The sequence below is a fragment of the Rhodobacter viridis genome, assembly GCF_003217355.1.
Taxonomy (GTDB): Bacteria; Pseudomonadota; Alphaproteobacteria; order Rhodobacterales; family Rhodobacteraceae; genus Rhodobacter; species Rhodobacter viridis.
The window spans coordinates 1-41688 of record NZ_QJTK01000021.1 but is presented as its reverse complement, the minus strand read 5'-3'; the positions used below and the strand labels follow the sequence as shown (position 1 = coordinate 41688).

Sequence of the window (41688 nt, the reverse complement as noted above, 5' to 3'; positions counted from 1 at the left end):
CGCTGTAGTTCTTCCGTTTGCCAGCCACGCTGTTCGTCCTCGTCTTCCTTGGCGGCAAGCTTAGCAAACTGTCCGCTGGCTGGGGACCACCTCAGCCAACGGATGCTGGACGCCGAGGGCTTGGGGGTCGAGTTCGCGCCCTTGCCCTTTGCCCTTTACCGGGTGGAGCGGAGCTGATGCGGACGCTCGACTATCAGGAACGGGTTCTGCGCACGCTGGACGACTATCTGGACGAGTTGAAGGCGCAGAAGGTGCAGGCCGACCAGATCGACGCCTTGCGCGCGGCGAACCCGAACCTGCCCATCCCGCCCTTGGATTTTTGCGCGAAGGCTTGGGAGAACCTGAACGCGGTGAAGCCGCTGCCGGTGCGGAAGTTCAAGGATGGCACGGTGGTGCCTTTCTCGCCGCGTTTCGACGGTATCGGGCGGGCCGTGCCCAATGTGACTTTCAAGGTGCCTACGGGCGGCGGCAAGACGTGGCTGGCCGTGAATGCCGTATCCCGCATCATGGAGCGCTATCTGGGCAAGAACGTCGGCTTCGTGCTGTGGGTGGTGCCGAACGACGCGATTTACACCCAGACGCTCAAGCGCCTGAAAGACCGCCAGCACCCCTATCGGCAGGCGCTCGACCGCGCGGCGGCGGGCCGGGTCAAGGTGATGGAAAAGGGTGACCGGCTGGACGCGCGGGATGTGGAAACGCATCTGTGCGTCATGGTGCTGATGTTGCAGGCGGCGAATCGGCAGACGCAGGAAACCTTGCGCATGTTCCGCGACCGGGGCGATGTGCACGGGTTCTTTCCGCCCGAGGGGGATCAGGCAGCGCACGCGGCAGAGTTGAAGGCCGTGCCCAATCTGGACGGCTATCAGGGAATGTTCCCGATGGTGAAGGACAGTCTGGGCAACGCACTGCGGAAAATCCGCCCGGTCGTGGTGATGGACGAGGGGCAGAAGGCGACTTCGGACCTCGCGCACAACACGCTTTACGACTTCAACCCGCTCTTCGTTCTCGAACTGACCGCCACGCCCAAGGATGTGACCGCCAAGGGCGGCGGTGCGCGCTACGCCAATCTGTTGGTGGAGGTGACGGGGCGCGAGTTGCACGCCGAAGACATGATCAAGATGCCGCTGAACCTTGAGCCCCGTCAGGGCACAGATTGGCGCGGCACCCTGACGGCGGCGCTCGACCGGCTGAACAGCTTGCAAACGTCAGCGGACGCCTACCGTGCCGACAAGGGTGAGTTGGCCTATATCCGCCCCATCATGCTGGTGCAGGTGGAGCGAACCGGCAAGGATCAGCGCGACGGGGTGCATATCCACGCCGAAGACGTGAAGGAATGGTTGCTGCAAGCGGGGCTGGACGACGGTCAGGTCGCCATCAAGACCGCTGAGCAAAATGACCTGAGCCAGCCCGAGAACCAAGACCTGCTTTCGCCGTCCAATCGTGTTCGGGTCATTGTAACCAAGGCCGCGCTGCAAGAAGGCTGGGACTGCCCCTTTGCCTATGTGCTGTGTTCGCTGGCCGCAGCATCTAACCTGTCCGCCATGACGCAGCTTGTGGGCCGCATCCTGCGCCAGCCCTATGCGCTGAAAACCAAGGTGCCTGCGCTGGACGAATGCTACGTCATCACGCACCACGCAGGGACGCGCGAGGTGGTGGAGGCCATCAAGGCAGGGCTTGAGAAAGACGGCTTGGCCGATCTGGTCATCGAAGTGCCATCAGGCACAGGGGCCGCCACACCGGGAACTACGCGCCGGGTTGAACGGCGGGCCGAGTTCAAGAGCCTGAAAGTCTATCTGCCCAAGGTCCTGTGCAACGAGGGCGGAGCCTTGCGCGAACTGGACTATGAAACTGACATATTGTCAGCCATCGACTGGCGCGACTACGACCCAACCGCCGTCGCACAGGCGATTCCCGATAACCCATTGCAGGCTGCATCGCAGTTGCAGCGCATCAGCCTGACAGACGGGGGGGCTGATTACTTCCGACAGGAGGAAATCGCCGCCGCATCGGAAACCCTGCGCTTCGATCCGACCTATGCGGTGCGTGTCATATCTGATCTTGTACCGAGTCCGTTTGTCGCGCGGTCGATACTCGGGCGCATGGCGGACGTGCTGCAAGCGCGCGGTTTTGACGACAAGAAGCTGGGGGCCGCCTCGGGCGTCATCGTGGATGCCCTGCGGCTTGCGCTCGATAAGGAACGCACGACACGGGCGGAGGCGCTGTTCAAGGCTGGGATCAAAGAAGGCCGCATCCAGTTCCGGCTGAGGCTGGACGGCAACAACTGGGTGATGCCCGAGGCGATAGCGACCATGGAGCCGGACCTTTCACCTCACATGACTGGAGGCGACGGCGGGCCGCTTAAGCGCAGCCTATTCTCCCCGGTATTTCGCAACGAACTGAACAGTCAGGAACAAGGGGTTGCCGTCCATCTCGACGGCGAGGCCGCTGTGAAATGGTGGCATCGCAACGTCGCCAAGACCAACTACGGGGTGCAGGGCTGGAAGCGCGGGCGCATCTACCCCGACTTCATCTTCGCAGTGGGTTGCACGGGCGGCACTGGTCGCATCGTGATGTTGGAAACCAAGGGCGACCACCTTCAAGGCCCGGACACAGAATACAAGCGCGAGGTTCTCAACTTTCTGACCAAAAGCTTCTCGTGGGATCAGGCGGTTCCTGCGGGTCAACTGCAAATCGCCATGACAGGCGAAACGGTCGAATGCGCCTTGGTGCTCATGGAAGACGTTTCGACGCGCCTTCCGGCCCTCATCGCGAGGTGAAGCGACTGCGCCGGGTTCGGCTTACGCCACTGAGCGTTCGTGCAACCCGGTGCAGAGTTCGTGGTTCGACGCGAAAGAGACGCCTTTATCCACCTTCACGAGCGCCAAAGGGTGGATAAAAAGGTGGATGTCTAAGGCTGAGAGGGGCCTAACGGACTGAATTGTAAGAATTTTTTGGATTTAAGTGGTGCCCAGAGCCGGAATCGAACCAGCGACACGCGGATTTTCAAGCCGTCCACCGGCGCGGGAAATCAACCGGTTGCGCGGGGTTTTTCTGTCAAACCCCCTACGGGAAATCAAGCACTTAAGGGGCGATTGTCAAACCGGCTCTCCGGCGATCCGGGGCAAAGAAAAACCGTCGAGGGGGCGGCCACCCACCTCGACGGCGCATTCGAAGTCACTGTCCTGACAGGATACCAAAGCGCGGACTCCGGCGCAATCACCGGGGGCCTGCATGTCTGACATTCTGCCCTTCTGCCAGGTCAAGCTGCAGTACCTTCTCGACCTCGTCCTTGACCAGTCGCTCGACGACAACGCCTTCCGCGTCGCCGCCTATCTGGCGCTGACCCATGCCGACCATGACACCGGCGAATGCCATCCCTCCTTTGAGACGATCGGCACGGCGCTTGGGCGGCATGCGAAGTCGGTGAAGCGCGCCCTGAACAAGCCCGAGATGGCGCGCCACCTGACCGTCGTGCGCGGCACCAATCGCGGCAATGCCTCGCGCTACCGCCCCACCGAAGATGCCCTGCGGCGCGCCATGCAGCGGCGGCGGGAGGGGGACAAGATCGTCCCCCTTTCCCGGGCGAAAGGGGGACAATCCTGTCCGCCCGAGGGGACATATCTGTCCGGAAAAGGGGGACAGGAACGCCCCCCGAACAAAGAAAAGGAACTTAAACCAAGAACGGCCGCTGCCGCGCCGGATTTGCCCGGGAAGGGGCAATCCGGCCCAGCCTCGGCGCACAGCGCCCCACCACCACCCTTGGTCTTCGTCCCGCAGGGCATCTGCTTTGCCCGGGACTGGAACGACCGTCTGGCGCAGGAGGGGCTGGCGACGCTCGACCGAAGTCTGCCCTTGGCTGTGAACGGTCCCCATCGCGGCTTCTGGGTTCCGGCCCGAAGCCCCGCGCCAAGGGGAAGCCCGGAATGGCGGGAGCAGGTGCGACAGCTGCGCTGTCTTGCCGGGAAGGAAGCCGGGCAGATGGAGCAGCGTCATGCGGGATGAGCAAGGAGCAAGGCGACCCGTGTCATACGCTGGCGCTTCTGACACGGGGCCTTGCGAGGGGTGGCAAGCCTCCCCTTCGAACCCCACCGGCGCGGGCGCTGCCCGCGAAAAGCCCGCGTTGACGGACACTTTCGTGTTCCGCTGCACGGCGGCCGAAAAGGCCGCGCTTCGGCAAAAGGCCGAAGCGGCGGGCGTTCCGGTGGCGACCCTCCTCCGCGAAGCCCTTGGCCGCGCAGATGCCCGCCGCCGAAAGCCCGCCCCGCGCGTCGATCCGGCGCTGGTGCTGGCCGTCGGGCGGATCGGCGGCAACCTCAACCAGATCGCCCGCTGGTTGAACCGCGCCCATGCCGCTGGCCTTACCCCCACCATCGACGCGGTCGAGGTCGCGCGCCGCCTTTTGTCCGTTGAACGCCAGCTTGCCCAGCTCCTCGCTCAGGGCCGCGAATGCTGATCAAGTTCTTCCCCAACGGCCAAGGGCGCGGGTCCGGCCCCGTCCGCTACCTGATCGCCGATCAGGTGCTGGCCTACGATGCCAACCGCGACCTGATCCGCGATGCGGATGGCCAGCCCACGCACACGATCCGCGACCCGCGCCCCGAAGTCCTGCGCGGCAATCCCGACCGGACCGAGGCGCTGATCGATGCCAGCCCCCATGCCTGGACCTACCGCGCCGGGGTTATCAGCTTCGCCGCCGGCGACAGCCCGACCAAGGCGCAGCAGGCCGAGGTCATGGACGGCTTCGAAAAGCTCGCCTTCGCAGGCCTCGACCCAGAGCAGTTCGACATCCTCTGGGTCCGCCATAGCCACGAGGGCCGCGTCGAGCTGCACTTCTGCACCCCGCGCCTCGACCTGTCTTCTGGCCGCAGCTTGAACATCGCCCCGCCCGGCTACCAGACCGCCTTCGACTCCCTCCGCGACCTGATGAACCAGACCCACGGCTGGGCCGACCCCATGGACGCCCACCGCGCGCAGGAGGTGCAACCCGTCCTTGAGTCCCAGCAACGGGCAAAGACCCGCGAGGAGGTCCACGCATGGATCCTCGACGAGATTTCCGTCGGCACCATCACCGACCGCGCCAGCATGGTCGCCCTGATGACCGATGTCGGCTTCACCGTCCCGCGCGCGGGCAAGGAATACCTCACCGTGCAGGACCCTGACACGGGCGAGCGCTGGCGACTGAAAGGAGACATCTTCCATGACGACTGGAAAGCCGACCCCGCGGCTCAGCGAGAGGCTGAACGCGGATCTGGAGGCCCTGCGGCTGGAGAACGCCGCCTTGACGGCATCCCACCTGCAGAGCTTCAGGACCGATTTGACGGCCATTGCGACGCACGCGCGCGATACAATCGAGGCCGATACCCGCATGTTTCTGCACGCGACCTCGGACACGATGCAGGGCTTTCAGCACCAGATCACGCGCTGGATGACCTTGGCGCCGGTGATACTGCTGGCGACCGCGACCGCCGCGATCACGGTGCTGCTCGTGCTGAGCTGGTTCTGGAGCGTGATGCTGTCGAAGTCGGAGCTGACGCGTCTTGGCCTGCAGCGGATCGACCAGGGCGGGACGACCTACCTTCTGACCGACCCGGCCCGGGCGAGTATTCAGACATGCGCGATCAGCGATCAGAGATCGGTGTTGTGCATTCAGATAAAGGAGAAATGAATGCAGACGCCCCTGACAGCGCTGGAGCGCGAATTGCTTGGCTACGTCGAACGGTTGGCGACAGCCTCCGAAACCTCAGCGCAGGCCTTGCGCGCCTTGGAAGCGCGCTCGACCAACCGGATGGGGCTGAGGATGGATGGCTTGGCCGATTGCGTGGCGCTGCTCATTCAGTCGCAGATCGAGTCCATGACGGCCTTGCGTGGCTTGCTGAGCGAAGCCGCGAACTTAGGGGCGATCGACAGGCAGCTGAGCGAGAGCTTGAAGCAAGCGAGGGCCGCCGAAGAACGGCTGAGGAGGCGCTGAGGGAACGGGACTGGGGGTATGAACTGTAGCGGGGGCAGGAACCGGAACTTGAAACGGAACTTTTGGCGGAACAGAACCAACTCTTCCTGAGATCATGGCATCAAATTTTTCTCTATTTTATTGATGTTAAGTGCGCTAAGCTCCTCGCCGAGCCCGGAACATGAACCGGAACTCAAACGGGGCCAACAAGCCTTGCATCAAGGATGCGCCATGTCGACCGACACCATAGCAGACAAGGGCGAAGCGATCACCATCGTCGAGCCGCTGATCCCTGAGGAAGCGTCAAGGTATCGCGCTCCCCTGAACGACCTTGCCGTCGAGCTGGCCAGCCAGTCGTCAGCGCTGCGATCGTCCCTACCCGAAGGCATCCGGGCGCCGCTGGCCGATCTCGTCCGATCGATGAACTGCTACTATTCGAACCTGATCGAGGGCCACAACACCCACCCAATCGACATCGAGCGCGCGCTGAACAAGGATTTCAGTGCAGACGTCGAGAAACGGAACCTGCAGCTTGAAGCCGTCGCCCATATCGAAGTGCAGCGCTGGATCGACACGGGCGGCCTGGCCGACCACCCACTTGCCCCCGACAGCCTACGGGAAATCCATCGCCGCTTCTGCCAGAACCTGCCCCCGGAATTGCTCGTCGTGCACAGGCCTGACGGCACAGAGCTTCCCATAGTCCCCGGCGAATTCCGGACGGACTTTGTCCAGGTCGGCAAGCACGTCGCCCCAAGCCCTGGCGCCGTGCCGCGCCTTCTGGCGCACATGCGAAAGATGTACGGGCTGCAGGGCCGAAGCGGCGCGATCATCGCCACGGCCTGTGCCCACCATCGCCTTGTCTGGGTCCACCCGTTCATTGACCTGAACGGCCGCGTCTCGCGCATGGTCGCCCATGCCATGCTGAGGGATACAGTCGGCTCCGAAGGCCTCTGGTCCGCCGCGCGGGGCCTTGCTCGCCGGGAAGCCGAATACAAGCAACGTCTCATGGCCGCCGACGAACCGCGCCACGGCGGCGCTGACGGCCGAGGCAACCTCTCTGAACAGCGCCTGGCCGAATTCGCGACCTTCTTCCTTGAAGCCTGCATCGACCAGGTCCGCTTCATGGAAACCCTGATGCAACCACAGCGCCTGCGCGAGAGGATAATGACTTGGTGCAAAGGCGAGATGGCCAAAGGAACGCTGGCCAAGGGCGCAGATACCGTGATGCGCGAGGCGCTGATGTCCGGCGAAGTCGAGCGCGGAGCACTGCCCAGCCTTCTCGGCGTCTCCGACCGTCAGACGCGAAAAGTCACTGCGGAACTGCAGGCAATGGGAGCGCTGAAGTCAGACACCCAACGCGCGCCTTTGAGGTTGAGCTTCCCGGCTAGGTTGGCGAGCGACTGGATGCCGGGACTTTTCCCGGAGCGGTAGGCTTGTTCATCGGTGTTGGAAGCGGTCCGAGGCGATGAGACTTCTCTGGTTGAGATCAATTCTGAATCGTTTGTGGACGAGGGCAAAGCTGCCGGGTAGTTTTAACTGACTTCGGACGTGGATATCTAGGATATGATAGCACTCGCTACGTAGAGGAGTTACGGTAGTGCATTTAACGGCAAGAATTGCATGGCATGACAACGGGTGGGACGGCCGCATATGTGAGCGACCGGAACTCAACAGCTACTGCGTTGGGTGCCAATCCTATCCTGGCGATGTGATCGCTCGTGAGCGCAAGCTGGAACAAGAAGCTAAGAACGCCGGCAAGGCCATCTCAGGGTTAGAAAGTGAAGAGCTTCCACCCTGTGTCTACAGCGCTAATACATTTGGGCCGGACACGATTCGCGGATATTCGAACCCGCCTGATTTCTTCGCCGATGGCGCAAGCCGAACGGAATGGGACATTCCTCCTGCGACGACATGTGTGTGGCCATATGAGGCTATGTATAGCGAAGACGTCTACGCGGATGGGAAACTGGACAACAATCGACGTTCTGAGAACGCCGACACTTTTTTCGCAAGCATCAAAGCTTCTAGCAGCTTGATCTTTTACTATGCTAATTATTCTAACCCTTTTAGCGAGGAAGAAAGCCCGCGCTATGTCTTGGTGGGAGTCTCACGGGTCAAGAACGTCTCCGATCGCATGACTTATGACAACGTAAGCGACGCTATCAGCGAAAGATTTGCGGGAGGGATGATTTGGGGTCGTAACGTGACCTCTCTTTACCCTGATGAAGGGCTGCGGCTACCGTACCATCTTTATCGAGATGATCCCGAGGCGCTCAATCGATTTGTGATCTATCCTGACAATCCGCGGACATGCAAGTATGGGGCGCGGCTTTTGACCAATGACGACGCTATTGGATTGCTTGAGCAATTTCTCGGCTCTGTCCGGGAGTTAAGGAATCTTGGCGATGCGAGCGAGAACTGGGAGGAGCGCGAACGCTGGATTCTGGGCTGCATTACCGACCTTTGGAATAGGCGTGGCCTTTATCCAGGCTTGCTTAATGTGATGCGGTTCCTTGGGGCAGATCAAGCGACCGATCATGCCCGCAAGCTTATTGCGCAAGGTAAGTCACAAGACGCGCACAGGCTCTTATTCGAGGCTGTGGACAGCGGCATCGAAGTTGCACCCTACGGTCTGATGGGAAAGCCGCGGGCCAAGCTGGCGAGGCAGTGGCTGTTGAAGTCGGACGACGCAAGGATCTTATTGAAGGACGTGCTCCCCCGGATCGATCTCAGCCTCGATCAGATCGAAAAAATTGTCAGCGACGACGAACGCATTCGGGCAGAGCATGGCCTGACGTCGGACTGCAGTGCTGTGGCGAAGAACCCCTACATCCTCTCAGAACGATATGTTGGCGACAGTCCCGATGATACGATCCCATGGGGGACGATTGATCGCGGCGTGCTGCCGTCGCCGGAACTTGGAGGCGAGCCTCTTGCAGACATGGAGTATGACGATGCAAGGCGCTTCCGAGCGCTTTGTGTCGAGCAGTTGAAAAGAGAGCCAAATCAAACCTTCAGGGCCGCGGGCGGCATTCTTGCCGAAGTGAACGCGCGCCTGCAGAAACTGCCTGAATGGAAGACTGCGCATTTCACCGAAAGATACTTCGAAGTCGACCGATTGACACTCGAAGAAGCGCTGGTATTGCGTCAAGAGTCCAACAGATTGTGGCTATATTTACCGGATGTATACGATGATGAGAGAGACGTTGAAGACGCATTGACTAAAATTTCTGGGCGCGCAGACATCCAATTGCAGAGGCCCTTCTTGGAGAGCGACTGGAAAGAAGAAATCCTCGACAAGAAGAGCTTTCTTCTTATCAAGGCAAGGGAGCAATACACGAAGGCTGTATCGGCTCAAGCAGAAGCGTGCGAAGCGATCTTCCGCCGCCCTTTGGCTGTAGTCACCGGTGCTGCTGGAACCGGAAAAACAACTGTCATTTGTGCGATTATTCGTGCCGTTCGTCAGACCGAAGGGGACGGGGCGCCTATTGCAGTGATGGCACCAACCGGCAAAGCTTCGGACCGAGTTCGCGCGAAGCTTCATGAGAGGGGGATTGACCGGGTTGAGACCTCGACCGTTCACTCGTTCTTGGCAAAGGGCGGCTGGCTGAACAACAATCTGACCTTCAGGCGAAGCGGCGGGAAGCGCGAGGGTAGCGGCACAATCATCGTGGACGAAGCCTCGATGCTCGATCTCGGGTTAATGGCCAGCTTAGTTCGCGCAATCGATTGGCGGCAGGTGCGCCGCTTCATCCTCGTTGGTGACCCCAATCAGCTTCCGCCGATCGGTCGAGGCCGGGTGTTCGCGGATACGATTGTTTGGCTTGACCGAAAGGACAACGGCAGTATCGCGCGTCTCGATCAGAATCTTCGCCAAATGGGGAACTCCATTACGGGGCAAGGCACTGCCATACTCGACCTAGCGGACCTGTTCGTAGGTGCGGCGGCGCGTGAGGATGGAGAGGCAACTTCACCGCGCGCTGAGGCCCTCCTGTCATCCGTTCACAGAGGTGGCGCTGTCGATAAGGATCTTCGCGTCATCTACTGGGATGATCCCGCAAAATTGGCAGACCGACTAATCAAAGAAATCGAAACAGATATGTCTACGCATACTGGCCAGGCTTTGAGCGAGGAAAAGCCCTACGAACTCTGGCGAACTGCGTTTGACTGGATGCCGGAAAAGTACCAGGTTCTCACGCCTCACCGCGCAGAGCCTCACGGCCTCGAAGCCCTGAACGAAGCACTTCAGGACCGGGTAGCAAGAGGGACAATGAACTGGTTTGGCGCCGTCGACGGCATCACGCTTTTTGACAAGGTAATCCAATATCGGAACAGGCCAAAATCCGATCCGATCTGGGCGTATAACTTCAACACACGAAACTCAGAGCGGGCAGAGATTTTTAACGGTGAAATCGGGTTTGTACAGAAGCATGGATTTGATGCGAGTAAAAAGCGGTTTCGAATGAAAAGGTTTCAAGTGAAGTTTGCAAGAAAAGACCACCTTGGAGTTGCCTACGGGCGCGAACTCCCCAACGGCAGTTCGGAAAGTGTCGAAGGCAACCTTGAGCTTGCCTATGCGATCTCAGTCCACAAAGCACAAGGGAGCGAATTTGAGCATACGTATGTAGTGGTACCAAAATCAAGAACGCGCTCTCTATCATCTGAATTGATCTATACGGCACTAACCCGCGCGACTAAGCACTGCACACTTCTAGTTCAGGGGAATATCTCAACTTTGCTATCGGCGAGACGACCCGAAAACACTCAGACCGCACTGATCAACTCTTCTCTCTTCGAAGGGAACTTCCACGCCGTTCCAGATGAACTCGTCCATCGCAAAGGTTGGTATGAAGAAGGCAAAATTCACGAGGCTTTGAGCGGCGATATGGTTCGCTCGAAGTCAGAGGTGATTATTGCAAATCTGCTTCACGAGCGCGGCGTTGCCTTTGAATATGAAACACCACTGATCGCGCCTGATGGGACGATGTATCTCCCTGATTTCTCCATCATTTGGAACGGTGAGAAGTTCTATTGGGAGCACTGGGGCATGGCATCATCAGAAAAGTATGCAAAGCACATGGACGAAAAGAAGGCCTGGTATGAAAAATACTTCAGCGGGAGGCTAGTTGAAACGTTTGAAGGTCCTACGTTGAGCGGAGACGCGTCCAAAGTAATAGATGAGCATTTCGGATAGTTGGTTAAACTTTGATGGCAGATGAAACGCAGCACCTGTTGAAACGCAACACTTCGCTTAAGCCCTGCTGTCCCGCGCCTGCCCGAGCCAATCAACTGGCTCGAAGTGCCGTCATTAAGGCCTCAACCGCGTCAATAGCCGCCACCACCTCAGCTTCGTTCAGCGAAGTCGTCGGATCATGCGACAGTGGGTTGAGGATCCTGGCCTGATGGGGAGTGATTGCAGCCAGTGCGTTGAGCTTAGCCTGGTTCCCGACAAGGTCATCCTCAAGACCCTTCTTGAGTTTCTCGAAAATGATCTTCTTGGGGTCGGGGTTATATGGAAACTTCACGCCTCTCTTTTCGCACTGCTTGCGCAACAATAGCTCGCAAGCAGATCGCGCGTAGTTCGCTGCGGCGGGTAAATGCTTCTGCGCAATAAAATCGCGAGCCTGCTTCAGCGTAGCCACTACGATGTCGGCTTCCACCGAGCGCAACAAAGGCGTCGCCTCGCCTGTCTTTGCGACCATTTCGTACATCTCGTGGCACGTCCAACGATCGGTTGGGATTGCTGCACGCACGACCTCGAACCAATGGCGGTCGTGGGTAAGCAGTACGATCTGCCAGTCCGAGAAGTGGTTCGCCAACACGGCCAGCAGCGGACGTCGGTTGGCATAGTCAAGGCCGACCAGCACATCGTCCAGCACCAGAAGCTTGAGTGCGGGCGAAGGCGCCGAGGGCACGCAGGCAAGGCGGCCAGCCAGGTAGAAGGCCAACGCGAGGGCAGAGAGCCGCGCTTCATTCAGGAAGTGCTGGGGCTGTTCGGGATAATGGCCACGAAACTTCAGGCGCAGGAACAACTCGCGACCTGTGAACCCGCGATCCGACCTTAGACGCGCGTTGTTGTATGCGACCGTCCCCCGCTCGAAAAGTTCGAGCTCCATTTCCGGGTGTCCGAGATCCGTCAGCAGCGTGTTGACGTGAGGCAGAAGAGCGTCGAGTGCAGCCTGAAAGCCTGAATTTAAGGCGTCACAGGCAGCCTGAACCGGTGGGAGATGAACGCCGCTTTGGAAGTGCTTGAACGGTTTCGCGCGTTCGACCTTTGCCCAAAGCTCGCCCAAGGTTGCGGTCGTGGTGGCGTTTGCGTAGTCGGCGAGCAGCGTCTCGATGGCGAGGCTGAACAGGTTCGGGCGGCGCTGACCGTGAAAGGCGTTGGTTTCCAGCAGCGCGTGATAGTCGAGGAACGAACTGCGCAGCGCCGCCATCGCTACACGCGGGTCGGCAGTCGGCTGGCCGGGGTGGCGCGCTTCGGTCCATTCCAGCGCCGCATTGCCATCGTTGAAGGTAACAGTGATGCGGGGTGTGAGGGATGGGTCTAGCGGGTGGACATGGGCGTTGTCCTTCAGCGCGTTGCGATTGGGGCGCCGGGCGAAGAGGTCGCGTAGCGCCTTGTAGATCGAGGATTTGCCAGCGCCGTTTTCGCCGTAGACGATCAGATTCCGACCACCGACCGGAATCTTCTGTTCAGCGCTGAACGCACGGTAGGCGCGCAACGCGATGGCTTCGATCCGCAGCGGCGCGGGCGGCGGCGCCGCTCCATCTCCAGGTGCCAACGCCATCTTACGTGCGCCCTTCAATGATCCTGACCGCGTCGATCGACTGCAGGTCGAAGAGCGTGGCGTATAGGGGGTGGGCGGGGTCGGCGAGGCAGCGGGACCAGTCATTTGCGGCCCGCGCCAGCGCTTCACCTTCCAGGCCCGCCAGCTTCATTAACCCGGCCTCGCGCGCTGCGGCGAAGGGGTAGAGCCTTCGTGCATGCAGTTCGTCGGCGAAGAAAAGTTCGTAGACGAAGGCATTGATCAGGGCTTCGAGGCGCGGGCGGTCAGCGCCAGCGACCAAAGCCATGACAATTCCGGACAAGAGCTTCTTCTCTTCATCGCCACATCTGGGCATTGGAAGGTCGAGAAGCGCCGACGGTTGCACTTCATAAAATCCCCCTTCTTTATCAGCGAAAACCCTCTTCGCTACGTAGTGGAGCGTACTAGAATTCAAAACTCCGGTAACGAACTCAGCGTCGTTTGACTCAAAGCAGTATGCCGTGTTTGCCAGATACGACTTGCCGGAATCGATCGAAAAGTTCGGCTTGTCTGTGACCTTGTTGGATACGACCTTCTTTCGTTCGAAGATTGGCCAATAGGCGACGTTATCTTGAATTTCAAACCACTCGTAACTGCCTGGCTTTCGACCCGACCAAGCGCCTGTCCAGTCTTTAGGTTTCGGCTTCAACCTTTCTTGAAATTTAGAGAGATGGCGTTCAATAGCGGGATAGTCAGAAATCTGAGTGCCCCTTCGAACGAAAATGATCCATCTTCTCGCCTCTGGTGTGGACCAGCGTGTAAGGTCCTTTCCCTTTAGCAAGGGTTTTATGACCTTACGCGAAGATTCATCCTCTTTGATGAGAGCCATCCGTTCGGTATCATCAATCTCGAAGGCGTCGTTAAATCCTGTAGTGATACCCCGATACACTGCATCGACGGTAAAGTCTTGCACAGTTAAAGGCGCCGAGCGTAGGCGAGACAAAACTTCACCAGACGAGCGCGGGATAAACTGCCAGTCAGGACTGCTTACCAATTCAGCTTGAGGCATTTCGAACGCTTCAGTAGCGAAGACCTGAGGAAATCGCTTGACAGACTCTCTGGGGTCTTCGCCATCGGTAGGCACCCAGTTGAGCGCGCGTACGATTTCTCTGGACGATGGCCTTCCTGGTGCCGGTTTTCTGGTGGCCACGAGAACAGTGGGGTAAGCGATCGCCTCAAATACTGGTGCATCTCCAAAATCAATGATGCTTTGAATGCGCGCGTGAGTACTGAGCCAGTCCCGAAGACCTCGTCCATAAGGCAAGCGATACCACTTGTTCGAAGTGATGAAGGCAAGTGCCCCCGACGGCTTTAGCAACCGCAGCGCCCGCTCATAGAAATACACGTAGATGTCGGCTGTCCCGGCAAAGGTCTTGTAATCCGCCTTGAGTTGAGCTTTGGCGATCACGGGATTGTCGTTCACCCGAAAGCTTTCGATCTTTTCCTGCCGAATGTAGGGGGGATTGGCGAAGGCGATGTCGAACCAGCCCTCGTTGACCGACGCATCCAGCCCAAACATCCATTCGCCATCGAAGAAGGGCGCGAAGGCGTTCGGGTCGAATGGGTCCCACGCCGCAAGCTTCCTTGCGTCTTCGCTGACAAAGGCGTGGTCGCGCGCCACCTCTTCGGCGATTTCCGCGCGCAGTTGCTTGATCCTGCGCTGTTCCCGCCGTTTGGCCGCACCATTCGCGGCAGCAAAGAAGGCCCGGTTGGCCTCACGCAGCGCCCGTTGTTTCTTGAGCAAATCCTGGCTGACCAGCCCCGCCTGACCGCGGCGGTGCAGCGGCGTCAGGGTATTGGCGGCGACGAACTTGGCCTCTAGGTTGGGCAGCGGAGTGATCCCCCGATTGGGGCGCGTGGGGTCTTCCTTCTGTTCGACCGCAAGGCTGATGAAACACCGCAGCTTGGCGATCTGCACGGCGATCGGCTGAATATCCACGCCATGCAGGCAACGTTCGATCAGGAACAGCTTGCGGGTGTAATCCTTTTCGTGACCGCTTTCGAACTTGGCATCGAACTCGGCCAGCGCCGCCTCGGCTTTCTCGATCTCGGCCGCGCGTTCATTTACGGCCGGGATGGCCTCGGCTTCTGCAAGCCGCCGCTCATAGTAGTGCCGGTTGCGTGCACGCCATTTCTGCCCGCCCGGATCGAGCACGTCGAGCATGTGCACCAGCTTTTGCAGCAGACCGAGAGGGAAGGCACCCGAACCAACAGCCGGGTCGATTGCCTTGCAGCTTTCGATGGCGGCGATCAGTGCATCCACCTGGGCCGGGCTGAAGTCGTGCTCGCGGCTTGCAAAGCTGAGGAGATTGCGCAGGCGCTGCTCATCTTTGCTCACAGTCGCCACGGGTTGGGTCGAGGGAGGGCTTTCCAGATCCAGCTCACCGGGCGCAGCGCCAAGATCAAGCCCCTGCTGACGCGGTTTGCCGCCGTTCAGGTCAAGTTCACTTGGCAGTTTCGGTAAAAGCCACGCGACGAGCGCTTCGTCCACCATGAAGTCGACCACCTCGCGCGGGGTGTAGAAACTGCCCGACTTGTTTCGCGCGGTTGTCGCGGTGTCTTCGTTGTAGGAAGCGAGTAGGTTCTCGAACACCTTGCCCAGCAGTTCGGGGTCGAGTGCGGCCTCCTCTTCCAAAGGCGTGTTTTCTTCGACCGTGAACTTGTAACGCTCAAAAAGGTCGATCAGGCCAGGTACATCACGCGGTGTCTTGGCCTTCTCGAACCAACCGGACAGATCGATCCCTTTCGCCCCGCCAAAGAACAGGGCGTTCGGCAGGCGCGGCTGCTTGTCGGTCTGGTCTGAAAAGCCGTCGATGCGGAGGATCAGCCGCCCGCGCTCCCGCTCGCCATGTCCGGCGCGCGGATCATCACTGCCAATCTCCGTATCCAAGCATTCGAAGAGACCGCCGTTAAGGAACGGCACGTCGGCGAAAGCTGCCAGCGCCCGGTCCGGATCGGCGAATAGGGCCGCGTGACGATAGACGTGGTGGCCGAGGTAGTCCTTCGACTGCCCGCCCTCATCCTGCCGCCAGCGCCGTTCTGACATTTCAGTGTTGAGGGTTGCAAAGAACAGGTTCTGGAGGACGGCAAGATAGTAGCCGTGGCCCCCGGGCGTCGCCGCAGGCGGCTCTTTCAGGAGCTTCGCGAGGAACGGCCCATCGAAAAGCGTCTCTGGAACCAGACCCTTTTCCTTGATGAACCAGACGAACATGAGCCGCGTGAGCAGGCGGATCAGCGCGATTTCCTTGGCACCCTCACCCTTGCCTTGTCCCTTCGGGAAGGCGACCGGCGCGCTCGTGCTTGCCCAGGCGAACCAGTTGGCCAGTTCTTCATAGAAGCGCTTATTGAGTTCGGCCGCCGAGAGCGTCTCTAGCCACAGATCGTAGAGCGCGCGGAAATCCGAGGGAGCCTTGCGCCGGGCGAGCGCAGGGAATGACAGGTCGGCGAGGATTTCCACATGGGCCCGATGCGGTCGAGCAAGGTTGATATCTTTAACCAGACTGATCCGGCCGCCTACGACGTCACGCGAGGGATCGCGCCGGTTAGCCCTGCGATCGATGACTGTCAGCGTCGCACGCCCGCCGTGGCGCAGCAAAACGATCGCAGGCATGGCGAACCCGCGATTAAGCTCCCGCACGATTGCTACAAGCTGCCTACGCGACCAGTTGCCATCATTCAGATCGATCGCAAGGAATACGAAAGAGTCGAATGCACCGCGCTGGAAGCTGACTCCGGTTTCAGGATCCGCACCACGCGAAAGAGCCGGGATTTCATCGCCCGTGAGCTGGAAAAGAAAGTGCACCGCGAGCCATCGATGCGTGTCGATACGCGTCGCATCCAGGCCGAGTGCGCCTAGAAAAAGAGCAGGTGCGTTCGGTGCATCCAATGTCTTAGGGCTGCGGTAGCCCATGACATCAAGCAGTTGCCGCCCTGCTCCAGCAAGATCGCCGCCAGCTAGCCCTGAAACTGCATCTCGGATCTGCGCGAGACGTTCTGCCGAGTGGGTCATTTTTCCCTCACAGTCGGCCTGATGATGAGCCAAGTAATGAGATCGTAGTCCATGCTAACCCGGGCTTGTGCAGTGCCGTCGGGCACCCGAGCGCCCCGAGACCCAGTCAGCGCTGTCAGGGTACGGGTAGCTGAAGTCTCGCCAATTGAAGTTACCGCAGCGCGTATCAACTCATCGTAACGATCCATCTTCTCGCCATGGTCTGTCTCGTCGTCAAAAGCATTGCAAAGCGCCTCGAACGGCGCGCCTCGACCCAAGCAGAGTGAACGAAAAGCGTCCAAGATTGGCTTGGGTTGACCAAAGCCTAAACGAACCGTCCCGTCGTCCTTCACGTAGACCAAATAGTGCGGATCGAGAGGGTTGATCTTCGCCTGTTCTGGATTCGGATCTGGTGGACGACGACGCAGGCAGAAGATGACGCCGGTTTCGAGGGTACCACCCTCGAATACGTTGGGGACGACCGCGTGCAGTCCGAGCGGAGCGTCGCGTAATGCCTGCTCGTTGGCGCGAGCAAAACCAAGAAGGTCTGCGCGAAAATCGTCAAGCGCGAAATCGGAAAGGGTCACGCCGCCTCCGGTTTCCTCTAGGTCGAAGGCTTCATCCTTTAGTCTCAAGAGTTGATCATCGCGCCAGCGTGCGTCGACGTCGGCACCGGTACGAGCGTTGAGCAAATCGTCGTCGCCGGTGGCTGAGAGATCAACCAATGCCATGCGGGACTCAACACGATCTTTGAGGTGCAAGTATTTGTTCAAGTCCTCTGTCGGCCAAAAGTTGACCATCTGAATGGTTGCGTTGCGACTACCAATTCGGTCAATCCGTCCAAAGCGTTGAATGAGGCGGACCGGATTCCAGTGAATGTCCACGTTCACCAGCAGATCAGCATCCTGGAGATTCTGGCCCTCGGAAATACAGTCGGTTGCAATTAGCAAGTCAATTTCACCATTGGCCTCGGTACCGCGCATTGCGGAACGGCGTTTGGCACGCGGCGCGAAATTAACTAACGCATCCTGAAATCGCGCTCGACCGAAGGTCGCCTTACAATCATCGCCTGTAACCAACGCTGCGTGTAGCCCGCATTCGCGGGCGACGGGGAGCAATTCCTCGTACAGATAGCGGGCTGTATCGGTGAACGCTGTGAACAGAATGACTTTTCGGTTTGTTTCACCGTCCAGGTTGATCGTCGGCTCGTTCGCCTTATTCCGAATAATTTCCTTGAGCCGTGCCAGCTTCGCGTCGCGATCTGGCGTGACATTTCGCGCTTCTGTGGTCAGCGCGACGATACGGTCGCGATCACGCGTCAGCGCCGCCTTCCACGCCGCACGATCAATATGCGAAAGCCTATACTTCAAAGCACCGCCGACCTCGAAAGCTTCTTCCAATTCTTCATCCAGTTCGGTCTCGTCCGGCGCAGGCATGTCGAAGGCCGCGTTCGCATCAAAGACCTCGATATCCGTCAGCCGTTGGTCGATACGGGCGATCATTCGATCCATCGTCAGTCGGAAAGAGCTTACTGAGCTTTCCAAGCGCTTCAGGAAACCGACCTTCATCATCGCGATGAGATACTTTTCGCGATTGGCCTGGTCAAAATTCCCCCCCTTGTCATAGAGAGAGCGAAACTCAGGCAAGACGAATGTCAGCGGACCGTAGAGCGCAAGCTCAAGTTTGCTAATTGCGGAATCCACCTCCTCAAAGGCTGGAAAGCCGCCCAGAACATCGATGTTGGCGAAAACGGACTCGGGTGCCGCGCGTCTCGGGAACCCGCCAATCTTCTCCATTGACCCAGCATAGTGGCGTTCGACGTGCTTGCGCGAACGCGCGATGGTCACGCCGTCGAGCAGGCCGAACAGAGCAGGCGGTAGTTTGTTGAGCAGTTCTCCGGCATCTCGGCTGCCGCTCTTCGCCCAATCGGCAAAGCGTCGTCTTGCGCCACCAATCAGTGCGCCAAGGTTCGGGACGCCGAGTTCAGTGAAACCGTCGATTTTGTCGGCGGAGATCAGGTCGAGTTGGGCCTTGAGATCACTAAGATCGTTGTTAACAGGTGTTGCCGATAGCAGCAGCACCTTTGTCGAAATCCCTGCCTTGACCACCTCGTCCATCAGCCGCTCGTATCGGCTGCGTCGCCCACCGACGGTCTTGTTCCGAGCTGCACTTCGGAAGTTGTGAGATTCGTCAATCACAACCAGGTCATAGTTACCCCATTCGATACGCGAGAGATCAATATCGCCGACCTTGCCCTTCTCACGCGAAAGATCGGTATGAGACAGAACAGTATAGCCAAATCTGTCTTCCCGAAGCGGGTTCATCTCGCTGTTATTGGTTGCAAGGTAGTCGGTCCAGTTCTCGCGAAGTTTCTTGGGGCAAAGCACTAGCACGTTCTTGTTGCGCTTCTCGAACCACTTGATTACTGCCAGCGCGGTGAACGTCTTGCCCAAACCCACGCTGTCAGCGAGTATACACCCGCCGTGCTTTTCGATTTTCCCGAGAACGGCGCGCAAACCATCGCGCTGGAAGTCGAACAAGTTGCGCCAAATTGCAGTTTGCTCGAACGCAGTTTGCTGAATCAATGCGTCTTCAGCCGCTTGGTCGCTAAGGAAGTCGCCGAAAACGTGCAGCAGAGTCTTGAAGTATACAAACTCTGGGGTCGCGTGAGCGTAGCTGGCCTGGAGCGCGCGAAGTACTTCATCGCGCACGTCTTCGGTCAGTACGGCGTCGTTCCATAGCTCGTCAAACCAAGCGAGGAGATCCTCGCGGTCACGATCACTATCGACAATCAAATTGAGTTCGATGTTTGGAGAGTCACCCAATCCAAGCCCGTTGATCGTGAAGTTCGAACTACCAAGCAGCGCATGCGGACGTCGACCATCGTCAACATGAATGAGCTTTCCATGTAGCAAACCCGAGCGTTTCACCGACCGTATTTCGACGCGATCTTTGATCCAACGAGCGCATCGTAGAGCGGCCGACCGCTGACGGATTTGTTCGTTCAAGCGTAGGCCGGACTCATCGAACGAAAAAGCTGGAGGCACGAGATCTGCATTGTCGGCATCTTTCAAGAACCTAGGCTCGCCAAACAAGAAACGCATATGTCCCACGTTATCAAGCGTTTCGCGTAGACGGTCGTAGGCGAAGGTCGTGAAATAGGCAGAAACAACAGACAGGCGACTAGCCGGAACTGCGCGTTCAATGATGAAGTCCCGAACAGCCCCCCTGCTGCGGTTATCTTTGATCCCTGATCGTCCCGCTTTCACGTCCACTCCTAATGCCATATCATTCATACTACGTGCTACGCGCCGGCAAAGACGCCCCGAGGCCCTAGTGGGTGCCACCCTTGGAGCCGATGCTATCCTCTAGCGCAAAACCTCCGCCACCAGCCCTCAAAGAGAGCCTTTCAAACTGCTCCAATGAGATGACCACCACAACGCCACGTCCGTGTTTTTCTATCAGCACCGGCTCCGCACGCGCGGTGTCGATCAGAAGACCAAACCCGTTTTTTGCTTCTCGCGCCGACATCGTCTTCATCTTCAAGCCCCGCTGAAACGAAGTTGAGCCATTTAGGACGAAATGGCTCTTTCTCGCAATGGTCACTTGGGGGTGCAGCAGCTGCCACGCGTGCCAACTCATCACTGCAAAGCTCGCCCAAACCTCCTAAATTCTATAATAAAATCAAGTATTTGTTGATCTACCCTCGCTACATTTTTGTCGAGAGACAGAGGGCGTGAGCAGGAGGGGGTGTGCGAATTGCTGGGAGAGATGCCACATGCCTCAACCTTGCTGTGGGCTTGACGCTGTGTGGTCGCGCCCAAGAGCTATGTGAATAACTTGGCAGGGCCCGTGGCGATGGATCTTGAGTGCTGTAATTCCAGACCTCCGACCGCCGCAAACCGGGCGTGTATCCTCTCACCAAGATGACGGGGGTTGGACGTGTTGACTTGTACAGAGAGAGCCTCCTGGAGGATATCCCTTGCCTCGTCTTCCATGCTTCGCCCATGTTTCGCCGCCCTAAGTCGGAGGCGGCTTTCAAAGTCGTCATCCAATTTGCTGATCGTGATACTTCCCATGTGCGTCCCCAACCTCTTCCCAGTAGTTTGGCAGGGCTTGTAGTTCATGCAAGGGGTGATGCTTGAGCCGTGCTTCACGTCGGTCGAGGGAGCCAATGCGGCGTTGCAGCAGCCGTTCGACCCCGAGGGCGACCGCAACTGCCGGCAGCATCACTGCTTGGAGCAGCCCGGCTATTGCGGTCAAGGTCAATGCCATAATTGTGCCGTTAGACAGAGGGCCAACGGGAAGGTCAAACAAGTTGAAGCGCAGCCATCCGGACATATAGATCAGAGCTGAAGTAGATGAAATCAAATACAAAACGGCAAACAACCGCTTGAGTTCAAAGTCAGCGGCTTCAAGAACCGCCAGTCGTTGGCGGTTCCACCGCGGGGAGGCTTCCAGCACTCGTTTCACTCCGTGAGTAGTTCTATCCAGGTACGGACATCGTCCATGTCGATCGGCTTTCCTTCGAGGAGAGACCGATACCAGCGGGCCACGATGGCCCCGCGCTTTTCGCTTTTCAGTCGAATGTCGGATGAGGTAAGGAACTTGTCCAAGGCGACCTCGAACCGCTCAAGCGCAGCGAGATCATGTCCCGGACGGGCAGCCTCCATCCCCAGAAGGACCCACGACAGGTCGACCTGAAACCGGCGGTGCAGCTCAACCAGCGCCTCGACGGGGATCGAACGCTTGCCCAGTTCGTAGCTTTGGTAGGCCCGCAGCGACATCCCTAGGGATTCGGCCATTTTCGCCTGCGATATGCCGAGTTCGTTGCGTGTGATCGCAAGCCGCGCCCCAAGCGCCGTCAGATAGTCGTAGGGGCGTTGTGCCATCTTTCGTTCAAGACCACTTGCAGTTGCGTTCAAATGAATGCTAAACGCACATTTGAACGTCTTTGTTTCTCATCGCCCTCAAGTGCCGTCCCTAGGGTGGCACTTGAAGATTCGTGCCATCTTACGAAAAGGAGATAGTTTTGTCTCAGGAAAAGCTGTTCTCGCCCAGAGAACTCAGCCAGGCTGTCGGCATCAGCGTCACGCAAATTCGTGCGCTGATGAACGAGGGGCGGCTGGAATACCTCGCGATATCACCCAAAACCCGCCTGCTGACGATGAGCGGCTGGGAGAAGTTCCGGCAAACCGCCACACGGGCAGCCGGGCACACAGGCAATGATGCAAACAACCAGACTGCTGCCCATGTCGACGGTCAACCTGTCGGCCGGGCAGACCTGCAAACCGGCAAGGAATGAGGCGAAGCCCATGTCGACAACCAATCTCAACATCAGCGTGATCGAAAAGCGCATGTTCAAGGAGACGGAGGCGGCCAGCTATGCAGGCCTTCCCGTCAAGCACTTCAAGATCGCCTGCCCGGTGCAGCCGATCCAGCTGCGCCAGGGCGTGCTGCTCTGGGACAAGCGCGACCTTGATCTCTGGATCGACGATGTGAAGACCGGCACGCAGGCCACAACGCACGACGCCATCCTGGCGCGCCTCTGATGACAACGGTGCGCATCAAGGGCTTCAAGATCTTCAAGGATCGCCACGGTCGGATGCGCTGCTACCACCGCGAGACCGGCCAGAAAATCGACCTTTTGAAAGCCCCGATTGGATCGGCCGCCTTTTTCACCGAATGCGAGAAGATCACCGCCATCGCCGAGGCAAACAAGGCGAAGGCACCAAAGGTCGGCACGTTGGGCGGGCTGATCCAGTCCTATTACGAGACCGAGCATTTCAAGAATCTCGCCCCTGCGACGCGGCGCGACTACCGGCAATGCGCCGACTTTCTCGAGCCCATCCGCGACACCCCCATCCACACCATCGACACGCCACTTGTCGCAGGCATCCACGACAAGGCCGCGCAGAAGATCGGCTGGCGCCGTGCAAACATGCTGCGGACCTTCCTCAGCGAGGTCTTCCGCTTTGCCATCCCCAAGGGCCTGATCTCCGCCAACTTCGCCACCGGCGTGATCCCGAAGCCCCGCCCCGCGAAGCTCGCCTATGCCAACCGCCCGTGGGAGCCGGAGGAGTGCGACATCGTCTTGGAACACGCGCCCCCGCATGTGAGGGTGGTTCTGGCCGTCCTGATGAACACCGGCCTCGATCCCTCCGATGCGCTGAACCTTCGGCGCGACCAGATCGATGGGGAAACTATCTGGGGCGTGCGGGGCAAGACCGGGGTCGAAGTCGCCATTCCCATCGGCCCCACGTTGCACGCGGCCCTGAAACAGGCACCGCAGCACGACGCGCCCGCCCTGCTGGCCAATTCACGGGGCGAGCAATGGACCTACAACGGGTTTTCCACCGTCTGGCACCGCTTCAAGACGGGGCTAGAGGCCGAGGGGCTGATCCAGCCGGGCCTCACCCTCAAGGGCCTGCGCCACACCGTGGCTACCACGCTGCGCGAGGCGGGGCTGGACGAACGCCGCATCGCCGACCTTTTGGGGCAGAAAACCCTGTCAATGGCGAGGCACTATTCGCGCTCTGCCAACCTTGCAGCGAAGAACCGCGAGACGATGGCGACTCTCGAAACCGAGAACGCGCGGCGGGCGCGGATTGTCAAACCTTCCGCCAAGAGCGTCAAACCCGAACCGAAAGGTAAATCGGAATGAAAACAAAACCTAGCGATTTCAGGGATTTAAGTGGTGCCCAGAGCCGGAATCGAACCAGCGACACGCGGATTTTCAATCCGCTGCTCTACCAACTGAGCTATCTGGGCACAGGTTGCTTCGACAGTCGAGCCGAACCAATGTTGGTGCGCGCTTACTAGACGAGGGCGCGGGGGCTGTCCAGAGGCTATCGCCGGATTCTTGCGGAAAAAATTCCATTCCCGATGCTGCAGCGGGGGCCACGCGGCGAAGGTGCACCGGGCAAAGTTGCGGCGGATCCGAAAATCCGCCGCCTTGCCTGCGTCAGATCACCATGACCTGATCCGCCGTCAGATCAAGCCTGCCGGGAAGCGAGGCCAGCAAAATCATCGGAGCCTCGCCCGATCCATCGGCATCGTAAAAGAGATGCCCGGTGGTCGCGTCGTAGAGGATCCGCTGCTCCGGTGTCGTCGCTTCCGAGAACGAGGCAAACAGAACGAAGGCATCGGCCGCGAGATCTCCGAGGGCAAGCCCCGGGAAAAGTGACGAGTCGAGCGCAATCCGGTCCAGCGTCACGGTGAAGTCCTGAAACAGGTCGACATTCGACGGCCCAAGCGCGGTCGAGATCACGAATGTATCTGCTCCCGCCCCGCCGATGAGGGTGTCGGTGCCAGCACCTCCGACCAGCCAATCCGCTCCGCTCGCGCCGTCGAGCAGGTCTGCCCCTGCGCTCCCGGTCAACCGGTTCGCCGTCGCCGACCCGCGCAGCGTGTCGCCATAGGATGAGCCCTCCAGATCCTCGATCCCGCCGTAACTGTCGCCCAGCGCAAAGCCGCTGTTGGCCGCGGGATGGGTCAAATCGGCCGTCACCCCCGCCGTCGCATCGGCATAGCTTGCGCAGTCATGGCCCCCCGTCCCGCCGATCAGGCTGTCGCGTCCGGCGCCCCCCGTCAGCGTGTCATTCTCGCTGTCACCGGAAAGCGTATCATTGCCGCTGCCACCGCTCAGCCGGTCGGCGCCGCTTCCGCCCTCGACCGAGTCCGCCACGCGGGAGCCAAGGAACCTGTCCGCCCCGGCCTCGAGATGGAACGTGTTCGACTGCGCATAGCTGCTGATCCCGCTCAGATCGATCACATCGACCGTGGCGGTGCCCCAGTTCGCATAACCATCGAAGACCTCGATCGAGGCGGCGGCATCGAGGATCACATGATGCAGCGTTGCCCCGACCTGAAACCGGTCCGTGCCGCCGCCGCCCGCATAGCGGTCTTCGCCGAGGGACGACACCAGGGTGTCATTGCCCGCGCCCCCCTGCAGGTCGTCATCGCCGAAGCCGCCGTCGAGACTGTCATTGCCGTCACCGCCCCAGAGCCGGTCGTTGCCGTCATCGCCCGAAAGCGTATCCGACCCGCCATTGCCGATGAGCAGGTCGTTCCCGCTTCCGCCTGTCACCGTCTCGGCCAGATCGGAGCCGTGGAACGTGTCGTTGCCGTCGATCAGAAAGAACCGGTTCGAATTGCCGAAACTGCTGATCCCGGTCAGGTCGATCCTGTCGGAGAGGCTTGTCCCCCAGGTGTCGGAACTCTGATAGATCTCGATCGAGGCAGCCGCATCGAGTCGGAGCCGCCAGATTCCGATCCAATTGTCGTCGAACGTATCCGTACCGTCGCCGCCGCGCAGGGTATCGGTGCCCACGCAGGACAGGAACGTGTCGTTGCCAAGGCCGCCCTGCACGAGATCGTCATCATAGCCACCATCGAGAATGTCTTCGCCCGCGCCGCCCACAAGGGTGTCGTTGCCGACACCGCCCAGCAGCGTATCGCGGCCGTCATTGCCGCTCAGACTGTCGTTGCCGTCGCCGGCTTCGACATTTTCGGCCAGCGCACAGCCGCGGAAGCTGTCGTTTCCCCCGCCCAGCCAGAAAGTGCCGGCGTTTGAAAACGTCTGGATGCCGGTGATGTCGAAGAGATCGTCGCCCGCGCCGCCACGGACCAAGCCGCCCGACAGCACTTCGATCGAGGTCGCCGCATCGAGCATCAGCCAGTGCAGATCCACCCCGGACGACCAGTATTCATCCGTGCCATCGCCGCCACGGATGACATCGTTGCCGACCGACCCGCGGAAGAAATCGTTGCCGCCGCCGCCGTAAAGCGTGTCGTCGCCCAACTCGCCGTCGATGCTGTCGGCCCCGGCCCCGCCCTGTACGAAATCATTGCCGATCCCGGCATTGATCGTGTCATTGCCCGAGCCGCCATCGACACTGTCGACCCCGTCCCCGGCATAGATCACGTCATCTCCGCCATTGCCCAGCAACGTATCCTCGCCGCCATAGCCCGAGATCGTGTCGGCCCCGGCGGTTCCTGATTTGTAATCCGGGCCATCGGTGCCCTGAATGTCCAGCCCGATCGTGAAAAGCGTCTGCATCGTCATCTTCGTGCCCCCCCAGAGCCACGCGTGACCGGCGTCGCGTCCCTCCGCCCGATCACTCTCGGATTGCTGCGAAACGCGCCCTGTCCAGCTGCGCGCTGCCGACGCCCCCGACGACGCGGCGGCGGTGGAGTTTCAGTGGACAGGGTCGCGGATCGTCATGTGCAATTTCCCTTCGGAAAAAGGTGTCCGAGCCTTCTGCTGGGCCCGCACCCGGGCTTTCGCGCGGCACGACAACACCCGAAGTCTCCGCCCGCCTCGGGTCGCACGTCAAGTCGTCTTGGCGTCGCGGAGGGTGTCGCGGCCAGCGATCCCTGCCGCCGAGTCGCACCGGGATTCGGAGAATTAAATTCTATAATCGCGACCAATAAAGGCGCGATTATTTCCTTGATAATATCTACCAACTTTGTGTATATTTAAGGTGTCACGTTGATCACCCGCCGGAAAGGAGACGCCGATGATCCGCCATGCTCAGACCGCTCCCGCCGCAAGCCTGCGTGCGCCGATGCGGGGACAGATGACCTGCCTGGGACCGCGTCATCTGGGCCACCTCCCGGCACATCCGCTTTCGCAACCCCTTTCCTGATCGAGAGACACCATGCTGACCACGATTTCGCTCTCCCGCCACATCACCGCACAGGGTGTGAAAACCGCCGATCACTCCGACGGCCGCGTCACCATTGCGGATGGCAACCGCCGCCTGATCGGCTGGCCGATCTCCCGCCTCGCGCGCAGCACCACGGCCCTTCTGGCGCTGGTTCTGGCCAGCCTCACCGTCGCCCCGCAAGCCAAGGCCGAATCGTTGCTCAATGTCAGCTACGACCCGACGCGTGAACTTTATCGCGACATCAACGCCGCCTTCGCCGACTGGTGGGCCGCGCAGGGCCATGACGCGCCGCAGATCGAAACCTCGCACGGCGGCTCGGGTGCACAGGCCCGCGCGGTGATCGAGGGGCTGAATGCGCAGGTTGTCACCCTTGCGCTGGCCTCGGACATCGACAAGATCGCCAAGGCGGGCAAGCTGCCGAAGGATTGGCAGGGCACGCTGCCGCACAATTCCTCGCCCTATACCTCGACGATCGTCTTCCTGGTGCGCGAAGGCAACCCGAAGGGGATCAAGGACTGGGGCGATCTGGTCAAGGACGGGGTCGAGGTGATCACGCCGAACCCGAAGACCTCGGGCGGGGCGCGCTGGAACTATCTGGCCGCCTGGGCCTGGGCCGAGAAGAACGGCAAGGATCCGAAGGCATTCGAGCATGAACTCTTCGCCCATGTGCCGGTCCTCGACAGCGGCGCCCGCGGCGCGACGACGACCTTCGCCCAGCGCGGCATCGGCGATGTGCTGCTGGCCTGGGAAAACGAGGCCTATCTGTCGCTGAAGGAACTCGGCGACGATCAGTTCGACATCGTCGTGCCTTCGGTCTCGGTTCTGGCCGAGCCGCCGGTGGCGCTGGTCGAGGGCAACATCGCCAATGACGAACAAAAGGAACTGGCGACGGCCTATCTGAACTTCCTCTACAGCCCCGAGGGGCAGGCGATCGCCTACAAGAACTTCTACCGCGCCTGGGACACGTCGAAAGCCGATCCGGCCGATGTGGCGCGGTTCCCGAAACTGGAGCTTGTGGACATCGCGCATTTCGGCGGCTGGGCGAAAGCGCAGCCCGAGCATTTCGGCGACGGCGGCATCTTCGACCAGATCTACACGGCGAAATAAGCCCCGCCCGACACAAATCCCGGCGCCCCTTCGGGGGCGCCGTTCGTTTTGCCGCAACGACACGGCAGCGCGGGCGCATCAACGCTTCCTTGGCAGCTTTCCTGTCCTATTATCGCCACAACGACCGGAGAGAATTTCGCGAATCGGAAGAATCCGAAGGCTCCGGCCCGCCGCGAAGGGAGAGATGATGCGCAAGACCGCGCCGCAAGGTCCTGTCCTGCCAGCCGCCGTGCTGGCCGGCCTGATCGCTCTGGCGCCGCCGCTTGGCGCGGAAACGCCGCTTGCGGTCGAGCTTGTCACCGCCCATACCGCGCCGGTCTTCCTGCATTACGAGCTGTCGGGCAGCATCGAACCGGCCGAGGCCGTGCCGGTGGGGTTTCGCTCGGGCGGGCGGATCGTCACCCTGTCGGTGCAGGTGGGCGCGCAGGTCGAGGCCGGGCAGGTGCTGGCGGAGCTTGATCCGACGCAGGCTGCCGCGGCGCTGCGCGGGGCCAAGGCGCAGGCCGATGCCGCGGCGGCAATGCTGACGCAGGCGGAACAGGCGCTGGCCCGCGCGGCCGAGCTGACCCAGCGCGGCGCCGCGACGCAAGCCGCGCTTGACGCCGCGACCGAGGCGGCGCTCTCGGCCCGCTCGGCGCAGGATCAGGCCCAGGCCGGGCTGTCCAAAGCACGCCAGACACTGGCCGATTGCACGCTGACCGCCCCCGCCGCGGGCATCGTCACCGCGCGCTCGGCCGAACCTGGCCAGATCGTCGGCGCGGCGCAGACCGTGCTGACCATCGCCCGCGACGGCGCGCGCGAGGCGGTCTTTTATGTTCCTGATTTCCCCGCCCTCGACCGCTTTCGCGACCGCACCGTAACGCTGCGCCCGGTCGAAGGCACGGGGGCACCGCTTGAGGCTGTGGTCACCGAAATCGCGCCGCTTGTCGCGGGCGCCACCGGCACGGTCCGGGTCAAGGGCAAGCTGCGCGACGGCGCCATGGCCCCGGGCCTCGGCACGGCGATCGTCGCCGTCATCGACCTGCCGCTTGGCTCGGCGATGGCGCTGCCCTGGACGGTTCTGGTCACGAAGGACGGCGGACCGGCGGTCTGGACCATCGATCCCGACAGCAAACGGGCCGAACTGCGCCCGGTGCGGGTCTCGCGCTACACCGATCGCGGCATCGACGTGGCCGAGGGGATTTCCGAAGGCGCGCTGGTCGTGTCCCGCGGCGCGCATCTGCTTTACCCCGGCCGCGCCGTCACCGCGACGGAGACGACACCATGATGATCCGCCCGCTGCTGGCCCTGCTGCTGACCCTGACGCCAGCCCTTGCCGAAGAGCCTGCCCGCCCGGTCGTTTCGGAAATCGTCACCGGCTCTGCCATCGCCTCGCGCGATTTTCCCGGCGTGATCGCGGCCGAGGTGGAAACCACGCTCGGCTTTCAGACTGCGGGCCGGATCGAGACACGCCCGGTCGCGCTTGGCGACGCGGTCACCGCCGGACAGGTGCTGGCCACGCTCGATCAGGTGACGCTGGCCGAAGATGTCGCCGCCGCCGAAGCCGGTCTGCGCGCGGCCCGGGCCGAATCCGATTTTGCCACCCAAAGCCTTGCGCGGGCGCAAGAGCTCAGCCGCCGCGGGGTCGCGCCGCAAGCTGCGCTCGAAGCTGCCGAGGCCAAGGCCGCCGCCGCGCGCGCCAGCGTCGCCTCGGCCCGCGCCGATCTGACCCGCGCGCGCGATGCCGAGCGCTTCGGCCGCCTCACCGCGCCCACCGCGGGCGTCGTCAGCCTGATCCTGGCCGAGCCGGGCACCGTCGTCACCCCCGGCACGCCGGTCCTGCGTCTGGCGACCGCCGCCGGGTGCGAGGCGGTGATCGACGTGCCTGATGACATGCTGTCGGTGCTGCCGAAAGACGCCCGCTTTACCATCGAGACCCGTGGCGATGGCGCGCTGACCGCGCCCGGTCAATTGCGGCTGATCGAGCCCGTCGCCGATGCCTCGACCCGCGCGCATCGGCTGCGGATCTCGCTTGCCGATGGCGGCCACGCCTTCCGCCTTGGCACGCTCGTCACCGCAAGGCTCGATCAGCCCGAAGACGCGCTGCTGACCCTGCCCGCCGCCGCCATCCTGACCGACGCCGAGCCGTTCCGCGTCTGGCGCATCGGCACCGACCGGCGCGCCGAGGCGGTGCCGGTCACCCTCGGCCAGCCTCTCGGCGACCGCGTCGTCATCACCTCCGGCCTCGCCCCCGGCGACGAGGTGGCGATCCGCGGCATCCGCTCGCTCACACCGGGCCAACACCTCGGACCAAGGGTATCGCCATGAAGTTCAACCTGTCCGACTGGGCTTTGCGGCATCGCTCGATGGTCTGGTATCTGATCCTTGTCTCGCTCGTGGCGGGGGTGATGGCCTATCGCAACCTCGGCCGCGAGGAAGACCCCTCCTTCACCATCAAGATCATGATCGTGACCGCGGTCCTGCCAGGCGCCACCGCCGAGGAGACGCGCGAACAGGTCACCGACCGGATCGAGAAGAAGCTGCAGGAACTGCCGAACCTGAAATTCACCCGCTCGGAAACCTTCCCGGGCCGCGCCGTGGTGCAGATCGAACTGACCCCCGAAACAAGGGGCGAGGCCGTCACCCGGACCTGGCAGAAGGTCCGCAACATGATGGCCGACATCCGTCCCGATTTCCCGGCCGAATTCGCGGGTTTTTACTTCAACGACAGCTTCGGCGATGTCTACGGCTCGATCTACGCCTTCACCAGCGACGGGTTTTCCCCGCAAGAGGTCAAGGACCGGGTGGAAAAGGTCCGCTCGGCGGTGCTGACGCTGAAGGCGGCGGGCAAGGTTGAGCTCATTGGCACGCAAGATCCCGTTGTGCATGTGGAATTTTCCGCCCGCAAGCTGGCCGCGCTGGGGCTGGATCAGGCGCAGGTGCTGGGCACGCTCGCCGCGCAGAACGCCATCGTGCCCTCGGGCGTGATCCGGACCGAGGATGAGCTGGTCGCCGTGCGGATGTCGGGCCGCTTTGCCGATGCCGAGGAACTGGCCGCCGCGCCCTTGCGCGTGGGCGAGATCTTCTTTCGCCTCTCCGATGTCGCCACCGTCCGCGCCGGCTTCGAAGATCCGCCGGGCGATCTTTTCCGCTACAACGGCAAGCCCGCCGTGGGGCTGATCATCGGCATGAAACAGGGCGCCAACATCCTCGAATTCGGGGCGGAGCTGACGGCGCTGATGGACCGGATCGCCACCGAATTGCCGGTGGGGATCGAGTTGCACAAGGTTGCCGATCAGCCGCGGGTGGTCGAGGAGTCGGTCAACCACTTCCTGCGCTCGCTGGCCGAGGCGGTGGCGATCGTGCTCATCGTCTCCTTCATCTCGCTCGGCTGGCGGGCTGGGCTCGTTGTCACGATGTCGATCCCGCTCGTGCTGGCGCTGACCTTCGTCATTCTTGACGGCATGGGGGTGACGCTGCAACGGATCTCGCTCGGTGCCCTGATCATCGCGCTCGGGCTTCTGGTCGATGATGCGATGATCGCCATCGAAACGATGATCGCGCGGCTCGAGGCCGGGGATTCGATTGCCAAGGCCGCCGCGCACGCCTGGACCTCGATCGCCTTCCCGATGCTGTCGGGCACGCTCGTCACCGTCGCGGGCTTCATCCCGATCGGGCTGAACTCGTCGCAGGCAGGGGAATACACGCTCTCGCTGTTCTACGTCATCGCGATTTCGCTGATGCTGAGCTGGGTCGTCGCCGTCCTTTTCGCACCGCTGATCGGGGCCACCTTCCTGCCAAAGACGATGCCGCATCACGATCCGACCCCGGGTCTGTTGCGCCGCGCCTTCCACGGGCTTCTGCGCGGGGCGATGCGGGCGAAATGGCTGACCATCGTGCTGACGGTGGCGCTTTTTGGCACCGCGCTTTACGGCATGCGCCATATCGAGCAGCAGTTCTTCCCCGCCTCCGACCGGCCCGAGTTGCTGATCGACGTGACGATGCGGCAGAATTCGGCGATTGCCGCGACCGATGCCGCGATGGCCGAACTGGATCAATGGCTCGCCACCCGACCCGAGGCCGCCTATTGGACGACCTATGTCGGGCGGTCCTCGCCGCGGTTCCTGCTGTCGCTCGACGCGCCGACGCCGGTGCCCTTCATCGGCCAGATCGTCGTGATGACAAAGGGGCTCGAAGATCGCAACGCCCTGCGCGCAGCCTTGGCGGACCATGCCGCGAAACTGCCGGGTATCGACGTGTTCTCGAAACTGATCGAGCTTGGACCGCCCGTCGGCAAGCCGGTGCAATACCGGCTGATGGGGCCGGATCGTGGTCTTCTGCTGACCGAGGCGCAGGCTCTGGCCGAACAACTGGCGCAGGATTCGCGGCTGTCGAACATCACCATCGACGAGGGCGAGCCGGTGCGGGTGGCGCGGGTGGTTCTGGATCAGGAACGGCTGCGCCAGCTCGGCCTGACGCAAAAGGACGTGGCGCAGGCGCTGCAGACGCTCTTCGAAGGGGTCACCGTCACCGAATTGCGCGATGGCCAGACGCTGGTCGATGTCGTCGCCCGTGGCGCTGTGGCGGATCGGTCGTCGATCGCCTCGCTCGGCTCGTTGCAACTGCCCTCGCCCTCGGGCGTGCCGGTGCCGCTGCTCAGTTTCGCGACGCTCGATTGGCAGATGGAGCCGCCGGTTCTGCATGCGCGCAACCGGGTGCCGACGATCACGGTCAAGGCCGCGGTGGTGGGGGCGAACCAGCCCGCGACCGTCACCAGAGATCTTGCCCCGGCGATTGCCGCGCAGATGGCAAACCTGCCCGCCGGAACGACGATCGAGCCGGGCGGCGTGGCAGAGTCGAGCGGCGAAAGTCAGGCCCCGATCGTCGCCGTCGTGCCCTTGATGGTGCTGATCATCCTCACCCTCGTCATGGTGCAGATGCAAAGCTTCCGGCTGATGTTCATCGTGCTGGCCGTCGCGCCGCTCGGCCTGATCGGCGTCGTCGCGGCCATGCTGCCCTCGGGCCAACCGCTCGGCTTCGTCGCGATTCTGGGCGTGCTGGCGCTTGTCGGCATCCTGATCCGCAATTCGCTGATCCTGATGGCCGAGGTCGAGGAGCTGATCGAGGCCGGGCGCAGCCATTGGGACGCGGTATTCGAGGCCTCGGACAGCCGGGCCCGGCCGATCCTGCTGACCGCGGCGGCGGCCTCGCTGGCGCTGATCCCGATCTCGCGCGAGGTGTTCTGGGCGCCGATGGCCTTCGCGATGATGGGGGGGATCATCGCCGGAACGCTGATCACGCTGGTCTTCGCGCCGGCGCTCTATTGCGCCGTCTTCGGTGTGAAAGCGCCGCCCCGGCCACCGCGCCCCGAGCCCGAGGCTCTGCCCGGCAGGGTTTAACCCGCCGTTCACCAAATCCTGTCATCCTCGGGCATCGTCGTTGTCCGAGGCCTGCACATGCTGACGCCCCTGCCTTCGCCTGTCACACCGAGCCCGTTGCCCGCGGGCGTGCATTCCCTGTCCCTGCCGCAAGGCGCCCAGCTGCAGCGACACATGCAAAACGCGCTCGCAGAGCTGCCGCAGGGCGCCCCGCGCCCGGATGCGGCCGCGCAACCCCAGACCACCCAACCTCAAGGTGCGGGATCGCTGCCCTTGCCGGGGGCCACGCCCGAGCGCGGCGCCGCCGAGGCTCTGGCAAAGGCCGCAACCCTCACCGCCGAAGCGCTGGCCGGGACTGCAACGCCCAGTTCACAGGGCAGCGCGGCAACGCCGATGTCGCTTGTTGCGGCGCAGATGCTGGGCGTCGACACGACGGCCCTGCAGTCGGTTCTGGCGCAACAGGCCGCCACCCGCGCCCTGCCCGGCGCGCATCGGCGCGCGGAGCCGCATCACGACGATCCACCCGCGCCGCTGCTGTCGGCACCGGATGACGGCTTCGACCCGCATGCCCCGCATCCGCCCCCGGTTCTGCCCCATCCCCATGGCGCGCGCCCCCCGCCCGAGAGCGAGATCCCGGAAACGACGGCCGCCCCGAAAGATCGAAAACGCGCGCGGGAGAGTGGCACGGACCCGCCGCACAGACACGACCTGCCCGTTCCGACGCCGTTTGCCGACCTGACGCGGCGCCCGACACTCTGGACCATCGCGGGGGCGATCTTCACCGCCGTCTTCGTCGTCACGCTGCTGTTGATATGACCCGTGACCCACCGGCAAAGCAAAAGGCCGCCCCGAAGGACGGCCCTGAACCCGTGCGGGCGGACAAGATCTTACTTGATCTTGCCTTCCTTGTACTCGACGTGCTTGCGCACAACCGGGTCATACTTGTTGGCCGTCATCTTCTCGGTCATGGTACGGGCATTCTTCTTGGTCACATAGAAGTGCCCGGTGCCCGCCGTCGAGTTCAGACGGATCTTGATCGTCGTCGGCTTCGCCATTCTCAGTCTCCCAGAGTCGGATGCGCCTGCATCCGCGAAATCCTTGAAGCCTGCCTTTTAGTCAGCCATCGCGCGGAGTCAACCGCAAAGGCACGGGGATGCGCGTTTTTTCGCACCCCCGCGCGATAGGATCAGGGCTGCGGCTTGCCCATGCCCAGATGCACCTGCGCCACCGTCGCCGGATCCAGCGCCAAGGCCGTGGAAAGGTTGCGCAGATAGAGCTTTTCCGCCTCGGTGTCGACGGTGATCGCCATCAGCGCGGCCGAATAGACCTGCACCCGCGCCGCCTCATGCACATCGGACACGAGCCCCGGAATGTCGATCGGCGCATCGAGTTCGGCCTGCACGAAAGCCACTTCCTCGGGCGTCGCCTCGCCGAGCTGCGCCAGAATCTGCGCCTTTTCCGCGTCGTCGATGGTGCCATCGGCCTTGGCGGCCTGAATCATCGCCCGGATCATCAGCTTGGCATGTGCCTCGGCGCCCGCGGCGACAGACGGATCGGCCAGCGCCGTCGTCATCATCTCGCCGAGGCCCTTTGCCCCCGCACCAGCGGCTGCGGTCATGGAGCCGAACATCGACCCCAGGTTCGATTGCGCCGCATCGGTCGCCGCCGCGGCCTGGGTGCCGAAATTGGCCAGAAGCTGGCTGACCGTCTCCTTGCCGCCCGGCACGCCCATCTTGGCCGCCCAGTCGCCCATCTGTTCGGCCATACCGCCGGGCTTGCCCGCATCGCGCAGCGCCCCCTTCATGCCTTCAAGGCCGCCCATCTGCTGGAACTTCTGCACGCCCTTGGCGGCAGCAAAGCCGACGGCCAGCGTGGCCAGTGTCTTGACGAAACTCATCCCATTCCCCCCGTTCTGGTGTGGTCGCGAATACTGCCCGGGCCAGCCTTGCCCGAAGCGCCTCAGAGTTTTTCCATCATCGCCGCATAGATCGCGCGGACCTCGGCCGCGACCTTGCGCGCGCCCTCTTCCTCGACCGCCGCGAAAGAGGCGACAGGATCGACGGCCGAAACCTCGACGCCGCCGTCCACCGCGCGCAGCATGACGTTGCAGGGCAGCATCGCCCCGATTCGCGGCGAGGATTCGATCGCGGCGAAGGCATGGCCCGGATGGCAGGCGCCAAGGATCTTGTACGCCGTCATGTCGCGGTCGAGTTTCTTCTTCATCGTCGCGGCAACGTCGATTTCGGTGATGACGCCAAAGCCGTTCTCGGCCAGCGCCGCGCGCGTGCGGGCTTCGGCCTCTTCAAAGCTGACGCCGGTCAGCAGGCGGTCGATCGTGTAGCCCATGATGTCCTCCATTCTGGGTCCCCCCCAATCTCGGAGCGCAGGCCGTCCGGTGCAAGGGTGAAACGGAGGCGGCCCGTCTTTGTTCAAGCGAGGACACGCAGGACGGCATGGCACGCATCAGTGCCAGCGCGCGCTTTCGACGGCAGGATCTGGATGGTCCGCCTGTGGTGCGGCAAACGGTCTGAATGCGTGGCGATCCTGTCCGGCCCCCTTCAAGCCCGGACAGGCTCTTCTCGCGCTCCGGTTGCCCGATCCGTCGCGCGGGTCTAGTCTTCACCTCGAGCCGAAAGCGGAATGGTGACCCCATGGAACGACGCAGCTTTCTTGCCTTTGCCGGTGGCGCCCTGTGTCTTCGGGCAGTTCCAGCCTGCGCCGCCCCCGCGCGCGCGCTGCGCGAGATCGCCAGCCCCAAAGGCATCGCGATCGGATCCATCTTCAGTCATGCGGCCTCGGAAGACGAGAGGCAGTTGATCCGGCAGCATTGCGACGTCGTGGTGACGGAGAATGCGCTCAAGCCGAACTGGCTCTACAGGGCATTGATCAAACCGGGTACATTGCAGAGCGAAAAGGCTTGCGGGGATGTTTCGCCCTTGCAGGACAAGGACGAAACCTGCCTGAAACTCGTCGACACGACCCTCGACTTTGCGAAGGCGTCGAACCTCGGCATTCACGGCCACCCGGTCTATTGGGCAAAACACGGTCTTCCCGGCATCGAAGCCCTCGACGAAGACAGCTACACGGCGGCTTGGGAAGCGCATATCGAGCGTCTGGTCGCCCATGTGCCGGATGCCGTGTCCTGGGACGTGATCAACGAACCTTTCAGCAAGGATCTGGACAGACTGCGCGCGGGAGGGTCAATGGCGCTCGAAGCGGACAAGGTCCTTGGTGCCGATTGGGAACGCCTGCTCGATCACTATGCCTTCGTCATCAAGACGCTGCGACGCGTGCTTGAGCCGCATCAGAAAACCCCGCGGTTGCTGCTGAACGAAGCGGAACTTGACGGCACAGGCGACGCCCATCAACGGAAACGCGCGCTTCTGCCCGCGCTGCTGGCAGGTCTGGAAAGTCGCCACGCCAAGCTCGATGGCGTCGGTCTGCAATGCCACCTGTCGATGCGATCCCGTCCCGACGGCGCCGCCACGGCGACATTCATCCGGAATCTCGCGGCGGACGGCTATGTGGCGCATATCTCCGAGCTGGATTTTCGGGCGACCTGCGGGACCGCGGATAGTGCAGAGGCCGTCCAGGCATCTTACGTCGGGGATTTCCTCGATCAAGTCCTTGCCGAGCCCTCGGTCAAACGGCTCAGCTTCTGGGGGTTGAGCGACGAAAACCACGTTTTCACCCGAGACAGGCGCGACGACTTCGCAAAGCTGAGCCCGACACTCTTCGGCGCAAACCGGCGTCCGAAAGCGGTGTTTGACCGGATCGTGGCGGCGATCGAGGCCGCGCCGGAAAGATAAGTCCGCAGACCGGGGGGGCGGCAAGCGCTGTTCATCGCAAAGCGTGACGGCCCAATTCTCGGCTCCGGCGTCATGCCCGCGCAGAACCGGGCAGGAAGGGGGCAGCGATTGCCCCCTCCCGCAAAGATTTCACGCCATGGCGTTCACTGTGCCGCCATCGCGAAGGGCAGAGCGTGATCCGGGCTTGCAGTCGTCAGGCCCATCGTGTCGAGCGCGATCATCCGTTCCTCGTCGGTCGGCACGACGAGCGTCGCCACGCGCGAACCGGCCGCGCTGATGTTCGGATGACCGCCGCGGGCAATCGCATTTGCCCGTGCGTCGATCGAGATGCCAAGGAAGCCCAGATCCTCGCAGACGAGCCCGCGCACCCGGGCGCTGTTCTCGCCGATGCCCGCGGTCGGCGGTCACATCATCAACGCCAACTGCTTGCCGAAGTGACCGACCTGCTCTCCGATCCGGCCGCGGATCCCGGCCTGACTGCGAGCGACCGCATCGAGACGGTGCGCAATTCCATCGAGCGCAACCTGCACAAGTCGGTCACGCTCGAAGACGCGGCCGAGCATGCCCATGTCAGTCCGTGCTACCTGAGCCGTCTATTCCATCGGCAGATGGAGATGACCTTCATCGCTTGTGTGAAGCTGCGTCGTATCGAGCGGGCGAAGGACCTGCTGTCTGGGTCAAGCCTGCCGATCGTCAATGTGGCGCTCGATCTGGCCTATCAGGACGCGAATTATTTCTGCAAGGCGTTCAAGACGGAAGTCGGCGCCTCGCCCCCCGAATTCCGTCGCGCCAGTCGCCCGTCGGGCAGCCCGACGGGGGCGTGAGCGCGATCCGCCTGAGGACGAAAGGACGGAGGAGATCTGCCCCGCGCGAGCGGGAGACGCCCTATGTCAAGACATCGGCGCCGCCCCACCCCAAGCCCGCCGTTCACGGCAAAGATGGGGATGGTCACAGTGAAATCCCGGCCTCAGAGCCAGATCACCTGATCCAGCAGAGGCGGGGATTGCGCAGCCATATTGTCGTCGCCAAGATCACGACCGGCCGGTCAATCCATCCGCTGCACCAGCCTGTGGGTAACTGCAAACCCCGGCGGAGTCTTGCATGCAATGCGTTTCAGCAGCCGCAGACGATACATGCTGTTCATTCTCTTGACAAATCTGTAGTATATGAATGGAGCGCAACCGATGAAGGTGTGAGATGACATCTTGTGGCGAGTTGAAAACGAAATGAAAGTAATCCCGCGGCAGAGGATTGAAGCCAAGAAAGGCGAACGCACCAGTGCTTTCAAAGAAGTAAAGCGTATGCGCAAAGAGTTTGGTGTCGCCGCTGGGATGCTGAAAAGCGCTCTTGAAGAATGGTGCTGTGGAAAATGAAGCCGGTCCTCCCGTCTTTGAGTATTGTAGTTGTTACTCATAACAGAAGTGAGCTTTTGAAGCGCGCGCTCTCATCCATATTGAAATGCGCCAAAGATGGCTATGAAATTATTCTTTGCGCAGATGATAGCAGTGCGGAGACAATCGAAGTCGCAAAAAATTTTTTGCGCGCCCAGGATTCGTTTATTAGAATACCAAGCATGAGGGGGCCGGCAGAAAGCAGAAATATCGGCGCGAAAGTTGCAAGAGGTAAATGGATCTTATTTGTGGATGACGATGATACATTCGGTGATCAGCACATTGATGAAATTCTAGCGATATTGCCTGAAGAAAAAAATAAAGTTTTGTATTTTAACTATAAGAGAGTAGTGGAAAGTCGCGAGGGTCCGCCTTTCATTCAGCTGGACAGCAAGTTAATGGATATTTCAAATCGCGATCCAGTTGAGCTCCTTATTCGAAACTTTATCCCCATGCATGCTCTGGTTTTTTCGGCGGAGCTTTTTGCCAGGCACGCCTTTGATTCGCAGTTGCAATCCCATGAAGATTGGGATTTTTTAATTTCCCTGCTAACTTCGGGCGCGGATTTTGAGTGGGTTGATTGTGGAAGAAGTGATGGCGTGGTGGTTCATATTGATGCGTCCAGCACATCAAGAAATCGGGTCGCCGATACAGCGCTGGATTACCTGAGTATCTACAGAAAATGGCCGGCAACGGACATGTCAATAAAACAAGTGCGCTCAAATCTGCTGGATTGCATGGGCATTAAAATTGATTGTGGCGCCTTGTAGATATTTTTGAAACCTGAAGCGTATGCGGCGGCCACGGCCCATTGATATTTTTCTTGCGGGTGTCTGAGGAGCGAGCGGACGGGTGCGCGTTGCGGCTTTGTATCGCCCCTCAAATGATCTCACTGGGGAATCCCGGATGAGTTCATTTCACGAGATCTGAGGGGCCTCATTTTCCGCTACCCGGGCATAGGCCCATGGCATCAGCGCGTCGATGTTGCTGGCCAGGTGGCCATTGGCGAGGCGGGTGAAGAGATCGCGCAGATAGGCGTAAGGCTCGACACCGTTCATCTTGCAGGTGCCGATCAGGCTGGCGAAGCGCGCCCAGTTGCGGCCGCCCTCGTCGTGACCTGCAAAGAGCGCATTGCGGCGGTTCATCGCCGGGCTGCGGATGGCGTTCTCGACCAGGTTCGAGTCCATGTCGACCCGGCCATCGTCGAGGAAACGCCGGAAGCCGTCCTCGCGCTTGAGCATGTAGATCATCGCCTTGCCGAGGTCGGTTTTGCTCGAGACCCGCTTGGCCTGGGCCGCGAGCCAGAGGAAGAACGCATCCACCAACGGGCGGGAGAGGTCCTGCCGCATCGCCCGGCGTCGGTCGGGCGCGGCGCCACGGATGGCGTTCTCGATCTTGTAAAGCGCGGCGATGCGCAAAAGCGCCTCGTCGACGATGGGTGAGCCTGTCTTTGGCTTGGCCTTGATCAACTGGCGTCGGCCGTGCGCCCAACAGAACGCCAGCTGCAAAGGCTTGCCGCCCGCGCGTTTCGGCGTGGCCAGATGGGTATAGGCGCCATAGGCATCGACCTGGATCGTGCCCTCGAATCCCGCGAGGATTTCGTCGGCATATGTGCCCTTCCGACCGGGGCGATAGTGGAACACCACCCCCGGAGGCGCCGTCCCGCCCCAGCCGCGATCATCGCGCAGCACCGCCCAGAGATAGCCGGTCTTGGTTCTGCCTTTCCCGGGGTCCAGCACCGGGGCCGTCGTTTCGTCGACGTAAAGACGCGTGCTTTCCGCGATCAGGCGCTTGGCCATGTGCTCGACCACGGGGGCGATCAGCGCGCCGGTGCGGCCCATCCAGTCGGCCAGAACCGAGCGGTCGATCGGCACGCCATGCCGCGCCATCACCACCGCCTGGCGGTTCAGCGGCATATGCTCGGAATGCTTTGAGACGGCGATTTGCGCCAGAAGCGCCTCGGTCGGCCAACTCCCCTCAAGCAGATGCGCGGGAGCTTTGGCTTGCACCACCCCCGTGCGCCCTTTCGGGCAGGCATATCGGGGGCGGATCGTGGCGATCACCTGATAGCGCGCCGGGATGTAATCGAGCCGCTCGGTCTTGTCTTCGCCGATCCGGACCATGTCGCCACAGCCGCAGGGACAGATGATGCTTTCGGGCTCGATCACCCGCTCGACCCGCGGCAGGCTTTCGGGCAGCGCCCTGGCTTTGCGCGGGGCCCGCGGCGTGCGTTTCTCGGGGTCCGGTTCACTGGCGGCGATCCGATCTTCGACGGCGGCAATCTGGGCCTGTGTTTCGGCGATCGCCGTTTCCAGATCTTCCAGCGCCAATTCCAGCTGCGCCGGATCGAGCTTTTCCGACTTCGGCCCGAACTTTGTGCGCCGGTAATCCTGAACCTGACCTTCCAGCTTGGCGAGCAGCGCCTTCAGCTCGGCGATGAAGGCGTCCTTCTCGGCCCCAACCGCCTGCTCATGCTCCCGTGCGGCGCGCTCCACCGAGGCCTCGAACCGGGCCGCTTCCAACGCCGCCTGTTGGGCCGCAAAGGCCTGCACCACCTCGGGCGGCAGGTCCGGAAACTGGCTGAGATCGAAAGGCTGCGACATGCGCCTTTCTACCCGATCCGGGAGGGAAAACCCAATAAAACAAACCCAAAATCTGCCCGCCGAGTCATCCCGCCGCAGTCGGCGCCTGCACCCGCTGTGCCAGAACCCGGCGCCAGTCGAGGCCCTCGAACAAGGCCTCGAACTGCGCCCGCGAAAGTCGCATCACCCCGTCCTGCACCTTCGGCCAGGCGAAGCTGCCCTGTTCCAAAACCTTGTAGATCAGCACCATCCCGGTTCCGTCCCACACCAGGATCTTCAGCCGGTCGCCGCGCTTCGAACGGAACACCACCGTCACCCCGGAATGCGGGTCGAGCTTCAGCTCGCTCTGCACCATCAGCGCCAGCGCCTGATGCCCGCAGCGAAAGTCCACCGGCTTCGTCGCGATCAAGACAGGCAGCCGCTGGCCCGCGACGATCATGCCAGATCCCGCAGGGCTTTGACCAGTTCGGCCACCCGAGCGCCCGGAATGCCGTCGGGAACCCGCAACACGATGACCTTGCCGATCTCGATACTCAGGCCTTCGGTCGCGGCCGCCGCGTCGCCGTCAAGCGCCGGTTCCACCGACAGCGGCACGAAAGCAGCGGCGAAGCCTGCAACCGCCTCCTCGGGCAAGGCCAGACGCCCAGCCCGCGCCTGACGGCGCCAATCCGACAGCTGGTGCGGCAGAACCCCATGACGACGCGCGACATCGCCGACCCGCGCGCCGTGCCGAAAACTCTCCGCCACGATCCGGGCCTTAACTTCGTCCGGCCAACGCCGGTATCCCCGTGTCCGCGCGATCACATCGATCCGGCCACCAAAACCTTCGCCTCCATCCGCCATCACGGCCTCCTTCTGAAACTTCAGAAGGAAAATCGCCGTTCACGCGACCGGCTGGAACCGACGATATCAATGGGTCAGAGACGGCGCTTTGGCCTGCTGCCGGTTTCGTGGACAGCTGGTTAAGCTAGCATAGCGCGGGCCTCGAACTCCATGGGGCTGAGATAGCCCAGTTTCGAATGCCGTC

The 41688-nt window shown here is 61.6% G+C and carries 35 protein-coding genes and 1 tRNA gene; 19 read left to right on the top strand and 17 right to left on the bottom strand.

Translation table 11 applies throughout. The features are described from left to right. The first annotated feature begins 176 nt into the window (after positions 1-176). The 3 genes from C8J30_RS16940 to C8J30_RS16930 all read left to right on the top strand — a co-directional run bounded on the left by C8J30_RS16940 (position 177) and on the right by C8J30_RS16930 (position 4453). Positions 177-2777, top strand: a complete 2601-nt coding sequence (locus tag C8J30_RS16940; protein WP_110807110.1) for a DEAD/DEAH box helicase — start codon at positions 177-179, stop codon at positions 2775-2777. A 454-nt stretch (positions 2778-3231) separates the two neighbouring features. Continuing rightward, on the top strand, positions 3232-4002 hold the full coding sequence (locus C8J30_RS16935; RefSeq protein WP_110807108.1) for a helix-turn-helix domain-containing protein: 771 nt from the start codon (positions 3232-3234) through the stop codon (positions 4000-4002). A gap of 118 nt (positions 4003-4120) precedes the next feature. Beyond that, complete coding sequence (locus C8J30_RS16930) at positions 4121-4453, top strand: plasmid mobilization protein (RefSeq protein ID WP_245909897.1); 333 nt, start codon at positions 4121-4123, stop codon at positions 4451-4453. Here C8J30_RS16930 and C8J30_RS19415 read toward each other — a convergent pair. Next, on the bottom strand, positions 4435-5199 hold the full coding sequence (locus tag C8J30_RS19415) for a hypothetical protein (protein ID WP_394341942.1): 765 nt from the start codon (positions 5197-5199) through the stop codon (positions 4435-4437). The two genes, C8J30_RS16930 and C8J30_RS19415, sit on opposite strands and share 19 nt — an antisense overlap. Between C8J30_RS19415 and C8J30_RS19165 the strand changes: the two genes are divergently transcribed. From C8J30_RS19165 to C8J30_RS16915, 4 genes are all read left to right on the top strand, one after another. After that, positions 5198-5665: a hypothetical protein gene (locus C8J30_RS19165; RefSeq protein WP_245909903.1), complete on the top strand. Its 468-nt coding sequence runs from the start codon at positions 5198-5200 to the stop codon at positions 5663-5665. The two genes, C8J30_RS19415 and C8J30_RS19165, sit on opposite strands and share 2 nt — an antisense overlap. Beyond that, the gene (locus C8J30_RS19160; RefSeq protein WP_245909901.1) at positions 5666-5968 is read left to right on the top strand and encodes a hypothetical protein; all 303 of its coding nucleotides are present in this window, start codon (positions 5666-5668) and stop codon (positions 5966-5968) included. It begins immediately after the preceding gene. Between the two features lie 210 nt (positions 5969-6178). Continuing rightward, positions 6179-7378 (top strand): Fic family protein, encoded by a 1200-nt coding sequence (locus tag C8J30_RS16920; RefSeq protein ID WP_110807101.1) that lies wholly within the window; start codon positions 6179-6181, stop codon positions 7376-7378. 166 nt (positions 7379-7544) lie between these two features. Then, on the top strand, positions 7545-11141 hold the full coding sequence (locus C8J30_RS16915) for an AAA family ATPase (RefSeq protein ID WP_110807099.1): 3597 nt from the start codon (positions 7545-7547) through the stop codon (positions 11139-11141). A gap of 91 nt (positions 11142-11232) precedes the next feature. Here the strand turns inward: C8J30_RS16915 and C8J30_RS16910 are convergent, their stop codons facing one another. From C8J30_RS16910 to C8J30_RS16885, 7 genes are all read right to left on the bottom strand, one after another. After that, positions 11233-12738: an OLD family protein gene (locus C8J30_RS16910; protein WP_110807097.1), complete on the bottom strand. Its 1506-nt coding sequence runs from the start codon at positions 12736-12738 to the stop codon at positions 11233-11235. 1 nt (position 12739) lies between these two features. Then, positions 12740-16765, bottom strand: a complete 4026-nt coding sequence (locus C8J30_RS16905; RefSeq protein WP_110807096.1) for an Eco57I restriction-modification methylase domain-containing protein — start codon at positions 16763-16765, stop codon at positions 12740-12742. Next, complete coding sequence (locus tag C8J30_RS16900; protein WP_220033820.1) at positions 16762-20013, bottom strand: helicase-related protein; 3252 nt, start codon at positions 20011-20013, stop codon at positions 16762-16764. Before C8J30_RS16900 ends, C8J30_RS16905 begins: the two co-directional genes overlap by 4 nt. A 64-nt stretch (positions 20014-20077) precedes the next feature. Continuing rightward, on the bottom strand, positions 20078-20284 hold the full coding sequence (locus C8J30_RS16895) for a type II toxin-antitoxin system Phd/YefM family antitoxin (protein ID WP_110807120.1): 207 nt from the start codon (positions 20282-20284) through the stop codon (positions 20078-20080). A gap of 287 nt (positions 20285-20571) precedes the next feature. Then, a complete protein-coding gene (locus C8J30_RS19410) occupies positions 20572-20823 on the bottom strand; it encodes a FitA-like ribbon-helix-helix domain-containing protein (RefSeq protein WP_110807118.1) in 252 nt (83 codons plus the stop codon). After that, entirely contained in the window at positions 20792-21208 is a 417-nt protein-coding gene (locus C8J30_RS18400) for a hypothetical protein (RefSeq protein ID WP_146227948.1), read from the bottom strand. Before C8J30_RS18400 ends, C8J30_RS19410 begins: the two co-directional genes overlap by 32 nt. Before the next feature lie 5 nt (positions 21209-21213). After that, on the bottom strand, positions 21214-21636 hold the full coding sequence (locus tag C8J30_RS16885) for a helix-turn-helix domain-containing protein (protein WP_110807092.1): 423 nt from the start codon (positions 21634-21636) through the stop codon (positions 21214-21216). A 140-nt stretch (positions 21637-21776) separates the two neighbouring features. Between C8J30_RS16885 and C8J30_RS18395 the strand changes: the two genes are divergently transcribed. From C8J30_RS18395 to C8J30_RS16875, 3 genes are read left to right on the top strand one after another with little or no spacing between them, the layout of a single operon-like run. Then, positions 21777-22049 carry a hypothetical protein gene (locus tag C8J30_RS18395; protein ID WP_146227947.1) on the top strand — a complete coding sequence of 91 codons (273 nt, stop codon included), beginning with the start codon at positions 21777-21779 and terminating at the stop codon, positions 22047-22049. Further along, the gene (locus C8J30_RS16880; protein ID WP_245909896.1) at positions 21997-22296 is read left to right on the top strand and encodes a hypothetical protein; all 300 of its coding nucleotides are present in this window, start codon (positions 21997-21999) and stop codon (positions 22294-22296) included. The genes C8J30_RS18395 and C8J30_RS16880 overlap by 53 nt, the downstream gene beginning before the upstream one ends. Beyond that, a complete protein-coding gene (locus C8J30_RS16875) occupies positions 22296-23408 on the top strand; it encodes a tyrosine-type recombinase/integrase (protein WP_110807089.1) in 1113 nt (370 codons plus the stop codon). Before C8J30_RS16880 ends, C8J30_RS16875 begins: the two co-directional genes overlap by 1 nt. 31 nt (positions 23409-23439) lie before the next feature. Here the strand turns inward: C8J30_RS16875 and C8J30_RS16870 are convergent. Next, positions 23440-23515 (bottom strand) — tRNA-Phe (locus C8J30_RS16870). Between the two features lie 193 nt (positions 23516-23708). Continuing rightward, on the bottom strand, positions 23709-25805 hold the full coding sequence (locus C8J30_RS19280; RefSeq protein WP_181420929.1) for a calcium-binding protein: 2097 nt from the start codon (positions 25803-25805) through the stop codon (positions 23709-23711). 601 nt (positions 25806-26406) lie between these two features. Here C8J30_RS19280 and C8J30_RS16860 point away from each other — a divergent pair. The 5 genes from C8J30_RS16860 (at position 26407) to C8J30_RS16840 (ending at position 33695) form a co-directional block, all read left to right on the top strand. Next, positions 26407-27522: a sulfate ABC transporter substrate-binding protein gene (locus C8J30_RS16860; RefSeq protein WP_245909894.1), complete on the top strand. Its 1116-nt coding sequence runs from the start codon at positions 26407-26409 to the stop codon at positions 27520-27522. A gap of 184 nt (positions 27523-27706) precedes the next feature. Then, the gene (locus tag C8J30_RS16855; protein ID WP_110807085.1) at positions 27707-28789 is read left to right on the top strand and encodes an efflux RND transporter periplasmic adaptor subunit; all 1083 of its coding nucleotides are present in this window, start codon (positions 27707-27709) and stop codon (positions 28787-28789) included. Continuing rightward, the gene (locus tag C8J30_RS16850) at positions 28786-29829 is read left to right on the top strand and encodes an efflux RND transporter periplasmic adaptor subunit (RefSeq protein ID WP_110807083.1); all 1044 of its coding nucleotides are present in this window, start codon (positions 28786-28788) and stop codon (positions 29827-29829) included. Before C8J30_RS16855 ends, C8J30_RS16850 begins: the two co-directional genes overlap by 4 nt. Further along, positions 29826-32900 (top strand): efflux RND transporter permease subunit, encoded by a 3075-nt coding sequence (locus C8J30_RS16845; protein ID WP_110807081.1) that lies wholly within the window; start codon positions 29826-29828, stop codon positions 32898-32900. Before C8J30_RS16850 ends, C8J30_RS16845 begins: the two co-directional genes overlap by 4 nt. 153 nt (positions 32901-33053) lie before the next feature. Then, the gene (locus C8J30_RS16840) at positions 33054-33695 is read left to right on the top strand and encodes a hypothetical protein (RefSeq protein WP_110807079.1); all 642 of its coding nucleotides are present in this window, start codon (positions 33054-33056) and stop codon (positions 33693-33695) included. Between the two features lie 71 nt (positions 33696-33766). Here the strand turns inward: C8J30_RS16840 and rpmG are convergent, their stop codons facing one another. The 3 genes from rpmG to C8J30_RS16825 all read right to left on the bottom strand — a co-directional run bounded on the left by rpmG (position 33767) and on the right by C8J30_RS16825 (position 35225). Beyond that, positions 33767-33934, bottom strand: a complete 168-nt coding sequence (rpmG, locus tag C8J30_RS16835; protein ID WP_107324777.1) for a 50S ribosomal protein L33 — start codon at positions 33932-33934, stop codon at positions 33767-33769. A gap of 131 nt (positions 33935-34065) precedes the next feature. Further along, positions 34066-34776, bottom strand: a complete 711-nt coding sequence (locus C8J30_RS16830; protein ID WP_110807077.1) for a DUF533 domain-containing protein — start codon at positions 34774-34776, stop codon at positions 34066-34068. Positions 34777-34838: 62 nt separating this feature from the next. Further along, positions 34839-35225, bottom strand: a complete 387-nt coding sequence (locus tag C8J30_RS16825; protein ID WP_110807112.1) for a DUF302 domain-containing protein — start codon at positions 35223-35225, stop codon at positions 34839-34841. Positions 35226-35530: 305 nt separating this feature from the next. On the opposite strand from C8J30_RS16825, the gene C8J30_RS16820 reads away from it, so the two are divergent. Then, positions 35531-36688 (top strand): endo-1,4-beta-xylanase, encoded by a 1158-nt coding sequence (locus tag C8J30_RS16820; protein WP_181420928.1) that lies wholly within the window; start codon positions 35531-35533, stop codon positions 36686-36688. Between the two features lie 143 nt (positions 36689-36831). Here C8J30_RS16820 and C8J30_RS16815 read toward each other — a convergent pair whose 3' ends face one another. Continuing rightward, positions 36832-37056: a hypothetical protein gene (locus C8J30_RS16815; protein WP_245909892.1), complete on the bottom strand. Its 225-nt coding sequence runs from the start codon at positions 37054-37056 to the stop codon at positions 36832-36834. A 66-nt stretch (positions 37057-37122) separates the two neighbouring features. Between C8J30_RS16815 and C8J30_RS16810 the strand changes: the two genes are divergently transcribed. The 3 genes from C8J30_RS16810 to C8J30_RS16805 all read left to right on the top strand — a co-directional run bounded on the left by C8J30_RS16810 (position 37123) and on the right by C8J30_RS16805 (position 38849). Beyond that, positions 37123-37512, top strand: a complete 390-nt coding sequence (locus C8J30_RS16810; RefSeq protein ID WP_245909890.1) for a helix-turn-helix domain-containing protein — start codon at positions 37123-37125, stop codon at positions 37510-37512. A 402-nt stretch (positions 37513-37914) separates the two neighbouring features. Continuing rightward, positions 37915-38061: a hypothetical protein gene (locus tag C8J30_RS18740; protein ID WP_220033815.1), complete on the top strand. Its 147-nt coding sequence runs from the start codon at positions 37915-37917 to the stop codon at positions 38059-38061. After that, on the top strand, positions 38043-38849 hold the full coding sequence (locus C8J30_RS16805) for a glycosyltransferase family 2 protein (RefSeq protein ID WP_110807072.1): 807 nt from the start codon (positions 38043-38045) through the stop codon (positions 38847-38849). The genes C8J30_RS18740 and C8J30_RS16805 overlap by 19 nt, the downstream gene beginning before the upstream one ends. A gap of 147 nt (positions 38850-38996) precedes the next feature. Here C8J30_RS16805 and tnpC read toward each other — a convergent pair whose 3' ends face one another. From tnpC to tnpA, 3 genes are all read right to left on the bottom strand, one after another. Further along, positions 38997-40682, bottom strand: coding sequence for an IS66 family transposase (tnpC, locus tag C8J30_RS16800; RefSeq protein ID WP_110807070.1), 1686 nt, complete (start codon positions 40680-40682; stop codon positions 38997-38999). A 64-nt stretch (positions 40683-40746) separates the two neighbouring features. Next, the gene (tnpB, locus tag C8J30_RS16795; RefSeq protein ID WP_110807068.1) at positions 40747-41100 is read right to left on the bottom strand and encodes an IS66 family insertion sequence element accessory protein TnpB; all 354 of its coding nucleotides are present in this window, start codon (positions 41098-41100) and stop codon (positions 40747-40749) included. Then, the gene (tnpA, locus tag C8J30_RS16790; RefSeq protein ID WP_110807066.1) at positions 41097-41504 is read right to left on the bottom strand and encodes an IS66-like element accessory protein TnpA; all 408 of its coding nucleotides are present in this window, start codon (positions 41502-41504) and stop codon (positions 41097-41099) included. The genes tnpB and tnpA overlap by 4 nt, the downstream gene beginning before the upstream one ends. Positions 41505-41688: the final 184 nt, after the last annotated feature.

What these genes read in the sequence shown, in the direction of transcription:
- C8J30_RS16940 (WP_110807110.1), top strand. Translation starts at nt 177, where the DNA reads ATGCGGACGCTCGACTATCAGGAACGGGTTCTGCGCACGCTGGACGAC.
- C8J30_RS16935 (WP_110807108.1), top strand. Translation starts at nt 3,232, where the DNA reads ATGTCTGACATTCTGCCCTTCTGCCAGGTCAAGCTGCAGTACCTTCTC.
- C8J30_RS19165 (WP_245909903.1), top strand. Translation starts at nt 5,198, where the DNA reads ATGACGACTGGAAAGCCGACCCCGCGGCTCAGCGAGAGGCTGAACGCG.
- C8J30_RS19415 (WP_394341942.1), bottom strand. Translation starts at nt 5,199, where the DNA reads ATGGAAGATGTCTCCTTTCAGTCGCCAGCGCTCGCCCGTGTCAGGGTC.
- C8J30_RS19160 (WP_245909901.1), top strand. Translation starts at nt 5,666, where the DNA reads ATGCAGACGCCCCTGACAGCGCTGGAGCGCGAATTGCTTGGCTACGTC.
- C8J30_RS16920 (WP_110807101.1), top strand. Translation starts at nt 6,179, where the DNA reads ATGTCGACCGACACCATAGCAGACAAGGGCGAAGCGATCACCATCGTC.
- C8J30_RS16910 (WP_110807097.1), bottom strand. Translation starts at nt 12,738, where the DNA reads ATGGCGTTGGCACCTGGAGATGGAGCGGCGCCGCCGCCCGCGCCGCTG.
- C8J30_RS16905 (WP_110807096.1), bottom strand. Translation starts at nt 16,765, where the DNA reads ATGACCCACTCGGCAGAACGTCTCGCGCAGATCCGAGATGCAGTTTCA.
- C8J30_RS16895 (WP_110807120.1), bottom strand. Translation starts at nt 20,284, where the DNA reads ATGAAGACGATGTCGGCGCGAGAAGCAAAAAACGGGTTTGGTCTTCTG.
- C8J30_RS19410 (WP_110807118.1), bottom strand. Translation starts at nt 20,823, where the DNA reads ATGGGAAGTATCACGATCAGCAAATTGGATGACGACTTTGAAAGCCGC.
- C8J30_RS16885 (WP_110807092.1), bottom strand. Translation starts at nt 21,636, where the DNA reads ATGGCACAACGCCCCTACGACTATCTGACGGCGCTTGGGGCGCGGCTT.
- C8J30_RS16880 (WP_245909896.1), top strand. Translation starts at nt 21,997, where the DNA reads ATGTCGACGGTCAACCTGTCGGCCGGGCAGACCTGCAAACCGGCAAGG.
- C8J30_RS16875 (WP_110807089.1), top strand. Translation starts at nt 22,296, where the DNA reads ATGACAACGGTGCGCATCAAGGGCTTCAAGATCTTCAAGGATCGCCAC.
- C8J30_RS19280 (WP_181420929.1), bottom strand. Translation starts at nt 25,805, where the DNA reads ATGCAGACGCTTTTCACGATCGGGCTGGACATTCAGGGCACCGATGGC.
- C8J30_RS16860 (WP_245909894.1), top strand. Translation starts at nt 26,407, where the DNA reads ATGCTGACCACGATTTCGCTCTCCCGCCACATCACCGCACAGGGTGTG.
- C8J30_RS16855 (WP_110807085.1), top strand. Translation starts at nt 27,707, where the DNA reads ATGATGCGCAAGACCGCGCCGCAAGGTCCTGTCCTGCCAGCCGCCGTG.
- C8J30_RS16850 (WP_110807083.1), top strand. Translation starts at nt 28,786, where the DNA reads ATGATGATCCGCCCGCTGCTGGCCCTGCTGCTGACCCTGACGCCAGCC.
- C8J30_RS16845 (WP_110807081.1), top strand. Translation starts at nt 29,826, where the DNA reads ATGAAGTTCAACCTGTCCGACTGGGCTTTGCGGCATCGCTCGATGGTC.
- C8J30_RS16840 (WP_110807079.1), top strand. Translation starts at nt 33,054, where the DNA reads ATGCAAAACGCGCTCGCAGAGCTGCCGCAGGGCGCCCCGCGCCCGGAT.
- rpmG (WP_107324777.1), bottom strand. Translation starts at nt 33,934, where the DNA reads ATGGCGAAGCCGACGACGATCAAGATCCGTCTGAACTCGACGGCGGGC.
- C8J30_RS16830 (WP_110807077.1), bottom strand. Translation starts at nt 34,776, where the DNA reads ATGAGTTTCGTCAAGACACTGGCCACGCTGGCCGTCGGCTTTGCTGCC.
- C8J30_RS16825 (WP_110807112.1), bottom strand. Translation starts at nt 35,225, where the DNA reads ATGGGCTACACGATCGACCGCCTGCTGACCGGCGTCAGCTTTGAAGAG.
- C8J30_RS16820 (WP_181420928.1), top strand. Translation starts at nt 35,531, where the DNA reads ATGGAACGACGCAGCTTTCTTGCCTTTGCCGGTGGCGCCCTGTGTCTT.
- C8J30_RS18740 (WP_220033815.1), top strand. Translation starts at nt 37,915, where the DNA reads ATGAAAGTAATCCCGCGGCAGAGGATTGAAGCCAAGAAAGGCGAACGC.
- C8J30_RS16805 (WP_110807072.1), top strand. Translation starts at nt 38,043, where the DNA reads ATGGTGCTGTGGAAAATGAAGCCGGTCCTCCCGTCTTTGAGTATTGTA.
- tnpC (WP_110807070.1), bottom strand. Translation starts at nt 40,682, where the DNA reads ATGTCGCAGCCTTTCGATCTCAGCCAGTTTCCGGACCTGCCGCCCGAG.
- tnpB (WP_110807068.1), bottom strand. Translation starts at nt 41,100, where the DNA reads ATGATCGTCGCGGGCCAGCGGCTGCCTGTCTTGATCGCGACGAAGCCG.
- tnpA (WP_110807066.1), bottom strand. Translation starts at nt 41,504, where the DNA reads ATGGCGGATGGAGGCGAAGGTTTTGGTGGCCGGATCGATGTGATCGCG.